This window comes from Nostoc sp. FACHB-892, from assembly GCF_014698795.1.
Classification (GTDB): Bacteria; Cyanobacteriota; Cyanobacteriia; order Cyanobacteriales; family Nostocaceae; genus Nostoc.
Window position 1 is genome coordinate 1 of the sequence record NZ_JACJTR010000039.1, and the last position, 57,110, is coordinate 57,110.

Below are 57,110 nucleotides of genomic sequence, written 5' to 3' on the forward strand. Positions count from 1 at the left end.
TTGATTTGAGAGCAGGTGGATTCTTAGAAGAGTTGAAACCCGATGCCATAGTACTGACCCTGATCTAAAATAGACGCTTTACTTATTAGCGTACTACTTAACATATTTAATACTCAAATTTGATTCTTTCTCCATCTCTTGGTTAAATATTCTGTATCTTTAGCTACGATTTTATATGCGCTTACCCTGTGGTCGGAAATTTTAAAGTAAATTATTTACCTAAAATAAATATCTTGACTATATCTGGGTACTACAAAGAGGGCACGGCTTATCTATGTTATTCTCCGGCGATGAATCCTGATTGGTACAATGGCAGAGGTTATAAAATAGCTCGCCCTGATTGTATTGGAGAAAAATTTGAGTTATTAGCGAATAAGTTTTATCCCTTTTTTGAAGAATTTTTTGCAGTTTAATTAAAATTAAACCCATTCTTAGGATAGCTATAGAGCGACGAATTATTTGACCAGAGCGACAGATTGTTTGTCACAAATATAAATACTTCTGCATTGTATATTCCTACATATTTATACAACTTCATGCCAACAACTATAAAAATTATGCTTCTTTACAGTCAAGCTTACAAGCAAGAAGAACTTAATTTTTAATTTATCGTTACAGTCAAATAATCTGTCGCTCTAAACGGCAGTATAGGTCAACAAAGTGACCAGTTTTTAAATGTTACATCCGTGCCCAAATTATTTCCGACGTATTAATTGCCTAAATTGCTTTTAACTCTTGCATAATTTTGGTTTGATTGATTGAACACTTAATTGTACCTCATTTCAAAAAATATTTAATGGAAAGTTTTAATTTATTGGGCATAGCGTTTCGTATCTAAATTACGTTTTATTAGTAAACCTACAATTCCAATAGCACTAGCTAAAATACTTAAACCAGAGTTCGACTCAGGAACTTGCTTAGAGACAACTTTAAAGTTGGCAATATTGTCACGGATAAGTAACTCATTCGTTGTCGGATTAAAGAAGTCAATACCAACACCTCTAGAATAAGAAAGCGGATTATCTGAAAGTATGGGAAGTTCTGTTTGATTCCCTGAGTAGAATAGGGCAATATCAAATAGACACGTAAGGCTAGAAGAAGTTATGCATCCAGGTGGATAACTAACGCCGCTAAGAACTCCCAAATTCTTTGGAAAACCAATCAAATCAGAAGTAACAGATGGAACAACATCAAAGTCAGTAGTGACGTTACTTAAATTGACATAGGGCGCTGAGATAGAAAAGTTAGAAACAGCACCAAGGTATGCAACTCCCGTAACATTAGGTCGAAATATAGCAGGTTCAGGAGATGGAGGGGTGTCTGTATTCAAGGTAAATGTTCCTGTTGCACCATTTCTAGTAGAAAAGTTAAAGTCTATTAGGGCAGCTTGAACTGGTTGTACGGATATGATTCCCAAAGCAATAAAGGCTACTTTGGTAATAGCGATGGATAATTTTTGCATGTGTGTTTTTGAGGTTTAGCACCAAAAAGTATACTTTCAATACAGGAATTATCTCAATCCGCAAAAAGGTTTTACTTTCTTGAAGGAATGGGACTAAGAAAAGCTGTAAGGACTGCGGGATCAGAAGTATAGCTTTTAATAGCAGAGAGCAAACTTATGCCAGAAAAATTATTAGAAAATTTTTTAGTCAAGCTGCACAAAATTTATAAGAGAAAGTGACAACAGAACATTTATGAAAAAAAGCTTACGTTTAATCTTCGCAGTTATTGCATTAGTGTTAATTGCTTTTTCATGGTGGGGTGTGCGATTGGTGCAGACTTCTCTTGTAGTACGCCAGATGGAACGTCAACAGATGCCATTATTATATGTCGCGCCAAAGAATGCTCGAAATCTTCCTGGTGTTTTAATTGCACATGGTTATGCAGGCTCTAAACAATTAATGCTTGGTTATGCTTACACTTTGGCTCATGCAGGTTATGCTACCATCCTGTGGGATTTTGATAGCCATGCTGCTAACACCAAACCACTAGAAAAAAACTCACTTCAGCAGAATTTAAATCTTGCATATACAGTACTTGTAGAGCAACCAGAGGTAGATAAATCACGTTTGGCCACATTAGGACACTCAATGGGTAGTGGTGCTGTAATGTCTGCTGCTATCAATCAGGTTGAGCGCTATGCTGCAACTGTAGCAATCTCACCTACAGGCGCGTCAATTACAGCAAATGTACCTCGAAACCTCTTATTACAAGCGGGAAGTTGGGAAAATAGATTTGTTGCCAATGCAAAGCGGTTACTACAGGCTGGTAGTGGAGAAAATGACAATTTTGCTCAAGGTATTGCAAGAAAGTTCGTTATTATCCCCAATGCCGAACATATTACAATTTTGTTTCGTCATTTGAGTCATCAGGCTGCTAGAGATTGGCTTAATAGCACCTTTGGAATAAACAACCAGAGTAACTATGTTGATTACCGAATGCTGTGGTATTTTTTGCACTTGTTGGCATGGTTAACTCTACTTGCAGCCATCGCCCCTGTTTTGGCTGATTCTTCTATTACTCACAAAACAGGACAGTTAAAAAGCTGGATTGGTTTATTAATAGCACCTTTTGTCGCTACTGGTACACTCATGTCAATCAATCAAGTAGGCGATATTCATGCCTTGGGTGGAATATTAGTTGGTGGAGCAGTTAGTACTTGGTTTGGGGTAGCAGGTTTAAGTTGGCTGATTTTCATGACACCATTACAACTGCCATCAGCCAGAGCTTTGGTAATTGGCATAACCTTATTTATCATATTGTCGATTGGTTTCGGGGCTATGGCACAGGTAGTATGGTTACAGTGGTGGTTAGTTGGGCCACGTTTGCAAATTTTTCCTCTTTTAGCAGTTGCTTGTTTCCCTTGGTTTTTAGCTTCTGGAATGGCACAGCAAAATCTGAGTTTTGGTCAGCGAACTTTGTGGTGGCTAGGGCAAAGCACAGTCTTAATTGCTGGTTTTATTCTAGTGCTTTATTTTCTGCCACAACTAAGTTTTATTTACCTTTTACTGCCACTATTTCCTGTATTTATGGCGATTTTTTCATTTTGTTCTGGGTTGTTGAATAATCCTTGGAGTTATGCTATTGGTAGTACTTTATTTTTTGGTTGGGTATTAGCATCTGCTTTTCCATTATCAAATTAATTTGGCTCTCCTAGACTAGCTATGTAAAATTAATACTTAATACCAGCTTGAATCATTACATAGCAAGTAATTCAGACAAAAAAAGTATATTTTTATTAAACATTCGATTTTGAATTGCTAGAATCCTTCTATAGTAATCATTATAGTCTGTTTTTATTATTAATTTATCATACCTACTCTGGGAGAGCCATTAATTTTTTCATTTTTCTATTTTTGCTTGAATATTCTCTGCTTTAACTATTTGATGCAGAATTGATGACAACTGAAGAACTGAAGAAACTTACTACTGGGGTGAGCAGTCTAGTATGTCTAGTTCGTGCTGACAGCGAAATACTGATATAGCATCAAGATGAGTAGAAAACCTCGAAAACCATTGATTGGCATTACAACTTACGGTCGCCTTGCAGCATTACCATTTTCTCTGCCAAGCGAATATATAGATGCAGTCCGTGCTTCAGGTGGCATTCCCATATTATTACCACCAGGAGAAATTGACCCTGACTCAGTTCTTGACTCCTTGGATGGATTAATTCTCTCTGGTGGTGGAGATATTGACCCTGCTTGTTACAACGGTTTTGCTCATCCTACTATTTATTCTATGGATGCTGAACGTGATGCTTTTGAATTGCAGCTTGCCAAGTTTGCTCTTGAACGTCATTTGCCAATATTTGGTATTTGTAGGGGTTTACAAATTCTTATTGTCACCTGTGGGGGTAGTCTAATTTCTCACATTCCAGATGTCTACGGCACATCTACACTACATCGTCTAGAGCCTGAACCTGGACGACGCTTACCGACAGAACATCTTGTCACGATAGATATAGAAAGCCGTTTAGCTAAATATGTACAAAATTCTCATATATCTGTAGTTTCTTGGCATCATCAAGCAGTAGATAAAGTACCATCTTCTTGGCGGATTGTTGGTCATGCTTTAGATGATGGGGTGATTGAAGCTATGGAGCATGAACATCATCCTTGGGCAATTGGCGTGCAATGGCATCCTGAGCTTTCAATTTCCGATTCTAGTAATCAAAAAATTTTTCAAGCTTTCGTTCAGGCTGCACATACCTAACAAAGCTAACTGAGAAATTAAAGCATTATTAAATAATTTAGTGCTGATCCATTGAAGAAACGCTTAACTCATCTAAATTAGATATTAAAGTGATATTTTTAGTACCAGTTTTTACAGATGTAGTTAAAATCGTTCCTGCACTTAGTGTCTTTCCTGGAGGATTTACCAACCAAAAGCGACTAAAAACAGCCAACCCACCACCACGAGTCCGGTAAGCAAAGGGTAAAGTATCTTGTAGGTGCCCGGTTAGAGACTTCATAGCTGGTGGGCTGCTCTCGATTAATACAGCTATGTCAGGCTTTTACTGTTCAATTATTATGCAACTTTAGTGCCGATTAGCTTAGAGTATCTAAAATCTTTAGTGGGAATTTTTTTATCGGAATTGGCCTTTACCTATGTCTTGTCTTAGGAGAGCCATTAATTAAAAAGTTAGGAAAAAATGGGTAGGAGCCTTAAATCAAGTATTTTGGTTTTTTTTATCCTAGCCATTGGTGTACGGTTTATTGCTGATGGCTCTATTTCACTGTTGAAGGAAGCATTTCCTGTCAAGTAAAATCAGCTTTGATTTATAGCAAAAATCTCAGATGAGTAAAACAAGCTAGACGGACTAAAGGTAATTTTAACTTAATCGGCGTGAGCCTCTCCTCTTGACCTGTACCATAGCCCAGGACTTGACCCCAGAGCGAGCGCATTTGACAAGTGCTAATATTTCAAGCTATGTCAAAAAATTTTTAAATATCTATAAATTATTACCTTTGATAGTTTTCTTTTGGAGCAATTTATCTCTAAGGATATAAGTTAATTTGCATCTTTTATAGATAGTTTAGTTATAAATACCAAAATAATCTGGAGTTATAAAGAATTAAAAAATTAAATTTTAAACTTTCTTTTTTAATCTTAATATAACTTTTCAGTTGACAGACAAAATTGAAAGCTATTAAAACTAGTTAAGTTTTCTCATTATATCAATAAAAAGTGGGTGTTCTTCAAAAAAATTATTTTTAGTTATCAACAATTGCTCTGAATAAGAAGGAATCGTAAAAGCCGATTTTTGCTCCATAAAACGCTTTGGCTAAGTTGAATTGTATGTACCTAATGCAAAGCAGGCGACGCTCTTCTCTGCTAAACTTTTTGAATTTGCGTGCATATCAGGGTTTGGAAACTGTTAGCCAAGAATAGAATTTTCAACAGAGGGAGATGGCTATGATAAAGCAACTATTACTTGAACAAGTCCTTGCTTGTGGTGTAGAAACTAATATTGCCACTACAATACTGCCGCAGGTTAATCAGTGCCTTGCTTGTCTACCTGCTGATTGCTGGCAGTGTCTAACTCAATGCATCCTTAAGCCTAGTCATCCTTTTGCACTACACGAACTCCTTTACAAAACCAGCTTCTCCGACTGGGACAAAAGTCAAGGGTTTCCTCCTGCTTGGTTTCCTTCTCATGAGCAGATGCAGGCGGCTAATATCGCTGTGTTGATGAAGGAGCTAAAACTGGATTCTTATGCAGAACTCCACGCTTGGTCAACACAACATTACGCTAAATTTTGGGACATAATTATTCAACGTTTGGGTATTCGCTGGCGAGAGAAATATACCCAAATTGTTGACTTGGCAGACAGTGTTGAGTCGCCGCAATGGTTGGTAGGCGCTCAATTTAATATTGTTGAAAGTTGTTTTCAAACATCCCCAGATATCCCTGCCATTATCTTCCAGCCAGAAGCAGGTTCAATTTTTACTCTCAGTTATGGTGAACTCTACGCCTTGACCAACCGAGTTGCAAATGGGCTTGTGGATGCTGGCTTTAAAAGAGCCGATGCCATTGCAATTACTATGCCGATGACAGCCGAATCTGTAGCAATTTACTTAGGGATTGTCAAAGCTGGTGGCATTGTAGTTTCTATTCCTGATAGTTTTAGCGCCGCCGAAATTGCTAGGCGATTGTACCTGTCTAACGCTAAAGCAATCTTTACCCAAGACTATATTTTGCGTAGCGGTAAGCAGTTGCCCCTTTACAACAAAGTGGTTAACGCCAATGCGCCTATTGCGATTGTATTAGGTTCATCTGTTGAACTGCGTCCTGGTGATTTAACTTGGAAGGAGTTTCTCAGTTCCAACGAGCAATTTGATGCTTTCCCTACACATGCTGGGGCTTACACTAATATCTTATTTTCCTCTGGCACCACTGGAGAACCCAAAGTCATTCCCTGGACGCAAACCACCCCAATCAAATGTGCTGCTGATGGGCATCTGCACCAGGACATCCAGCCAGGCGATGTAGTGGCATGGCATACAAATTTAGGATGGATGATGGGGCCATGGCTGATTTACGCTAGTTTAATTAATCAGGCGACGATCGCTCTTTATTATGGAAAACCTACAGAACGAGAATATGGTCAGTTTATACAGGATGCTGGCGTAAATATACTTGGTGTAGTACCGAGTCTAGTCAATAGTTGGAAAACAACTGGTTGTATGCAAGGTCTAGACTGGAGTGCTATTAAAGCTTTTAGCTCGACAGGTGAGTGTTCCAATCCTGAAGATATGTTCTACCTCATGTCCCTAGCTGGATACAAACCAGTTATCGAATATTGCGGCGGTACAGAAATTGGAGGAGCCTATATAACTGGCACTTTAGTACAACCATCGACTCCCTCAACTTTTACTACACCAGCCTTGGGGCTAGACATAATTATTCTCGACTCAGACGGTAATCCGACTAACAAAGGCGAGGCATTTATTATCCCTCCGTCGATTGGACTCTCCACGGAGTTGTTAAACGCAGACCACCACCAGATATATTTTGCGAATGTCCCCCAAATCCCGCATCTAGTACCTCTGCGCCGTCATGGCGACCAGATACAACGGTTGCCTTACTGCTACTACCGCGCTCACGGTCGCGTTGACGATAGTATGAATCTAAGCGGCATCAAAGTTAGCTCTACTGAAATTGAACAAGTTCTAAATGCCGAGTCAGGAATATCGGAAACTGCCGCTATTGCTGTTTCCTCTTTATCAGGAGGGCCGAGTCAATTAGTTCTCTATGTGGTGGTCAAACCCGATGTCCAGGAGGATAAAGCCGCGATCGCCACATCCTTGCAAAAAGCAATCAACCAGCGTCTCAATCCTCTATTTAAGATTCACGATATTGTCATTGTCGATCGCTTACCTCGTACTGCTTCTAACAAAGTTATGCGCCGTGTGTTGCGCGACCAATATCAAGCTACTTTACCCCAACCTACCAAGTCCTATGCGTAAAGTCTATATTGTCTCAGCAATCCGCACGCCCCTTGGTAAATTTGGTGGTGTACTAGCGAGTTTATCCCCCATAGATTTGGGGGTCTGTGTCATGCAAGCAGCGATCGCCCAAACTGGAATTCCGGCAGCAGCTTTAGACTTATATATTATGGGTAACGTCCTTCGAGCCGGACATGGACAATTATTGCCCCGCCAAGCCGCGCTCAAGGCAGGAATTCCAGAAACAGTGAATGGGTATGCTGTAGATATGGTCTGCTCTTCAGGCATGATGAGCTTGATCAACGCAACTAATACTATCCGAGTTGGGGACGCAGATATAGTTCTCGCTGGAGGTATGGAATCAATGTCTCAGACGGGCTTTTTACTATCCCACAGAGCGAGGTGGGGTTATAAATTCTTCTTGGGTGCGCCAGAGTCATTAACAGACGTACTACTCTGTGATGGTTTGACTGACACTACCACAGGGGAAACGATGGGAGAACAGGCAGAACGCATTGCCGTAATCTACGGATTCTGCCGTCAGGAATTAGATGAGGTAGCATTTTATTCTCATCAAAAAGCTGCTGCGGCAATGCAGCGAGGTAGTTTTGGCAAAGAGATTGTCCCAATTACAGTGAAAACCAAGCACGACAAGCAATTAGTAGATACAGATGAAGGAATTCGTTCTGATACTACCTGCTTTGGCCTTGCTAAACTACATTCTGTTTTTCATCCAAATGGTGTATTGACAGCAGGAAACAGTAGTCAGATATCAGATGGAGCTGCGGCTGTGATTTTAGCCAGTCACTCAGCAGTGGAAAGTTATCAATTGCAGCCGATGGCAGAGGTGTTAGGTGCAACTTGGGCCAGTGGTGAGACTTGGCGCTTCCTAGAGGCACCAGTTTGGGCAGTTAAACAGTTGTTAGAAAAGCTCGGCATGACGGGAGCTGATATTGACTTGTTCGAGAATAATGAAGCTTTTGCCCTGAGCAACTTGCTTTTTAGTCAGTTATTGAGCGTTCCCAAGGACAAGTTAAATGTTAACGGCGGTGCGATCGCTCTAGGGCATCCCATCGGTGCCTCTGGAACGCGGCTTGTTGTCACATTGCTCAATGCTTTAAAAGAACACAATAAAACCGTGGGCATAGCTGCTCTATGCCACGGCACTGGTGGAGGCACTGCAATTGCAATCAAACGGCTTTAGACTTCTTGCAGAAGTCGGGAAAAGGGTAAGGGGAAAGGGAGAAGAAAAAACCCTTTCCCTTTTACCTTTGCCCCCTCTTATTGTCCTCATTGTAGTAAGTCGCTATACAAACCATCCCAAAAAACGGTGATCGCTTCTAGAATCTGCCATCCTCCTTCAAAGAATTTGGCTTGATCAAAGTTGGGATTGAAATAAACCTCCTCTAATTCCTCAAGGGTGTGTGCAGCGTGCTGCGCCTCGACGCGGTTATGCCAGGTGAAGAATGCCAAACGTAAGTGCGGATGACGCATCTGTTTAATACGCATGAAACCATCTTCCAATTCCTGCCAGAAACCAGCCGCCGCCCAGTGTTCGACGGCAAAACTAGCACCCTGAGCAATCTGCTGATCGTCGCTACCGTAGAGGTGAATCAATTCATCGCAGAAGTGCAAGGTTTTAGGTCTGCCGTGCTTGCGCTTGCCGATTTCTGCAAAATCTAGCCCTAGACCCTGAGCCACCCCCAGCAGCCATTCAAAATGAGCTGCTTGGAAACGGCAAATACCACCATCTACAGTGCCATCAGTGCTGACTAATTCAGGATCTCCTTCTTTATCCTTTGCTTCCTCAGTGAGTGCAAGGCACTTACCAGTAAATAAATCCCCAGCCTTTGTAGGTTGATTGTGGGCGTAGTTGGTTACTCGTTTTAATAAGGCTGGGGATTTATTTTTATGGATCTCCCCAATGGGGTTAGGGATTTGTTTGATGTGGCGATAGATAACTCCCAGTTCGTTGAGCAATATCTCCCGACTAGCCCGCGACTGCTGGAGAGTGGGAGAATTGATAACTTTCAACAAAGCTGCAACTAGGAACTGGTTGGAGAAAACTGAGAATTGCTGAATAAAATGCCGCAGTTCTACATCTGTAGCTGTGCCTTTTTGAAACCACTTAGTATAGGCATTATTTCTGATAATGCGATGGTGCAATAATTTGCGCTCAACATCTTTGAGAAACTCTTGAAAGCCGTCTACCTGCTTTTGAGTTAGCGTGCCTTGGCGCAAACGCTCTTGAATCCGCGAAGAAATGGTGAGATGAGTTGGCTTTTTTGGAGCTGCTTGAGCGATCATAATATTACTCCTAGCTGGAAAATAAAAAATAGGAAATAAAGACTGGAGACTAGGAAGACATATACACTTTTTGTAGACAATTGCCAGGGAGTAGCTAGTTTGCAGCTAAAATCGGGACAAAAGACTTTGCTTCTCTTCCAGTCTTACCCAAGCCAACTGTAAACATAATTTTTGTCTTCCAAAGCAATAGCATTCGTCGTCAGTCTCAATGGTCGAAAAGTATCAATCATCACAGCAAGTTCGTTAGTTCCTTCTTTGCCAATCGACCCTTCGTACATCCCTGGGTGTGGGCCATGAGGAATGCCACTCGGATGTAAGGTAATCGAGCCTCGCTCAATTCCTTTGCGAGACATAAATTTCCCCTCAACGTAGTAGAGAACCTCATCGGAATCGACATTAGAGTGATTGTATGGGGCTGGAATTGCCTGGGGATGATAGTCAAACATTCGCGGTACAAAGGAACACAAGACAAATCCAGGGCCATCAAAGGTTTGATGCACGGGTGGTGGCTGGTGTATTTTGCCTGTAATTGGCTCAAAGTCCTCAATATTGAATGCAAATGGCCAAAGATGCCCATCCCAGCCAACTACATCCAGAGGATGATGGTTGTATAAGTAACGGCTAAACCCACCGCGAGCTTTGAGTAATACCTCAAACTCTCCTTCTTCATCGTAAGTAATCAGTGCTGATGGCGGACGAATATCCCGCTCGCAATAAGGTGCGTGTTCGAGGAATTGACCGTACTGATTGAGATAGCGTTTGGGTGGCTCGATATGCCCGTATGCTTCAATTACAAGCATTCGCTGCTCTACTTTTTCATCAGGTAAAATGCGCCAAACAACCCCGGTCGGAATGACCAGATAATCCCCTGACCTATAACGGATTATTCCATACTGACTTTCTAGTAAACCGCTGCCTTCGTGAATGAAAATTACCTCATCACCATGTGCAAAACGATACCAGTACTGCATAGGTGCTGTCGGCAAAGCTACGGAAATACAAACATCTGCATTGGCTAATAAAGGAATCCTAGATGCTATTGCATCGCCTTGAGCAGCTAGAATTGCTGTACGCAAATGACGGTGGCTTAGGGGAACGGATTCTTCATAAGATATATCTCTTTTGCTCTCCAGCAAAATTTTCTGGATTTGAGTGGGTGGATGCAAGTGGTAAAGCAGGGATTGAATACCCGAAAAGCCACGAGTTCCCATCAGTTCTTCGTGATATAAAGAACCATCGGTTTGGTGAAATTGAGTGTGGCGTTTATGAGGAATATTTCCTAATTTATAGTAATAGGTCATGGTTTTACCCCGCTTGTTTGGGTTTACCGTAGCTCCTTCTTGAAAACGGCATCATCTAAAGATTCCCTCGCCGCGCTTGCTCGCGCTCAATTGCTTCAAACAAAGCTTTGAAATTTCCCTCACCAAAGCCTTGGCAGCCATGTCGCTCAATTACCTCAAAGAACAGTGTTGGTCGATCCTCTACAGGCTGAGTGAAAATTTGTAACAAATAACCATCGCGATCGCGATCTACTAGGATTCCTAGTTCTGCTAGTTTATCTAGAGGCTCTTCAATTTTCCCTACCCGCTGTTCTATGTTCTCGTAGTAGTTTGGAGGAACTTTGAGAAACTCAACCCCTGATGCTCTAAGTAGGGAAACCGTCTCGATAATGTTGCTGCTTGCACAGGCGACGTGTTGAATTCCAAGACCCTGATTATATTCTAAATATTCTTCAATTTGAGACTTCCGTTTGCCTTGGGCTGGCTCATTGATCGGCAATTTGATTTTACCCGTACTGTCTTGCATCACTTTGGACATCAAGGCAGAGTACTCTGTGGAAATAGTTTGATCGTCAAAGTGTACTAATAACTCGAAACCCATAGTATCAGCGAAGAATTTAGCCCATCGCTCCATACCACCCAGTTCGACATTACCAACTACATGATCAATGTTGGTTAGACCGACTCCCTTCCCCTTAGCTGAGTCTTTAGGCTGAAAATTAGGTGCAAAAACTCCAGTGTAATGACTGCGCTCGACAAACTTGAGCAAAATATCGCCATAGATGTGAATAGCTGCGTAGTGAATTATTCCATATTCGTCTTTTTCTTCTGTGGGGGGAATTGCTCCCACTGCACCCCGCGCGGTTGACTCCTGGTAGGCACTGGCCGCATTGGGAACTTCCAAGGCAACAACGGCTATACTATCGCCGTGCTGAAGTACACTTTTGCAGATGGGATGATTTGGATTCAAGCCACTACTTAACACAAAGCGAATTTCTCCTTGCTCCATGACATAGGAAGCCGTTTTGCGATCGCCCGTTTCTAAACCCCGGTAAGCTGTATTGGTAAATCCGAAAGCTTGGGAGTAAAACAGTGCTGCTTGTCTGGCGTTACCTACATAGAATTCAAGGTGGTCAAATCGTTGAATCGGAAAAAAATTATTCACGGTAATTCCTCCTTTCGGGAACTACAGTTATTAATAGGAGGGAAGAACTAAAAGTAAAAGAGTAATATCAAGACAGTCTAATTATGCAATACAAAAATATTGCAGACATCTTCGTATTTTTGCGCCTATCCTGCGATTTCTGCTTTGCAGTACTTGTCTAATGCGCTTTTACGTAAATTAATTTTTCACCTATTTTAAGTATAGATATGTCAACAGGAAAATTTATAAGTATGTAACTAAAAATTAACCAGAACAATTAAAGTTATATTTAATATAGCAATTCTGATTTACAAACTGCTTATGGAGGTAGGCAATAGGGAATAGATAATAGGTAATAGATTGATTGCATCTGTTCTAGATTAACATCGATTAATTCTGAGTTAGCATTAAGCTATTGTGCCTACAAACTGCACTATTGAAATTGTGAATAAATAACCTAAAATCTCTCCTCTGCCCCTCTGCTCCTCTGCCCCCCTGCGATCTAAACTGCTCTCTTAGGTGCATAACAGCTTATTTTAGTCAGGAGATTATCTCCAATGCTGGCATCGATAAAAACGCTGTTCTCATCAATTGTTGACTATGCTGGACTGTTCCCACCAGCAAAACTCACTATGGAAGAGGCGATCGCCAATTATGCTTGCTATCAGAATACTTGCTACCACTGGATGTTAGGTAACTTTGTACTCCCAGTGTCGCGGATAAATGAGTTTGAACAACTACTTTTCAAGTTGCCTATAGAAGCGAGTAAAACTAAACACTGGCGGCTCAGTATAATCATCTCTCAAGAAGTGGAGTCGGCGATCGCCAAAATTCAAGCTCTAAATGACAATCATAAAATAGCGATCGCCTCCCTAGAATTTCCGCCGCTTTCCCTCAGTGAAATTGATAAAGTATTTCCTTATCTTCCTGCTGATATTGAGGCGTTTTTTGAAATTCCTTATAGTGAGGACTTGAAAGCATATTTAACTTTACTGCAACGCCCCGGTATATCGGCTAAAATTCGCACTGGTGGCTTGAGTACCGAGGCGTTTCCCACTATTTCTCAACTTTATCGGTTTATTTTTGCTTGTGCCGAAGCTCAAGTTGGTTTTAAAGCAACTGCTGGACTGCATCATCCCCTACCAGGAAAGTATCCCTTAACATACGAGCCAAACAGCCCTAATGCGATGATGCATGGCTTTCTGAATGTAGCAGTCTTAGCGGCACTAGTTTATTGCCAGAAGATAACTGCACAAGAAGCCCTAGTAGTTCTTCAAGAGTCTACTGTCGAAAGTTTCCAAGTCTCAGCAGATAGCATCGTTTGGAAAAATCGCCGACTGGATATCTGGGAGCTACAAAAGGCTCGGCAAAGTTTCTTTCGTTGTTTTGGTTCTTGCTCATTTCAAGAACCGATAGAATTACTCAAGAATCTGAAACTGTTATGAGCCATTTAATCGATCAAACTCACGATCCAAGTTTGCACAGTTGGGTGGAATCTGCCAATCAAAAAGATACTGATTTCCCCATTCAGAACTTACCTTTTGGCGTGTTTCGACATCGTAATGGTATCCGAAGCTCACGAATTGGAGTAGCGATCGGCGACCAAATTCTAGATTTGACATCATGTTACCACTCAAGATTGCTCCAAGAACTGCCCGAGCAGTTGCAAGCAGCTTGCACATCTGCTAACTTAAATCCCTTGATGGCTTTAGGAAGTTGGGCTTCATCAGCGTTGCGTACTCGTCTGAGCGAATTGCTGCGCTGGAATGAACAAAAGCCTTCGTCAGAGGCAAAACTGCTGGTGCCGATGGTGGAAGCCGAACTTTTATTACCTGCGGACATTGGCGATTATACTGATTTTTACGCTTCTATTTTTCACGCCACCAACGTTGGAAAGCTATTCCGTCCTGACAACCCCTTACTCCCTAACTATAAATACGTTCCTATCGCCTACCACGGACGAGCCTCCTCCATTGTACCCAGTGGAACCTCTATCAACCGCCCCCAAGGTCAGCGGAAAGCTCCTGAAGATACTGTCCCTCATTTCGGTGCTTCTGTGTCTCTAGACTATGAGGTGGAGGTCGGCTTTCTGATTGGTGCTGGCAATCAACTAGGACACCCCATATCTATTGACACCGCAGAGTCACACGTTTTTGGTCTTTGCTTAGTCAATGACTGGTCAGCGCGGGATATCCAAGCTTGGGAGTACCAGCCCTTGGGGCCTTTCCTCAGCAAGAGCTTTGCTACGACGATTTCTCCTTGGGTAGTAACTTTGGAAGCTCTGGCACCTTTCCGTTGTCCTGCTTTTGAACGTTCCCAGGAAGATCCCTTGCCCCTACCTTATCTGTCTGACTCAATTAATACCAGAGTGGGTGGAATAAATCTGATACTGGAAGTGCTACTTAATTCGGCACAGATGCGCGAGCAAGGGATAAAGCCATCTTCTATGAGCCATGCTTCCTTTAAAGAAATGTACTGGACAATAGCTCAAATGATTGCTCACCACACTAGTAATGGTTGTAATCTCCGCACTGGAGATTTACTAGCTAGTGGAACAGTTTCTGGTACTGAATCAGGTTCTCAAGGATCTCTGCTAGAAATTACTCGGCGTGGTTCTCAGCCTATTAAACTAGCAACGGGTGAGATCCGAACTTTCCTGGCTGATGCAGACGAAGTTATTATTCGCGGATACTGTGAGAAAGAAAACTATGCCAGAGTCGGGTTCGGAGAGTGTCAAGGCATAGTTCTTGCTGCCGAATGAGCAAAGGGAAGAAATGCAATTTTGTTAGATAAATCTACTTTAGGGCTAATACCAGGGACAACCGAGAGCGGTTTGGGACGCACTTTTTGCTGTTGCAAGGGTTCCAGCTTTGTCATCGGTCGAACTTGCCTCTCTGCTGTCGGCAAAATGCGATCAAATTGATCGCATCTTTCCATCAAATTATTGAAAACAACAGCCGCATCCATTAAAAGTAGGACTTACGCAAGAACTCTCTGAAACTCTTATTTCTCCGTGCCCTCTACGTCCTCTGCGGTTCGATTTTCCGTTACCTGTGCGTAAGTCCTGAAAAGATAAGATTGGCGACGGCTGTGACCAAAGCGATGACTTCGCCAACGCCAAGGGCGAACGCGGCAGTATTCCTCAAAGGTTTTGTGCGTGAAACGGTATAAGTTAATTTATGGGTGTATTTCTAATTCTTGACTTTTATTTTTCGCTAAGATTTTATCTATCTCACTATTCGCGCCCTCAAAAGTTTGCAATATCTGTGGAGTTACTTTATTAGTCACCACCTTTCCAGATTGCAAGTTTAAAATTACCTCTCCATTTTTCTGCGAAATAGTTAAATCTCTCTGCTGGGTATTGAAAGCCAAGTCATAAATCTTTCCAAGAAATTGAGTGCCATTTTCATTAGACTTACCCCAAACCATGCCAATCCTTTGAGCAATTTGAGTCAGCCGACTGATGGCTTCAAGCTCAAATGTATCTTTATTCATTACTGTCAACGCTTGGGCTGATAATTGCTCACCAGCTTTAAACCCATTTGCAACTTTTACAATGCGTTTTTTGTAATTCTCCGACTTACCTAACTTATCTGCGGCATTGTACCAATTTCTCAAGTCATCAATAGTAACTGTCGGGTATTTCTCTACACCTAAAGGTTCGGTTTTCACATTATTACTAATGTCTGGTATAGAAGAAGTAGTGGAGAGCAATGGAGTTATAGATTGGTTAGGCGGAGATTGCGCTGTTTGCTCTGGTGGTTTCAAAAACTGCGGTCGTGTGGCGAGGGAATTAACTCTTTGTTGATAGTCACTATCCGTTTCAATAATTGCCCCGAATTTCTTGGTCATGCTCGACAAAGTTTTGGCAGGTATAGAGCTATCAACCAAGTTAAATACGGCTAGACCTTTTTGAGTTTCCCTGATAACGTCTTCTATTGCTACTTGTTGACATTCAACTTTTTGAGCAGTTAACCATTTAGTCACAGTATCAGCTTTCTGGTTGTCAACAGCCAAGCCCATGATTCCAAGTTTTTTGTTTGATTCTGTCGAAAATAAGAAAGTAGGACGTTCTTTAATATGATGTAGAATTTTCGCGCTACTATCAATCATATACAGTTGTTGAGCGTTAATTGATTGAGTCCCAAAAGCCTGAAATTCCTTCGTCCACTTCTGGGGATATTCAACGGTATTAGGGTCAATTTGAGCGCAAATAACAGAAAAATTACTTTCAACGATTGCAGGCGCGAGTGTAAGTTTTCCGGTTTTGAGCAATCCAAGTTGTCTGAGCGCGTCTTTGTCTTTTTTGAAGTGCAATACCCCCAAGGGTTCACCATTCAAAAATACAGCATCTCTAGTTTTAGAAGCTGAGGTTTCGATAGTCAGTTTTCGGTAATCTTGATCATTGAATGTCTGACCAGAAAAATCATAGAAGTTAATTTTATTAATTTTGAGGAAATTTCCATTGGGAGACTCACCCAGCACAAAAGCTTGATCTCCTGTCTCAGAGATTGACGTGAGCTTTAATTTTAGGGGATTACCATTTTTAAGATAATTAATTTCTTTTAACTGTTGGGCAGAATCACTATCTAACTCACCCAGGGTTTTGCCATCAAGTCTGATTTTTACTGTTTTGTCAGTCACCGGCACAGTGCCAAATTCTAAGTTTACGGGTTCGGCGTTAAAAACAAGTCCTGCGTAAGAGAAGTTCTTGAGTTCACGGATAGTAATTTCAACCGGTTCGTTTCCTGGTAGCCCAATAGTTGCTTTGGCAGTAGCAGGTTCTACCCCAATGAAATTAGCTTGAGCCTTTGTACCAATTGGTAACATTCCAGCCCTGGTTTCGAGCATGGCGAATTCTTTATATTCGCCGTCACTATCCTGGGCAAACATTAGCCTGGAAACATGGCGCTCATGCCCAACTGGGTGGTGACTAGCTCTAATTTCTATCGGGTGCTTTTCGTCTGGGTTCCACTTTCTACCCAAAAATTGATTCGCTTCATTATTCAGTGTGACTAACTTTGGTTCGGTAAATTGCAGTTGCTCCAGGCGGGAGATAATTTCATTGGGGAAAGCAGCAAAGGCAAAGTTAGAAACTTTTTTAGCGTAGACGCGGAGCGGCTTGTCGCTAGACATCGCTTGGGGGTTTGCGTTTTCTTTTCTTGCAACTTCGAGTTCATCTTGGCGAGATGCACAGATGTTCCAAGCGGCGGCGGATAGAGCAAGTTTTTCTGACTCTGGGATAGAAGCGTAAAATGCGAGAGCCGCTTCTTGTGACTTGTCGAAAAGTAATTTAGTTTGGCTTCTAGTAAGTTCTGGTTTTAGTTCTAGGAGTTTAGCTCCCTGCATGGTCATCCCCGCCTTGAGGTTGTGGTCAGTCACAGATTGTTGGCTAATTGTCCCCAGGTTGCGATAGGCGGGTTTCCCATCATTTCCTATCTCACCATTAATTTGTGCAACTGCTAATAAACGATGGGGGCGTTCTTTAGTTCGCCATTTCTCTGGTATTTCGTCTAGGCGAATGTTCAACGTTTGGGCTTTCCAAATCAGAGGATGTTCGTAATGGGTGAGATTGGTAATTTCGAGTTGGCAAGACTGTGGAGTTTGGATGATTGCTGATGGCCCTTTCTCGGTTTCCCGCCGTCGCTCCATACGTACCGCAGCGTTGAACTTCAGATCAAACTCGTACTTGGCGGCGATCGCTGCAAATTTCTGCTGTGGTGTAAATTCTACTCCTTTGAATAAGTCTTTAAACTGGACTATGGGACGCGATTCTAACTGTGATTCTTGGAAATATTTATTGGTTTGGCTAATTAATAATTCTACTGGTGAGTAGCCCTTTGGTGTTATCCCCGTGCTTAAATAAGCTAACGAAGATTTTTTATCTTTAATATAATTAACATCACGATACAAGTAGCGGCTGTTTTCCCGGATTTTATCCATCTCAGGTTTTTTAGCACTCTTGAATAAATCAACCGCTATTTGGTTTTGATAACATCCCTCACCAATCATTTCTCGGTACATCAGACGGTTAACATCCATCGCCTGCTGAATAATATCTGGCGTTCTGTTAGGATTCTTTGCTAGAGCTACAACAGATTGCATGAAAGGTTTGTACTCTGCTCTAATTGGTTTGGGATTTTCGCCATGTTCCTGTTCAAATAAACTTTGATAGCGCTTAGATACTTGGTCTAAATAAGTTGACTGTTGTTCTAAGTTACCGTAAGTTTTAAGTACCTCAATTTCCGATTCTAATGCTTCCAATGCTGTCACTTGATTGTTGATTATGCCCACGCTGATACTATCGCTCATGTGGATAGCGATTTTTTCAAATGGGGGCTGGCTTCCATCTTCCAAATAAAATGATTGTTTCTTTTCTTTAACAGTAGGCCGATAAGCATTTTCAGGCTGGTTTCTGTACTCGGCTTCGGCTGTGAAGTTTGGATATTGAAGTGCAAGTGCTACGCCAATACAGTCACCGTCGAAATCACGCGCTTGACGTTGTGATTCGGTTTCGAGGGGATTAACTTCGTTGTGTTGAATACCTTGAGCTTCTAGCGCTTCAATCCGAGCAAGTATGCGTTTGTGATCTTCATCATTGACTACAATAATTCCTTGTAAGTCTGTACCATCTGGAGCTAGGCGGTCTTCAACATATTTGTTATTAGAAACACACAGACCGTTAGAATTAAGAAAGGGAGAACGGAAATTTAATACTTTTTCATTTTTATCTATCCAAGTCGCGCAAATTTCGCCATTTTTGAGTTCTTTGGAAGGGATAATCATTCCTCGGTCAAAAGTTAATGTCTTGCCAACCGCAATATCACGCCACTGACCTTGCACAAATCGACTTAGCTCTTGTTTTACTTTTTCGGTTTCTAATAATTGTTGATGTCCAAGTAAATCAGCTTTGACGAGTTTGTACATGAACATATCATCTTTCTGAGATTCATCTGATTCATCGTTTAGCTCTAAGTCTTCACCAGAATTATTCTCTACTTGTTTACCTAAAGTATCAGCTTTAACTGATTCAATAATTTCTTGTTCTAAAGATTTTTTTTGCTCTTCTGAAAATTCCTTTCGCTTTTCGTAGTTTTCACAGTACAGTTGTGCAACAATTCTAGGGTCATCTTGAGCTTCTGCTAGCTTTTGGGCTTGTACCTCTAGTTCTTCAGCAAAATCCTTAATACCTTGAGGAAATGATGCTAATAATTGAGATATAGCAGTTTTACCTCGCTCTGATTGGGATTTTTCGCCTAACCAGATTTTTTGTTTGTATAATCCCGGTTTAATTTGGGGTTTAGTCGGTTTATCGGGATGATCTTTGTCTGTACCTTTGAAGCTAGATCGGGGAAGAATTAAGTCAATTTTGGGTTCGTTATTAGTATCAGCATATTTTATTTTATCAAAACTGTAAGGTCTTAATGTTCCTTTACCGAATCGATATTTAGTATCTTCTCCATCAGTTTCTGTCCACCCAAATCGATGCTGAATTACACGATAACTTTTATCTTGCTGCTCTTCCCTTTTAGTTAATTTATCATATAGCTGGGTAGAGATTTGACCGTAGCAATCACCTACCAATTTAAAAGCATTTTCTTTGTTAATAATTCCTCCATTTTCACCTTGTGCTTCAGTAGAGTCATCTACAATCAAAATGTTTAGTTCTTCATGTATCGAATTTTTACACCCCCCTAGAAAGATTGAACCGTAAGCACCTCTATCTTTTCTATCAGGACATAACTTTTCAATTACTTCCAAGCATTCTGGCGACCCGTACAATAATCGGGTTTTAGAAGATAATAACAGCGTATGCCCATTTGGGTGATTTCTTAAATCTTCTGGCGTACTATATTCATCTATATGTCCGAAAGAAAACTGTTGATCTGGAAAGTAAAATTCTAATAGAGTATTATCTAATTTCTCAGTTAAAATTGATTGGGGATTCTGATTATCTCCATCAGTGTGAATCCATTGATTTAGCCTGGGGTCAAAGTGTTGAAATTGCAAAGACATAATCTTGTTTAATCATTGAAAATTTTTAGGAGTCCAATATGTCAAGAATTAAACGCTGGTTAAATATGCATGGGAAAGAATTTAACGCAGACGGAACTTTAAAGAATGAAGCTAGACAACAAATGTTATCTGAAGGTATGAATGACGCAGCAATCAATAGTTATGCCCTTCGACTTAAAAATAACTACGATGAATGGAAACGACTAGATGAAACAGATCCAGAGCCTTGGCCTGTTTATACTGCCTACGATTTCTTCACCCCTACAGAGCAGCAGCAGTTCAACAGTGATGGTACTCTCAAGCCAGAATATATCGAATCTGAACTAAAAAAAGGTATTAGATCCGAATGGCTAGGAGAAATGGAACGGCGCAAGATACTGGATGTAGAAAACTATAATCGAGTGTCGGCTCGGAAAGCAGAAATGGGGATTAATTTTGGTGAGCAAGAAATGAATAGACTACGTGCTTCAAACCGAACATATACACAACGCGTCAAGCAGATGGAGGTAGACTTAAGGAACAACGAAGAACCCAGTACACTTCCGTTCGATAAAGATACTTCCTGGTTTTAAGCTAGATGTTTAAGATTTTGGAAAGCTGAAAGTTTTGTCATCGTGCTACTTTCAGCTTTTTATGCTCATACCTTGTCAATTGGCTTGCCGTTCTATAGCTGGAGGGATTACCCCAGACGAGCGCACAACTGACTTGTTGGAAGCGGCGGCAAGGAACGCAAACATACCTAAAATAGCAAAAGACGTAATAATCACTTGCTGTAGGGATGCAAAAACCGACTTTTCTTTCTCTTTTTGTACAGTAATGCGATTCAGATTCTGTTGAAATGCCGAGAAATACAAATAATTCAACACTTGTTTACACAAGGTAGGGTCTTCACCTATCTGTACTTTCTGGCACAGAAGAATTTCTAGATGCTCCCGGCGGCGATCGCTTGTAGACAAATCGCGCTTATCCCACAGTTTTGCCTGAGTTGTATCTAAAGGTCTATTAATACCTAATAAAGTCATAATTATGGCCTCACTTGATTTAGGAGTTAGTTGAGGGAACAGGTGTAATCGATAATTCAATTACACCCTAGTGTGCTTTTTGAAAAATGGAACTCATACCTAACTTAAGAAGTTTAAATATGCTTTCAAAAAAGGACTAGCAACTTGAGTACTGAAAAAATCAAAGCTCAGGTTGCTAGTAAAGTTTGAGAATATATGCTATATTTCCCAGTCCAAATCTTCAGTTTGAGATAGAGATAAAACCTGTGCCTTGGGTGGTGGCTGGGGTGTATCTGGCTGCAATGGGTTCGTTCCATCCTGAAATAATTCTTGTGCCAGAGTCCGCCCATCTGAGTCAATGTCACTACTCAAGAAATACTCCAAAACCTGCGGTGTAGCACCATCAATTGCTGCTTGTGCTAGTAGAGATTTGATGAATTGGGGAGATGCTTCGCTATCAGCTAGTACCTTCAAGGTTTGCTCGGCATCTTGGATGGTCATTTTGGAGATATCTCTAACTCCAACTTCTTCCCAGACATCGCCAAAATACTGACGATATTGCTGATTGAAATCTTGCTCTTGGGCGAAGTGGGCTAATTCTTGTACTCGTAATTGTGTCGTCTCTGACATATTAATTGACTAAGGTTAATTGTTCGCGTTTATTGTTTGACCCAACCATTTTGAGTAATTGTTGATTAAGCGGAGGGAAACACCATTCAAAGCCAAACCCTTACATTTATTGGCTTTGGCGATGTTAGACAGACATTCTGTCTAACATCAGACAGCATTAGTAACAATAGTTGTCGTACAAATGCAAACTAATCTAAATCCCAAGACTTGTAGTGATATAACCGTTCCTTTGCCAAATCTCCATGTCTGGTTTAGAACTCTTGAATGGTTGAACATAATAATCAGGAACTAGGGGTTTGTCTTGGCGGTCATAGCTAAATTCATGATCCAAAAACTTGATATGGCTAATATGGGATGCCCAAGCATCGCCTATCCTATCACCTAATCCCATTGTGTCTAAATATTTAGGTAGTTCCATTCCGCCATTCCAACAAATGGGGATGCCTTCACCATCAAAATGTTCGGTTAGCTCTTGGCGTACAAAGGATGCTGTCCCACCACAAACTAAGATTTCATCCATTTGGGCAATATTTCTCAACCAGCGCCATAAAGCACGGCAGTACTCTTTGCGAACTATCGGTAAAATCCGACAAAACAACTCTACATCAGCATTGATTTCTTCGATTTTGGTTTTGCGCGATAGAAACCGCAGTGCATCAAAATTGTTATTCGTGGTTTCGGCTAAGGCTGAAATTAGGCGTAAGTCATCTTTTGATAAACCTACGGCAGTACGTTCTACAAACTGATGCACCACCCAATTCATCCCTAAATCTGTAGATTCAGCTTTTATTGCATTCCCCTTGTGCGACAAAATAAAACTGGCATTACGATAGCCTAACATCAGCATTCCTATACTCTTTTGGAAATAGTTTATGTTGACGTTGCGACTGCGATATGCCATGATACCCGCCCCTTCTGGACTGACATCAAAGCTACGCAATTTTGCTTTTAACCTTCCTGTTGGCGTGATTATTCCTGTTTTTAAGTTCTGTGCTAGTTTTGCTCTGAGCGTTTGCCCATCCGACGCTTCTCCCACTGGCAGCAACAAATGTACATATAGTTCTATATCTGGGTTTTTCACTCCCAGCCGGCGAATTGCCAACCATAATATAGCTGCTACTTTTGGTAAGGCATATTGATACTTCAAATCTCTAATAGCTGATGTCCCCGCAAACATACTTCTGGCTAATGCTCCCAGGACATAGTATTCTGACCCAATTCCTATCCACACCGTCGTATCTTGTACGAGTTGATTTGACAAATATTCTATTGACTCTACCCCTAAATCCGCTATTTCTGGTTCCATTGCTAAAACTATTGGAACCCCATCTGGATAAATCTGTGCTATCCCCTTCTGAGAACTTGTCCCTAAATCAATCGTCACCACAACTTTTGTGTAGTCTTTAGAATTATTCTTTTTATTCATCTTTACCCCCGTTTTGTTTGTCCCAGCCAAACATCCGCTTAATGTCGGTCATCTCTTGATAGTTTTGCGAGGAAAGAAATTCATTGTCATCGTCATCTTCCTCATCTTCCTCATCAGTAGAACTTATTTGTCCATTTCCCGAAGTAAGCCCTAAGACGGATAGACTATCTGATGCCACTATGTTTGATGCTTGCATTGATATATTTGATGTCACCACTAGCGGATCTGGTGCTATCCCACAAGTTCTCCGAATCATACTAATTTGTGCTTCTAGTTGACTAATTGCCCAAATGCCAATCTGTCTTAATTCTTCTCCTCTCAGCCCCGAAGAAAACAAGGCTAGAGGTAGCCAGTGTTTTTTTAGTGTCGATGTAATTGTTTCCGAATAATCTTCCTTCAAATTTAAAGGCTTTGACCTCAAGTAATCAATTACTTCTGCATCTGCACTGTCACTCGGTCTTCTAAATGACACTACTCTATATCTAGAATCATTCATTTTTTTGACTAAAATTCTGATTAGCGTAACGCGCTTTCTTAAAATTATTACACTAATTTTTATCGCCCAGTTTTTTTATTTTTATTTTGATACTGCCTAACTTAACTAAATTTAATATTTTTGCTTCTGAAATTTATGTTGTCTGCCTAAATAAAGGATTTACTTAATAATGGATGCACATATAACACCGCATTTTTTCTTCTAATCCTTCACTTAGTCCCTCATTTTTTAAATCCCTACTAATTTACCGGGGTTTAATTTGCTTTTACGTGGTCAAAATGTATTACTAATCACAGTTACAAATAGCAGACATTTTGCACATAAAACCCCTATTTATATACAAAATGTCTGCTATTCTGCATCGCTTATACACGCCTTTAACTGCTATAGCTGTCATCAAATGTTGACAATCAGGTACAAAATGTCTGCTATTTTGCACATCACTTTTTTGAAAAATTGCCCTCTAACACTTACTCCAAAAAGCTTTGAGGCGATTTGTCCAGTTTCTTGTATTCTCAATAGGCTTGAAATTATTGAGAATACGTACTACAAAAGTATTGTTTTTGTACTTCAAAAAGAACAGTTTTTTTCTGTTTGTGCTACGAAACACTACTAAAAATTACAATTTAGCGCTGATTAACTTCGAGCCATTGCCAAAAAATTCCGTTGTCAACCATTTTACTCCTGAGTAATTCTCAAAAAATTCTGTGAGCAGCCCATTAATTCTCATTAATCAAGAGTTATTGACAGGTAAACAGCCCGAAAGCCTTGCTATTGCGTGGTTTTTTAGTCCAAATCACAGAAAGTCGAGTGTCCTCTACTTAGGCTGAAATTGTGTCAACAGTGACTATACTACTAAGGGAATCTTGGGGATAGCGGGAGAATTGCCTGTGAAATGCTGTAGGGCGGCTTAAGATAGTCGTACTTACTACGGTTTTTTGCCCATTTTCGCCTTTGAGCGATTTGGCTGAAAAAGTGGCGTAAAATCGAGAAAAAACAGCAATAATTTGAGTGATATTTGTTTCTCAGTCAGTCAGCCCAAAAACTTGTATTTCCAATTTTTAGCGTAAAGAAAAAATGGCATACGCGATCGCGCGATTAAAAAAATTAAAGCGGGGTAACATATCAGGGAGTGCATCTCACACTGCACGAGAAAGAGAAACCCCGAATGCAGATCCCACTCAAAAAAATATTCGGTTCATCGGTAGCCTCGCCCCAGAGGAACGACTAGAGGATTTAGTCTTAGCCAAGATAGGGGACTCGGAGCAGAAGCGGAAGATTCGCACTGATGCGGTGTACTGCGTGGAGTTACTGTTGAGTGCATCGCCCAGTTATTTCCGTCCCAACTGTCCCGCTCAAGCCGGTTACTATGAACCCCAAAAGCTGGATGAATGGCTAGAAGCGACTCATCAGTGGTTAGCGGATGAATATGGATCTCGCATTGTCCGCGCCGAATTGCATTTAGATGAAGCCACGCCCCATATTCACGCTTACTTTGTGCCTTTGGATGATGATAAGCAGTTACGGTGCAATCATTTCTTTGATGGACGGCAGAAAATTCATGAATTTCAGGATTCGTACTACCAGACAATGCGGCTAATTGGGTTGGAGCGTGGGATTAGAGGAAGCAAAGCCCAGCACCAGGACATCAAGGACTTTTACCGCATTGTGGAGGAAGGACGTGACTTAGAAGTTGATGAGCTAAGTGCGCCGCAATTGAAGGCCAAAGCTGCTGACCGAGACAGGGCGAATCAACGTAAACAGGAAATGGAAGCTACAGCCAAAGCTCTCTCACTTGAGAATGAACAGTTACGGCGGCGGATAGAGCAATTGGAGCAAGATAATCAATCAATAAGAAAACTTACCGAATGGTCAACTGATTTAGCTTTGGATGATGTTGCTTGGGAATTGGGACTGTGGCGTAAAGGGAATGAATGGGTTGGAGGAAACCACATCATTAATATAGATGGCTCTAAATTTAGCGACCTTGCTCCCGGTTCTCATTTTGAAGGTAATGATGCAATTGATTTGGTGAAACACGTTAATCAATGCAACCAAGCCCAAGCGATCGCATGGATCGGGGAGCGATTTGGTGAAGTCGGCGCAAAACGTGCAGCGAGCGCTCATGCTCAAAAAGTTGCGGCTGACATTATCCAAACTCAACCAGTACCCCAATTCGCTCCACCTGTTGAGGATAAAGCTAACTGGTCAGGCGTTGAACATTACCTAACTCAGAAACGAGGCATACCCTCTGATTGCGTACAAATGTTACATAACCAGGGACTAGTTTATGCCGACTCAAAAGCAAATGTAGTTTTTGTGATGCGGGATCTCAACGGAAAGACCAAAGGGGCTTTCTTAGAAGGTACAACCAATAAATTCTCTGGTTATGAGTTAGGTACAGTTCGCCGTGATAGCTGGTTTTACTTTACTTTGGGGAAAAAGCCTAGCGAACAAACTAGTACTGTCGTACTGTCTTGCTCTCCCATTGACACCATTTCAGTAGCCATGCTGGAATATCAGGTTAAAGGAATACCAGAAAACAGAACAGTTTACATGGCAGCAGATGACACTTCAAATTTACCTGTTGAAAGATTACGTAATGTTCCTTGTGTACAAGTAGCTTTTAGTCAATCAACTGCGGCACGGGCTGTTAAAGAACTACTGCCACACTCGACTCAACTCAAGTGCGAAAGTCGGGATTGGAATACGCAGTTAATCAATTTCTCCCATCAATTGCAACAACGTTATTCACAACAAAAACACGAGGAATTAGAGCTATAGTTGCAAAAAAGTCAAGCTACTCTAGTACCGATTTTTTCAGTACTAAAGTAGCTAGTAAAGAGTTTTAGCTATCAATAATATTGGGGTGAAATTTAACTAAAGCCCTAATGAATAATGAGTTAATTAAACAAATATTTGGATTAATTAAGCTTAACAATAAGCTGATTGCTGTCGAGTCTCCATTGCAAGAGAGGGTCAAACTTTTGACAAATCTCGCCAGTGAATGCCAGCAATACAATATTAACTGTTACCTGTGGACGCTGGAGGATGATGCGCTACACCAGTTATCTACTAATGAGGAGGGATTAAGTTTACAAAGAGTTGACCAGTATCAAGCGATCGCCAAGAATCGACGCGAACATTACTTTGAAATTCTGCGGTTTTGGAAAACCACTGATTTACAGGGCATTCTCATACTGGAGGGCATATTCCCTTGGCTGGGCGAAGCTACCACTGACCCCGATTTCTTTTTGACTTCCGAGTGGATTAAGTCAGCCCTCATTAACCTGAAGCTGTACAATTGCAATGCTAACAAGACAGCGATTCTCTTAGGGTCAAACGCCACTGTGTCATCTGACATTGCCCCCGAAGTTCCGACAGTCATTCAACAACTGCCAGCTATAGAGGAAATAAGCAGTTACTTAGCTCAAGTATTACCTGATTACAGCCGCAGCGATATTCATGCGACAGCGATCGTCGGCTTAGGCATGTACTTGGCAGACATTGACTATGGAATTAGGCAGGGGATTGCAAATCATGGAATTAAACCGGATGAGTTAGTAGAAAAACTGTCCGCTTACAAAATCGAACTGTTTAAGCGAATTTATAATATTCAGTTTCTCCAACCGCCTAGCACTCCTATCGGGGGACTGGAACTGATGCAGTCGGCATTTAAAACTTATAAGCGGTTATTAACAACACTGGCGAAAGCGTATAATCTGCGCTTACCCAAGGGGATTTTACTAATCGGCCCACCGGGAACAGGAAAATCTTACTCGGCTAAAGCAAGTTCTGCACAATTGGGGCTACCTCTGATTATTTTGGAGTGGGGGAGTTTCCGCAGTTACGGTAATTTGGCTGAATATAAGCTCAAGAATTTACTCGCACTCGTAGACCGAATTAACCGTGTAATCCTGTATTTGGACGACTTCGACAAAGGATTTGCTGGGGATGATGATTTATCCAAACGCCTAGCTGGTATGCTTTTGACCTGGATGCAAGAACGTACTAGTGAGGTTTTAATTATCGCTTCGGCTAACAATATTCAATGGCTACCACCAGAGCTAACCAGAAGCGGACGCTTTGACGAGATTTTTAAGGTGGATTTACCCAACTATGGAGAACGGCACGAAATATTCAAGATTCACTTAGCCCGTTTTGATCCTCGTTTCCGTAATGGGGGCGATGGCTACAGCGAAGAAGAATGGAAAAGGTTACTCAAAGCTACACAGCGATGTGTGGGGGCGGAGATTCAAGCCATTGTAGAACGCGCCGCCGTCTTTAGTTTCTGTGAAATGTTTGGTGATGATGTTGCACCAGCTGGCGAACTGCCATCACTTGAGATTACATTATCGGCATTGTTGGCAGCAAGGCAGAGTATGAATCCTCTGGCCATTCGCGAAGCTGACCGAGTTGAAAGTATGCGTAACATTGCGGCTTTACATGGACTTCCATCTAGCCCGATTGATTCATCTATATATAGTCTCGGCAATGTTGATATTTTTGGATAATTATGCAAATTCTTAAAATTCCTAACGAGAAAGATTTATACGCTGCTGCTTTCAAGTTACTGAACATACTAGGCCCTGTTGCTGGAGTATCAATTATCATTGGCACTGTGGCGATTGGTTACGTCCAAACTCGTCCCCAGGATTTACCAGTTACGCACATTCTCACTCACGGTAAGCGCACATTTAAGCTCTCAGTCGCCTCTACACCAGAGCAATTAGAGAAAGGGCTGAAATTTCAAGCATCCTTAAACGGCTCGCGCGGAATGTTATTCAACCTGGGAAGAGAAATTTATAATGTGCCTTTTTGGATGTACAAGGTAAATTTTCCATTAGACATCTTTTATCTTAAGGGCAATGTGGTGACAACTGCGGTTTACAATGCCCAACCGTGTCACAAAACCCCTTGTCCCATCTACAAGGGGAAAGTTGCCAATCAAGTGCTAGAGCTAGCAACAGGCGCTGCCAATATCAAGGTTGGCGATCGGCTTAACATCCAACCGTTATCAGTTTTGCCTAAGAATAATATCGGTGTTGATAGCGGTAATTCTTTGAGAACCAAAAATAATCGCTAGTAATTGTATAACGTATTTTTTAAAAATCAAGAAACCATAGTACTGAAAAAAACAGTACCTAAATAGCTTCATGCGTTGAATCAAATATGGCAATCTATTTATGGGAAGAGTATGGACATATTGGGAATTCGATCACCCTTTGGGTAGCACAGTGCGGGTAATCTCTACCCCATTAGGGCTAGAGATATTTACTGAAGATGTGTTCAACATTGTTGCAGCAGAATTAAATAACGAGAAGGTAATACTGATGAATATTCACAGTCAAGAACGTTATGTGGTTATTGAAGAAGAGGTAGTAAAAATAAAAACTTTAAATTTTACAGCCATCAATAGCTTGAAGACGATTGTCAAAGCGGACTTGATTAATAAATTTCTGCATTGGGTACGAATTAAAATTCGACCAATATTTCAAAGACAGTACTTGTAAAAAAATTAGTCAATATCAAAAGGAAGAAGAATAATGACTATTAAGATAGCCAACGATAATAACCGAAATACTAGCAACAATCTGGCAGATCAACCCTTTAGTAATACACAGTTTAACAATATAGCACCCAACAATGCGATAGAAAAAGACACTAGTAATATAGATCCCGACAGCCCAGTGCCCGATAATATAGCACCCAAGAATGTGACAGAAGAAAACACTAGTAATACAGATCCCGATAGCACAGCACCCGACAATGTACCACCCAACAAGGTGACAGAAGAAAACATTGGTAATACAGAGTTAGACAGCCTAGCACCCGACAATATAGCACTTAACAATGCGATAAAAGAAAACACTAGTAATACACAGTCTAATAATCCAGTATCCGAAAATAATAATAAGAATAACAACAATAAAAATAATCCAGAACAACTAAGAAGATTAGTAATGGTGACAGGAGATAAAGGAGGTGTTGGTAAGTCAACGTTTGCTAGAGGTTTAGCGCAAACTTACATAGATAACGCAGTAAAATTTGTCGGGTTAGACGCGGATAATTCTAATCCACACTTGATCAGATTTTATGAAAAAGCTGCAAACATTCATCGTTTAGATATATCTAACTCAGATAAATTAGACGAATTTGTAGATAATTTAAAAGAATTAGTGTATCCCAAATCAAAAGAATCTGGGAAAAATCAAGAGGAAAAATCTTTGATACTACTAGAAACGCCATCACAATTTCTGCCAACTTTAAAAATTTTAATAACCGAGATGGGGTTTTTAGATGTAGTAAATAATAAATGTAAAATGCGGGTGACGATAGTAGTAGTTATTAGCACAATAATTGATTGTATAACTCAACTACTAGAACTATATAGTTTCTGCGGTGATCGGGTTGATTATGTAATAGTAAAAAATTCGTTTTACGGAGAGGCGGAACAATTTGCTTTTTATGATAATTCAAAAGAAATAAAAGCAATTGAACAGCAAGTAAAAGCAACAGGGCATGATTTCACAAGTATTAATATGCCAAAACTAGCGAAAAAATCCTACGATTATTTAGATGTGAAAAATTTGACATTTAGACAAGGACTTGAACAAGATGAATATCCGTCTGTATTTGGTAGAGTCTTAAGCTGGCTGAACAATTTTAAAGGGCAAATAAAGCCAAAAAAAGATTTATTTGGCATAGAGAAGATTTTATCTGAATAGGAATAAAGATGTCAAAGAGAATGATTATAACTGTAGGAGATGCGCGGGTGGGTAAGTCTACAGTTATTAAGCTATTGCTAGAAATGTTCGCCCAACAAGGAAAACGGATAAAGGTTTATAACCAAGAATCATTCCCTGTATTTCAGGCTTATGAACATCTAGCAACCATTAAGAAGTTTGATTTATCAAATGACGATGCTGATGCAATAACAGATGACTTAAATCATCCTGAGTTAGATGTGATGATTGTTGATATGCCCGGACAAGATATTGAAAAAGTAATTCAATATATCGAGAGTGCTAGCTTATTTGAGGTTCTAGTAAAATTTGGTTGGAATTTAACATTTCTTCAACCTATTTCTCACAGGGAAGACTGTATATATTACTTAAATGCAATCATCCAGAACGCGACTAATAACGCCAACTACGTGGTAGTGAAAAATTACCATTTTGCGCCAGAATTTAGAGAATATGAGGAGAAGATACGGAAAAAGCTGTTAATCATAGGAGGGGCAGAAGTAGAATTAATGGCTCTACATCGGAATCATTATCAAGCGATGGAAAAGGCTAATAAACCATATTCACAAGTTTGCCAGGATCTCTCAATAATTTTATTTTGGAGAAGCTTCATTTTTCAGTGGATTAAAAAGTTTCGTCATTCAGTGATGAATAACCATTTGGCTATTAAATATCTAGGGCTTGATTGATGACACTACAAGACACATTACAAGGCTATTCCCCATCAGAACAAAAACGCATAGTTGAAGGGGCATATCAACTAGGAATTACACCAGACGATCCAGTTTTTAGGATGATGGCGACACTGGGCAGATATGAGGAAACGATCATAGACCTCCAGGCAAGAATGGAGGCAATGATAGAAGCGTGGGCGGCACTGATAGACCAAAAACTGGAGAAGACAAGCAAACAAGCCGAGTCAATGCATTATACAGTTGTCTCTAGTGCCGTGCGTGATGAGATCAAAAAAAGCAAGCCCACCGGCACAGGCATGAAAGTGCAGGCAGGCTGGGGATTGGGGACAGTATCTCTTGTGTGTGGATTAGTAGCGGCTGGCAGTACCTTGCTGGGTTCGCTGACTACATGGAATCTAGTGCAAAATATAGGAACGAATCAGTCAGTAGTAGTCTCACGTAACGAGATAAAGATTCTCCAATGGGCAAAATCCCAAGAGGGTAAGCAAATGTATCAAATAATCTTGAAGAATCAAGCAGCAATTGAAGCCTGTCAAACACAGCAGAGTAAAACCCAGGGCTATTGTTTAATTCAAGTGAGTAATACCAATTCTCCAAAATGAGGCAACAGATGTAAACCAGAAAGTCTTGCTGCATCTAAGTTTCTTAATTGCGAATGGGCGAAAAAGCTCTCCTTGTACTGAGCGTAGCCGTAAAGCCTACGGCATAGCTACGCTTAGGGCGCAGCCTCTCCAAGAGTTGTATTGCGAATTGGTATAAGTAGCTAACCTACTTTCAGGTAATCTTGTTCGATGTACCCAAGTTTACTAGCTTCAATCAGAGCATTGACGCGATCCTTGACATCTAACTTCGCAAAAATCTTGTTAATATGGCCTTTAACGGTACTTTCAGTAATAAATAACCGCTCGGCAATCAGCTTATTAGAAGAACCATCTGCCATCAAAGAGATAATTTGCATTTCAGTGGCACTAAGATGATCTTGGTAACTCTTCCCCTTAATTTTCTGCTGAAAGAAAAAATTATGTCGGCTAATATCAGGGTCAAAAAAAGACTTGTTATCGTAGAATGTGGTTTTAATTGCTTCTAAAATCAGAGGAACATTATTCTTTTTGAGAATGTAAGAATCAGCGCCGACATTTAAAGCTGATTGAACAGTGCCTTGAGAAGAATGGGAAGAAAGAACAACAATTTTAGTCTTGCTATTGACTTTGACCTCTTTGATCACTTCTAGCCCCGATATGTCGGGTAAACCAATATCCACCAAAATCACATCGGGATTTAATTCCTTAACTAAATTAATTCCTTCAATACCAGTACGAGCAACGCCGACCATTTCCATATCTGGTTGTTGATTGATAGCAGTAGTGATCCCCAACCTAATGAGTTCTTCATCCTCAATGAGCGTTAATCGAATCATAGATCACTTCGATTATAAGATGACTTAATATTTATAACATAGTTGTTGGTGTTAAGCCTTTTACTTTTTGTGGATGTAATATAAAATATAAGTAAGAAGAACTCTTTCCAGATAAATGGAAGAAAGTTTACTACTAAAGCTTGATTGAATATTTTTTTTTAGAACTAAAATAAAAACATTCTCAAATCTTATAGACATAATTAGTATTTATTCATAAAAGTAGCCAAAATAACCATCTGTCGTTGGAAACATAGTTATGCAACAGGAAGTTTTAAGCAAACAGTTGGATTTATCAGCCTTACTCCATGATGTGTCAAATTCTTTTAAAGGGGCATCGTTGATTGTAAATCAGTTAATTGATGGCGCTTATGGATATTCTTTAGAAGAAATCAGACCATTTCTGATAGCCCTACGAGATACTAATGACCGGGGTATGAGCTTGGTTGAAGCTAACAGAGTCTCTCAAGAAGCTAAACCAGTAACAGTAGCTCAGTTTGATATGTTGAGTTTTTTACAAACAACTTATTCTCTATTCAAGCCAATAGCGCAGTATCATTCCTTGAATCTCCATTATGAAACTCAATCATCGTACAAGCATGGAACGCAAGTACGGGGTGACAGCATAAGTATTGACAGAATGCTGTGTAATCTTGTGACAAATGCTATTAAGTACACTCTTGCCGGAGATATCTTTTTAAGGCTGCTCAATCAAGAAGATGATTTAGCCATCGAAATTGAAGATACTGGCTGTGGAATTGCCGCAGAACAACTATCAAATATATTTATCCCATTATGGCGAGCGCCAAATAGCAATTTATTACATCAATCAGGGATGGGATTAGGACTGTACATCGCCTTATGTGTGGCTCATGCTCATGGTTTGAGGATAAGCGTAAACTCAGTAGCTAAACAAGGAACCAAATTCACCATTATATTTCCTTACAAAGATGACGGGATCTATGGGGTTGATGGTAGGATGTTGCCCAAATCAAGTCGCTCTGCTCCAATTCGTAATTGCTAATTCGTAATTCGTAATTAATACCCCATGAATAAATTCAGGGGCTTAGAATATAGAGCGGGAGCATTTCTTTGTCTTCCATAACTGATATTGGGGCTTATTCCCGAATGAACTAATTATTAATTTTGTTCGTAATTACGAATTACGAATTACGAATTACGAATTATTTGTCGCAGAGGTTACAAGATGCGTTACCTATATGATGTGAAACTTTGGGACAGGATTGAAACAGGGGTGGAATTTCTAATTTTTGTGGCTTTGATGATAGCGGCAATCATTAAACTGGGGCACAACGATTTTCTACAAGCATTGTTTTACATAGTATTAGCTGTAATCATCTCACCTTGGTCACAATTCGAGCGGGTGACTAAGCGATATGTCTTAGTAAGTGCGTACATTCTTGGGTTGTTTGTCGGGTATTTTAGTTAGTCTAACTCTGGGCCGTCGGGAGAACGCTCGTTTTGTTGTTGCTGTGGCTGTTGCTGTTGCACTCTTATATCAAAGTTGATCAGCTTTTGTGTTTCTTGTGGTGAAAGGTGATTGTGTATTACCTTGTATTCTTCCTCTTCTTCTACTTTATAAGCACTAAAAGCCGATTGATTATCACTTTTGCGCCAAACAGTCAGACGCTGCATACCTTCTCTCATCAACAAATTTAATTGATAAGCCATACCTTCATAGACCCGACCGCCAATAGTATCTTGTCCCTTTATAACGACAATATTCATCAGTGCCGGAATCAGAGATTTTTTAGCAACCTCATCATTTTCACTCTCAACCGATTTTGACTGTTGGCTGTCAACAAAAGGCAGTTTGCGCCCTTTAGTTTCTAATATCTGCTGCAAGAATGTCTTTTTCTTTTCATTGATCAAATCTTCAACTCTTGTTGAGTTATCTATATCAGGTGTTTCCTCGGATTTATTTAAACCAAATTTTTGGGCGTACTCTTGGTAGTATTTTTCCTTAAGGGATTGCCTGTAATCTTCAGTACTTTGAGTATTTTGGGACACAGATAAAGTATTTCTCACCTCACCAATAATGTTTTCGCGCTCTGTAGTGTCTAGTGCGGGGGTTATTGACGGTGAAGGTGGGTGTTTCTCCATCATCAGCGCTAGTCTGTAGGCCATTTGGTTGTCAGAAAAGCCACTGTTGCGGTTGATGATAGTGATGGTTTGGGCAACTGAGCTAGATTGCATAGATATTACAATTCTAATTCCTGTGAATTAGTAGTAGGTTGCTGCGGGTGAGATTTTTGGGAATGTACTTCAACCTTGGGCGTATAAGTATTGTTAATAACCTGGCTACGAGTCTTGAGCAAATCCTGAATCACATCACTCAAAGGAGGAAGTGAGATATTCGTTTGCCCAATGTTCTGCTGCTCGAATTGACTTTGAAGGAGAATTTTCTGGTAAAGTTCACGTTGCTCCCCAATAGTCAGCTTGCCAGTTTTTGAAAGTTTTTCCCGCAAAGGGTTGTTGTACTGATTGGCAACACTAGACCAAGTTTTATTAGTTTCTAAACCGTGCCAATGAGAGGCAATACCAGGGTGAAGAGGCACGGGTGTATCACGTTTCGGGTCAGAAGAAAACTGTGGCTGTGCTTCTGTAAGAACCTGCTCTCGCAAATCATTAACAATGTGAGCTAATGGTGGAAGCACAATATCAGTACGCCCAAAGTGATTGATTTCACTCCAAGCAAGATTTTGAATTTGCTGGTAAAGTTCACGCTGTTCACCAACAGTTAACTTTCCAGTTTGCTGAATTTTAGATTGAAATTCTAAATGTCCTTGCGCTACAGTCTCATGACTTGAACCATCTTTTTCTAACTGCTCCCAATACTGTTTCAAAACTGGATGTAGTGGTAGCAAAACTTTATCTAAGTTAGAAGAAAAATTTGGTTGTGATGGTGTTGTGCTGTTAGGTGTTGGTGTAGTTGAGTGTGATACAGCGTTCTGTTGTTTTGGAGAATTAAAGCTTGCTTCTTGTGGGTGTGATTGTGTCTTGCGATCTGGTGCGTTGGGTGTAGGTTGAGTAGATTGGTGTGACTGCTCCTCGTCTAAATTACGGGTAATTTCGGGATGAACGGGCAAGTCGATGTCACGGGTGTCTGTCGGGTTGCCAAATAATGCTTTGTAATTAATATGCAGTTTTTGAGCCAACAGTCTTAATTTCTCCAAATCAGCTTCAGTGATAGCCATCGCTTGGACTTGATGAGTCATCCCAGTTTCAGTTTTCTCAAACTGAAAGCGAACAGCTTCCCGATTTGTACCATTGTGTTCAGTTTTGAGTAATTGCAGAGTAGATATATTGTCAGTGGTTTGCCGAAAAAGAATCCGGTAATTGCCCAAGCTTAAATCGTCTTGCCCAAAATTAGTAATAGTTTGGGTCAGGATTTTTAATACCTCTTTTTCTTTGAAACTTTCTAAAATGTTATGTGTACCTTTAGGGGAGAGCGAGGAAAGAGTAGATGCAATTTTGCGCGGGTCTTCATCGACGGAAGGTAGTTGTTTCCCGGCTTTAAGGTAATCTGCGATCAACAAAAACTCTTGTCTTTCAATAGGCAGGATGTTAATTTGTTTTTCTCTCCAAATTTTTTGCTCATCCTTTATTTCTGTGTAAGAAAGTTTAATATTGCCTACGTGTCCCCATTTATCAGCTTGAAAAGTCATTAACTCTACATCATCATGACGACGATAGATGCTGTATTTATCAGCACCATGATTCTTGATTACAAAAGCATCAGCATGGTAGATTTTGCCACTGGTCTGCTGTTGTTCATCTTTAGCCTCAACACCATATTTTTTTAACAAAGTATAAGCAGCAAAAGCTATTTGTTTATTCTCACTAGCTTCTAGGCGCTTTCTAAAAAAATTAGGCTCATAAAGTGTAACATTTTCTTTTTTAGCCCAAGAAGAACTGGTTACAGCAGTTTCAGTTGGCTGGGCTGGCTCAGGGGCAACATCTATATGAATAATGTCTGAATCAATCACTTTTATATCTATAATTTGTGAACCAAGGTCAATAGGTGATTTAGCACGACTTTTTTTAAATACACCAATGTTTGGTTCTAATTCGGAAGCATCTGTCACAGTAGAGTCTCCTTTTTGTTGATCAATTGTTTTGACTGTGCCATCTTTGAGCTTGATAGTAAAACGTAAACTATCAAGTTGATTTTGATGCCATGACTCTAGAGCTATAGCCCCAGCAGATAACTTTTCAAAACTTTCTCCTCCCTGTGCCACTATAAAATCATCTACACCCTTATCCGGCCCTGGCAGCGTTACTACTTTAACGACAGCACCAAATTCTTGTAATAAGCTTCCTGTTTTCCAAATATCTCTTTGGATATTGAGTTTAGTTTCAGGCTTAGTTTCATAATCAAAGCAGATTTTGATTTCTCTACCCTTAGTAGCGAAAACAGTCAACTCATCAGCTAGATAAGAATCATCAATTTTCTGACCCCATTCATTTTTAGGTGAACGGTATCCGGCGGAAATTCCTGGTAGTCCGATGGCTGCGTGACCTTGGCTTAACAGACTAGCCGCTTTCTTCGCGCCCTCTGTAATGACGAGTGGAATATTGTGTTTGCACACACAATACCAAAAACCACTCAAGCGATCGCTGTCGGTGGGGTTTACTCCAGCTTTTGAGTAAATATTTTGGGCAATCACGCTTGGGACATCTAGCAAGAAAATACTCAAATCAACTGATGGTGGATGCTCATATTTGATGAACTTGCCTTCAACCGCAACAGTGAAGCCATCTTTTTTTACGGTTTTGGGTCTGGGGCGGTTTGGCTTATAGCATCCCCATTCTTTAATTTGAGGTTGCTCACCAGGGGTAAGATTAGCAAATGTGCGCGGATCTACTCCTGAATTACACCACCAGCCACCTGCATCTAGGTGGGAATAGAGTTCTAAAAGCCTAGTAGAGAGGCTACCTGTATTTGTACGTGAGAGTTTGTCGCTGATCATCAGCCGTTCCCAAGCTTCATGTTCGCCACCGACATAGCTAAAATGAAGACTAGAGAAGTTGAGATGTGCAATTTCTGGTGCGATCGCGCTGCCTACTACTAGCTCGTGCCAATGTTGCGGATCAATATGTTCTGGGTGATGAGGGATATGTTGATTATTTTGTGGCTCAAGTTTTTCACTAGTTATAGGAATTGTGTGGTCGATGACAATCTTTGTTGTTAAATTCTCATCTGCAATGTCATAAGAATTAATGACTCTTAGAGGGTGACTCTGGTTATCAACTTCATTGTTGGCGCTGGTTTGGTCAATCAAATCCTCATCTACAAACTCAGGAGAATTATCAACACTCCCTTCATTTGATTGTGATGATGTATCTTTAAGTTCATCTTCACCTGTTAAAAAAACATTTCTCTGGATGGAAGCATTTAAATCTAGATTTTCTTGGTCTTGGATAGGTAGATATTCCTGGGGATTTTGAGAATCGAATGGTATAGTTAAAAACTCAACAGATGTGGCAGAAGGCGGAAGAATTAAGGGGGAATTGGGGTTGGGTAAAACTGGAGGTAAATCAGGTTCAGGAGGAAAATTTGACAGTGTTATATCATTACTACCGGGGAGAAGTTTAGGCAATAAATATGCCATCATCTCTTCTACTTGTTCTATTTCCTCATCTGTTACACCTTCAAAGTTATTTTTAGACCATTTCCAACCACCATCCTCATCAGGAGTAAGGAAATAAGTTTCTTCTCCTATTTCAATTCGACATTTTAAATCAATAGCTGATTCGATTGATTTATAAATAAACTCTCCTAAAGGATAAATAAAAGCTCTAATAAAATGCTGACTAGCTCTAGCGTAAGCAGAAGTGAGTTGCAAATGTCGTTCATCAAACATATTTTTTATTAGTTATTTATACACTGTGCCTTGTGCTGTACTCTTGTTTAAGAACAACAGTTGCAGCGGATCTGCAAGTATTTATTATTAGCAGGGTTTTCTAAGATCCGAGAACAAGATTGACGTAAAACCTCATATTGTTGCCAGTTAGCCCCCAAGTATTTGATATCAATGAGCTTACCTTCTGGAGTAACCCGATTAAAAACAATATGAATGTAAACATTACTTGGATTAATATCGAAAAAACAAATGTACTGCAAATCATGCCAGCCAATACCGTGAATATATTGATTAACAATTTGAATACATAATTGTTGATTTAGTTTGATATAAATATTTTTCAAACTGATAATAATATATATTCCCAAACTCTTAAGTCTTGGTCTAGTTCCAGACAAGGTATTAAAATTGTCAATGATTTGAGTTGGAGGAATATTAATGTCAATGAAGCTACCATTAGCGAGAATATACTGCTGAGATAAAGTTTTGATTAAGTCAAAATTATCAATCTTCAATTCTTCAATAGTCATTTTCATAATATTAAAACCCGATATCAGGAGGAACTTGGTCTTGATTAACCATACTGCCAACGTCTTTTGATGTCAGACCGGAATTATTAGAAACAGCTTGAGGATTTTGGGGAATGGGAAAGCGCAAATCAACTTGCTTAACTCGCAAAGCTAAATCTTGCCCAGAGGGAAATTTCTGTGTACTCTTTCTAGCTAACAAACTGACAATCCTTGCCCATTTAAGTTGATTGTATTTATCAATATTTTTGAGCAACTCATTAATTTTGATAGTTTTGAGTAAAGGAACAGACCCCTCCTTTTTATTGGCATAAGCCGGATTAATAAAAACACATTTGCCAGCAATTAGTTTGAGAAATTGAGCCGATTCAAAAAGCTTTCTAGTTTTCTCTTGGTCGCTGATGCTCGTGCTATTATTTTTACCCCCAGTAGAACGGCTTTTTTGCTTGTACTTAATCTCTTCATCACCTAAGAAGCTGGAAAACAATTGCGCCGACTCGTTCTCACCAGGATTAAAGATGAATTTAGTGCTGCAAGCGCCAAGGATAGCTTTAGCAATATCCTTACCGTAGTTCTTCTCAAGCTGCCCCATATTTTGGAAGCCGATAAGACCGCAGAAGCCCTCAGAGCGAGATTCGTTGAGCCACCTATATAAATCAGGTAAGTAAATCGAGGGTAATTCATCCAGTGCAACGATCAGTGGATCTTTCCGTTTTTTGGCAATATTTCGGGCGATGGTCATGTGTAAAATGCTGGTCATGAGAGGCCCTACTGCATCTCGGCGCTCTCTATCTAACCCAAAGATAATCATTTGCTTACCTTTAATTTCTAAAGGCAAAGTCGTCTTTCCAATGAAACAGCCCAAGGTGTTTTTGGCCATAAAGCGAGTGAACATGATGCTGGCAGTTGCAACAATCCCGGCAACGGTTTTTTCACTAGCTGCGGAACTGAACAGTTGCCCAAAGGCAATTTTTACCCAAGGATTGAGAGAAGCAGCCATCAGGCGTTTGACCATTTGTTCGCTAGAAAGTATCGCGGCGCAAGTCATAACATCTGCGAATTGACCGAACTCTTTAGCTAACATCAGAATTGCCTGAGTCAACTGATCACCCGACGGGCCAAAGAACCCATCTTCAGTTGAATTGCCCAGAAGTCGGAAATTCTTATTGATAACAGTGGAAATTTGTCGGGAGGATTCGGCATCACTACTATCCCGGAGAAAATCTAAAGGATTGCAAACTTCAGATTCAGGAAATCCAGGTGCAAAGATGTGAACATCATAGCCCTTGTATTTGGCGTATGCAGCAACTTTCGCTTGAGAAGGATATTTAAAGTCATAAACTATACATGGAAATTCTTGATCAATTGCCGAGTAAATCATCGGGTTAATGGCGCTGAATGTTTTACCACTACCGGGAGCGCCGATGACTGCCGTACCCCGTTGCACATCAGGAATATAAAAAGTAGTGCCATCACCTTTTCCTTGATGCTTACCAATGTAAAGTGCAGCACTATCACATTGGGGATTGGCAATTTGCAAGATGGCTTTTTTCTGAGCAGTAGCAGTTTCTTTACCACCACCCCAATAACTGGTAGCGATTTTCTTTTTGTTAGAGTCGCCAAAAAATACCCTCATCAAAATATAAGCACCAAGCAAGGACAAAACTGTTAGTCCATTGGGGGTGAAAAGAGAGTAAGTGTACTTGCCAATTGCGTCTGAAGGATTTTGTAATTGCTCAAATCGAAATCCTTGAGGATTAGCGCTATTTACTTTGAAAGATTTGCTCATTTTAAGGTAGAGAATTAGGTTGACCAAGAACGATAGGGTCTTTCTCCTGGTACTCAATAAAAGGCACAGGGCCAATGAAGTATGGACTGCAAGTGCGACCAATGAAAGGGATAGTTTTACAAATACGGAAGAACATAGTAGTCTCCACCTTTCCACTGGCTTCATAAATATTCCAAACAACTTGCTTAAAGCTGGAGCCAAAGGGGTTTCGACCAGTAGGCTCTTTACCATCATTAAGAGCTTTTAAAATACCAAATCCACCATTAACCTTTTGGAATTTCCCCGATATCCACTGTGTTCCAGTAGTCTCACCAATGCCTGACATTTCCGTATGAGCGCAATTATTTTGTAGACAGGGAACATTAAAGCCATCTTGATAGCTACCAGATATGGAACGGGTACGGTTAGCCTCAATATCTCCCAATGGCAGATCAACTTTGGCAACAAATGAAAGGTCAAGTGTTCGCAGTCCTGGTAGGTTATCCCAGGTGAGAGTGGACAATCCAGGTACTCCATTAATTTTGGAGTCTTGCCAATTCTCAAATCTATTAATAGATGTGTTTTGAATGTCGGAAATAGATGTTAGTGAGTAATTTTTTAAATTTATTACTCTTCCTAATGGAACGTCACGTAAACGAGAATTTCGGCTGGCGTTACCTATTGTGCCCCCAGTAATTCCAAATCTTCTCAAGAAATCGCTGACAGGTTTAACACTTCTGACATTTCTATTACCTAAACCAGGGATCGCTTTGGTTAAAGATGGTAAAGTTTGCCATTGAGTTAATTGAAAATCATCTAATGTTAACCCACTTAAATTGATTCCTTGCACTGAAGCTATGGTTGAGAGATTTAAATTTTCTATTGCTAATTGAGGTGTTTCAAAATCTCCCAGTTCCATAAACTCGCTAATGCTTTGTCCTGCCGTCCAAGTTCTGCTTTCTGTACCTCTTGTGCCTGGGTAGGTAACACTGTTACTTTCAGAAATAATCATGTCGCTAAAACGCAAGCGCGACCAATCAGGAGTAAACCCATTAGGGAAATTGACAACGGGTACTTGTGCTGAAGCTTTGGGCAGCAAAAAGCCTACAAAAGAGTTCAATAGCCCATATCTTATGAAACTATGAATCAATAGGCTACCTAATAAACTAAAAAAGATTAAGTAACGTAAGGCGTTATCATTGAGGCGAAAAGATGATTTCATAAACTATTACCTTGTCTTAAGTTATCAGAATTATTATTCAAAGCAATTAATTTGTTAACTAATTCTTGAGAAATGGAAGACTTATTAGCAGCAGTAGAAATATCATCACCTGCTTGTAAATAACCAATTAACTTTTGCAATCTTTGATGTAGTTTATCTTGCTGATTCATCCATCCACTTTTTATAGCGACAACAATACCGCCTCGAATTTGGTTAATTGTTTGCTGTGTTTTAACTAATGATTGCAATTGAGGTTTCAGGGCTGTTTGTTCTCGTGCGACATCATTCTGGATCGTTACCTGACTATATTTAGGAGTGCCATTACTTGTTGCTAGTCGAAAACTGTAAGTCTTGCGTTCACCAGAGGATGACTGCGTAACTACTGTTAGTAGAGTTGCCGATGTTTGCGGTATTCCGGGAATGTTTACTTTCTTGATTCGCCGCAGATGAATCAGCCCAGCACCTCCTTTGGAGCAATTCTCACCCAGTCCCTCTAAGCACCCATCTGTGTCAAGCAGAATTTGCGATGGGTCGTCTAACCAGACTTTTTTGATAGTTTCGCCAATTTCATAGAAAGAAATTACTACACCGTGACCATTCCAAACGTTGATAGTTTGTAAAATTGCACCTTGACCACTAGCTTGAGTTTGTTTGATGGTGCGAACGACTGGTGCGGCAATTGTGGATAGTGGTACACAAACAACTGCAATCGCCAATGGTATACCAATCAAAAACTTTTTCATGGCAACTCCAGAGTGCGATTCACTAAAATCGTGATTTTAGTATCTTTGGGTATATACAAAATATTGGTTCGAGCAGCAATTTCTGGATTGGCAGTCTCGGTACGCTGACCCTGAATGTCACTCAGTTTCCCAAATGCACCCTCTAAGAATGCCCCCCCTATATCACGTCTAGATGATGAACTACTTGAGGTGTTGTAGCTATTGCTAGAAGAATTGATGATACTGGTGGTATCTGATTGGTTCAAGACCCCACCAATTTTACCTAAGCCGCTAAACAGACCCAACATTATATCGTTGGACACCTCCCCCCCTTTGTTTTGGTATTTCTTTGCAATCAAAGGTTTAGACCCATCTCCTAATACTGAAATTGCTCCTTCTGCAATTGGATATTCATTGTTGTCTTTAATGATGCTCGTGACTTGAATATTTGCATAGCCGCCATCTACTGAAACTAACTCTACCGCTAATAAACTATCAGCAGCGATCGCTACTTCACCTTCATTGTCATGCAAATCTTGAGTCAGTTTAGCGACGAATCGTTTATTAGATGGAATTTGTCTTTGCTGACTTATAGGTGCTTGTTGCTGTTGTCCTATTACTGGGGTTATCAAAATCCCGTTCGCAAATTCACCTACTCTCAAGTAACGAGTTTGCTTCCCGTCAAGTATTTGTCTTTCTTGGACTAGATATTTACCCGACTTAGCTTGAGTTTGGGCTTGCCACCTGGGGCGGATTTTTTCGATTGAGTCGGCTGAGTTTTGCAGTCTGGAAAGGAGAGGAGTATCATTCTCTACATTCTGAAAATCAGTTTGCTCATCAGATACACTTGGTTGATTTTGTGCCGGGTCTAATGAAGGGGTGGTGCTAGTTTCGGTGTATGCAATTTTGCCATAAGAACCGATGGTACGAAGTTTGTTGATTTGCTCAAGGGGATCTTGGGGCGTGAATGTCCGTGCTGCTATAGAGGGTCTTGGAGAAAAACTCGTGCGTGTTGGTGGCTGAGTGTAGGTTCTAATCTGTTGTGGTGCAGTCTGAGTTACGCGACGTGGTTGTGTATTTTGAACCGGACGTGGCGCAGGTTGTGGAGATGGTGGGTTAGATGGCACAACCTTTTGGTCTACTGAAACTGGTACTGGCGCTAGTTGGTCTTTTTTATTTTTGTTAATGCGACCTAACTCATCTTCTTGATCCGACAGAGCGAGTTTTGCACGCGCATCACCGTCTCCATCATCACTTTGCCCCGCTTGTTCAGTGGTCGGTATTTCCTGCGTTTTCAGACCAATCTTTGGTGCTGGTGCAGGATTGAAAACACCATTGAGCATCAAAAATATCGCTAAAAATCCAACTCCAAAAGGGACAGCAATTATTGCTAGTCTTGACCAAGGAGAAGTGACAATTGTGTGCTTAGTCGGTACTAATAAACTTTCCGGTTCTGGTGCTTTATTACCATTAGTTTTATTAACATCATCTATTTTAAGCAAATCCTCTAAAGTCGATACAGACCCATTTTTATTATTCTCTTTACTCATTTTCTTTTGCCCAAATCTAAATCGACAATTTCGGTAATTTCTAATCCGGCCTTCCTTGCCGAATAAATTTTCTTAGACAGTTCACTAGTATTAGCTGGGATATACTCTGGATTAGAAATTGATGAAAGTGTAATGGTTTTATTAAAAGTAATCCCTTTGCCCGAATTATCACTACGTTCAAAAGTTACCAGCGTCCCAATAAAATCTATTTCCCATTGACCATCTCTAAGTTGCCGTGGCTGTGAAATAAATCTAGGGATTAAAGATACTTGCGTATCACCATTGAAGATGCTCGTGGGAGTAATTGAGGCTAATTTTTTCAAAAATGCGGTTCTAAATCCTCCATTCTCACTCAACGCAAAGGCAGCATCATAAGCTTTACTTGTGACTCGGCTATTAGATTTATTATTAATCTTGCCTACTTCTACCCCAGTATCTTGCTTAGTTATCGGCTCACCTTTTTCATTGAAAACTTGTACTATCCCATCCCAATTAAACATCTTAATAAAGGTATCAGAAATAAACTTTCTAATCACTTCATCAGAGCGTTTCTGAGGGTCTACTGCCTTAGCGTAAATCGTCTCACCTGATGATAATTGTACCAGGGCTAATTGCTTTTGATTTAGTATGCTGATTGCCCCATAATTGAGGAATTGCAACAATAGAGAAAACCCAGCCATTGAAAACCCAACTAAAGAGATTATTCCAACTCGTGTTGTCACATATTTGTTGTATCTGAGTAATTGTAATGGCTCTTTATTAGCAGGAGAGGCTTTTTTATGATTCAGCATAGGCTTTATTTAGCTAATTTTCCGACTAAACTACCACCTTTAGTAGCAACACCTTTAGCAACCTCAATGGCAATCCCACTGTAAGTTTCAGCAGCTTTATTGATTTGAATTAAAACAGAAATGCCACCACCAGCTGCTAAACCTGTAGCTAAGAATGGCGCAATTATACCAATTGTAAATAGAAAGAACATTGGCTGATAAGATTTAGAATCAGCGACTAATTGCCCGGCGAAACCAACAATGATATTGAAGCAAAGTTTGCCAAAACCTATACTGAAATATCCTACTAACCAACTGTAGATTGATTTAGCTCCGTAAGGTAGCAGAGAACCACCAACAGCTATAGGCCCCAGCAGCGCTGTTACGAGCATAGTCAGTTCAATTCCCCATTGATAAGCCCCATTCATTCCGACTAGAATGATAGTAATTACGTCTGTTATCGCCGACCCAACAAAGGCATTAATGGGAGACATAATTACATCTGTAACTGTAGCTTTTCCTTGACCTACGTCCTTGTAAGAATCGATAGCGCCATCAATCGCATCGATAAACCAAGAAAATACCCCATTATTTTTATTAAATTTATCGGGATATGTCTTCGTTAAATCTTCCTTCGCTTTTGTTAAACAGTTTATCTGCTCTTGTTGACTTAAGGATGAATTTTTGCACTTACTAACAGCTAGTCCGATAGCGCTACGTGCAGCTTCAGTGCCTAATGCACTTTCGTATGCTTTCTTAAGATCAGTTCCTGCCGCCGCTTTACTAAGAACTATATTGTTTACATTATTAATATAGTTTCTAATTCCTAATGTTGAATTTCCTAAAGCTTTTCCGTTATTAGATAGTAAAACAATTACTATTAACGGCCAAACAAAATCAGTATAAGCTCTTTGTTCTTCCCCCGCCATCATCCTTTTTGTCCATTCAACGACAAAGAAAGTTAGTGTTGCTATAGCGAATAAAGCACCAACGTCACAAACTGCCCAGTATACGCCTCCATCAAGAGTATTAACCCACAATTCGTCAAATCCTTTCGCTACTGAAGCTGAATTTTCTTTTGCTAAATCAGCTAAATCGCCACCATCTAGTTTGGCTAGTAAATAGTACATAGTTAATATCCTTTTTTGACCAATATTTATCAACCACTCGTACAGAATTAATGCAGCAATTCTGACGCCTTGGCGGAGCAACTCCTGCTCCGCTCCTGAGTTCTGAATTCTTCTTCATAAACCTTTAGTCGTCAGCAGATGTCGCATTTAACCGTGCATTAAGTACGACTTCATGTACTAGAGACAATCTGCCATCTTCTTGGGAGTTCTCCTTTTGCCTTTGGGAATCAAGATGCTCCGCTACTTGCGTTAGCATCAAGTTAGAGTAAGCATTGTCCTGTCGGGCTAATAAAGAATCAGTACGCTGCTGTGCCAACATTGACACAATTAAGCTGTTCTGAGACGCCATCGCTTTGAGAACATTCTGAGAAGCGTCCATATTCTGCGCCTCATCAGCAATACCTTTTGCAAGTTTAGTGATTTGTGCAGTAGTATCAATTTTTTCTTGAGTTTGCTGCTGTCCTTTTTTTCCAATCACGCTGGCAATCGAGCCAAGCGTCAATTCACGCTCTAGCTTCTGTGCTTTTTCTTGGGCGACAGGATAAGAATAATCATCCTTGAGCGTATTTTTCAATTGTTCAGCCGAAGCGATTGGGTCAGGCGCACCCAATTGTCCAATAGAACTATCAATTGCCGCATTAGCATTTTCTTTGATGTCACCCCAAGCACTGTTAATCTCATCGGATGCCCATGCTTGAATTTCCGAAACTTCTCCTTGAAGATCCGATACGATAGAACTAAAAAAATCGTTGATGCTGATGCCATAGCTAGGTGCAGCTATCAATAAACTGCCAACTGTAGCAGAAATTATTACCCCAATTGTTCGCTTTTTCATTTAAGCTACCTGTCTTGTATGTGATTTTGAAAGTAAATTCTTCGCTAATTCTGATAACTCTTCCCCCCGAATCATTCTGATATAATCCTCACTAAATTTGATTAACCCAAGTAGAGGATTATCTTGATAGTGCTTGAGAAACAAACTGCGTAATTCTTGTTCGTTTGGATTATTAGCAACTGAGGCTAATAAACAGTAGGCAGGATAATAGCGACAGAATGTGAGTTTGCCGTTATCATCAAGCAACCATTGTGAGTAAATCCCCGACTTTTTTGGATAAAAAGCTTCTGTACTGTTGACCCTGATGATTTCGATAGGATATTTAAAGCGAACAATAAACGGGTCAACGGCTGATGATTGAATCCTGCCTACTAAACGTGTAGTGATATTGGCAAATATCTTCTGTGCAGATGCGCTCTGATATATAGTCTCTGGTTCTTGGGCAGAGATGATGACGCGGATACCAGACTTCGCACCATTGGCACACAATCGCCCAATCAGGTCAGCTATCGCATCGAATTGGAATAAAATTGGTGCTTCATCAAGGAAGAATATCGAAGCTTTTGATGATAATGCGCGACGTAATGCAGCAGAGTATGCACTAAGAGCGAGTATGGCAGCATCAGCTTCACTCGATAAATTACGTAAAGCGAATACTAACAATTTGGCATTAGTTCTAAAACTGGATGGGCGTGAGATGGATTGCCCGACCCTGGTACTCAACCAATAATTTATTCTCAGCCTGATTTGCTCTAAGGCTTCGGAAATCTCTTGACTCTTACTAGCAATAGAATCTAATTGTATGAAAGCTGGAGAACAAAAATTATAAAAATCTTTGAGCGTCGGAGTTTCGCTCCAATATTGAGTCCCAAATCCAAAATGTATTGCTGACTTGTAGCGTGATTTAATTTCATCATCATTAAAAAATGTTTTTAAAGCTAAAGCAATGATTGACTCAATATTGGTGGTAATCGTTGGGCTGACACCAATCATGCTCGTCCCCATCACCATTGTCATCAGCACTGATTTGAGAAATTCCTTAAAATCGTTCAATCGCTCATTTCTCAGTTCTGCATCCAGAGAGCGTAAATCAGGAAGTTCAAAAAGATTGTTTGATTCTTTGGAGATGTCAAAGTATGCCCCATCTTCACCCAGCAGATTGGTGTAGTCGGTGAAAGTGGATGTCCCGTCTGGCTTGGGATAGTCTAGTGCCACTACCGGAATATCTTGTGCAAGTGCCGGGGTAAGAATACCTGCCACCAGCACAGATTTACCTGAACGAGTTGCGCCGAAGACTGCCAAATTCTTGTGGTTTTGGTACAAGTCTAAATGTACTGGTGTGCCTCCTTCTTCTGCAATTAACTCAAAGCCAGCGCGATCGCCTGTGGCAGTCCTGATCAATGGCATCAGCCCTGGTGCTTCCGAACTAAAATATGGCAGTCGGCGGTTAAAAGGCTTGGTTAACAACGGCTCCCAAACAAATGGGCAACACTGCAACCATGTCTTCCAGGCGTATTCAATCTCCCGGTCAACTACCGCCGGACGCAAGAAATAGCTGGCAAGATATCGGCAAGCTTCGTCTAATTCCCGTGGGGTTGGGCGGTGGACGAGAAAAGCAACTGCGGTATGCACTACTACACTACCTTTATATATTGTCTTCTGCGCCTCTACCGCTTCTTCAATATTCATCCCCGATTTGACATCAATATTTCCTTTCTCTGTAGATAAAGAAGTGCTGGTAATTGATTGCTTGGTAATCCGTTGAAGATTTGTTTTAGAGATAGTTTGATTTGCCTTTGTTACCTGACAAATAATTTCTGTATCATAAATACTATCTCTAGAGATTAATTCCCATAGATATCGCAGTTGGGCTTGTTCGTCATACCACCCCCCTGGCTTTTGGCTGAAGTTGAGCGCCCCAATATATTTATTTTGTAGTTTTACCCATTTTCTATCGAAAAATGGCACAGACTCCTCATTCTCTAACATCTGGTGGCGGATGTGAAAATCGCTCGTCTGAGTTTCTACTATTCCATCTATTGGGTCAATTTTTAATGGATTAGGGATTGCCGGAGGAGTAGAGCAATTAAGCTGTTGCCAAATTGTTGACCAAATTTCTTCAGCACTTAAAACCCTAATCCCCAACTTCATCTTGTTGCCCAGGATAGCTGACCACTGTAAAAATCCATCGTTAAATGAATTTTGCAGAATATTTTCAATTCTAGTATTGTTATGGGCGTGAATTTCACCTGTAAAGCGAAACCACCCCTTTTCTAATTTTCTAATAAGAGATTCTATAAAATCCTTAGACCGTTCATCGTCATCAATAACAGTGTAAGTACACCAGAGTCTCAAAAACTTATTCTTCCTAGCTCCACTTTGGGTTAGTTTTTTAGTCCTTAATCTTTCACTACGTATTAACAATTTTAATTGGTCAATCTGACAATTACTCTCTAGCTTGGACAGTTCTTCTTGTCGGTGATAATCAGACGTAAAAGAACCTAAATGTATTGTTAAGTTTTCCCCTTCGGGAATTTCTTTTAGCCCCGCTTCTATCCCCTCAAAGATAGGCAGCATTTGCGATGATTCTAAATTCGGATGAATCCCTAAACAATCAAAGCAGAATTTAATTTGAATATTTTCACCTTTTTTAAGAATTAATGCGCCTACGCCCTGCCTACCTCCTAAGTTGAGGTCGCAAATACCCGCTAAATGGATAATATCTTCAAAGGGAGTGAGCATTTTCACAACACTAACCTGCTCCTTTTCTAATGCGACTTTACCTAATTTATCTTTAGCCTTATTAGAAGAATTTGGCATAACTTTATTAATAACTGAAATTTAATTATCTTCAAAACTGCGAATTGCGAATTGCGAATTGCGAATTGGTTTATGTCTCATATATCCCCTACTAATCCGAGGGACGCTGACGAACTTACCGAAAAAGTCTTTATTTGTAGAAATTGTCCACCATGTTGCCCATCCCCAAGCAATACTTAATCCTGTACCCAACCAACTTGTTTTCAGTAGATAATTGAACAGAAAAACATTGACTACTGCTATTAATGTCCAGGCAAATATTTGATCGGCAGGGAATGGCCCTAGTCTTGGTCTTTCTCCTAAAATCCGATTTACTGTCCGAAAATCATGTTTATTTGACATACTTATTGATTTAATAAAGAGTTATCAGCTATTAATCCAAATGCGTAATTATCAGGCACAAGACACGAATAAATCAGCCCAGCCCCTTCGGGGTTCAGCAGTCGCTCATGGGGGAAACCCCCAAGACCGCGCTGCTTCACCGTATCAATAATATTTTTGGCAAAACCGAGATATCTAGGCGAAACCGAGATATCTAGGCGCTTTCGCCTTCAAGGCGAAAGCGCCGGCTGGGCTGATTTATTTATTGGATCTCCCTCAATAACTGATAACCCATAAAGCTTTTTTACTGAACAATCAAACCAGTAATTAAATCTCCAACGAAAACTGCCATAACTATGATTAATGGAGTTCTTGCTAGTGTCTGCCAATCTTCATCGTTCCGGGCAGATTGAATAATCTGAACTAGACTGATCCCAACATATAATAGGAATAAAGCTCTCAATACATTGAAAAAAAGTTCGATAACTTCTGATGTTTGTCCATTGTTGGCATTCCCAAAAGTGGTGGTCATCCAAGTTTGAGCATTATTGAAAAACTGAGCATTAGCTGGAGCCGCCGCAAAATCAATTAGACAAATTACTGCTAACAGCGCAAACAACACAGCATAGAGATTAACTCCATACTTTCGTTGTAGTTTATCGAAGTTAGTAAATAATGCTTGTGACTGTTTCGGCAAGGCAATCACGATGGCAGACGCAATCATAAATCCACCCATCAATATATTGTGGACGGACATCTCTGCTATCATCAACACACCAGTCACACCCATGAGTGTAAGTGTGCCTTTTTTCGCCCTGTCATTCTTCTCCTCAGGTAAAAGTGTTCCTGTTGCTGAAGCTGCAAAATCTGTGTATCCGTAATCAGTACGCATCTGCTTTCGTTCTCCTGAACGATGTCTTGAGGGATAGGCACATTCTTGAATAAGTCAACCCCAAAATCCACAAACTCTGGTACGGAAAAAAACAGAACTGTAGTACTGTATAAACATTTCTAACAGCAATAATCTACGTAGATAAAAATTCTTTGTTCTATTATCAGTCTTTGTGCTTGATATACTCATATCCTTAATCATTAATTAGTATAGATATTTGTGCAACATCTTCAGTAAGTGCCAAATAGGGGGGATTGACTATTAGCTAGTTTTATGGTCTAAAACATCTAGATTAGCTTTAACAAACTTTGGGGGTTTAAGTTAAGAGCCTAATTAAAATCCCCGTTACAAAACGTAATTGCAAATTGCGAATTGCGAATTGCGAATTGCGAATTGATTTAAGTATCCCTGCTCTCCATAAATTGAACTTTCCCTTCGATACCTCACCATGTTTTGCATCATAACTAAAAACTGTTAAAACTTGATTGCATGTATAGAACAAATATGTATAATACTTGCAGCTTGTACTTCAGCATTTGTTAGAAGTAAATATTTGGTCAAGCAAGGAAATTGGGAATTAATTTTCACGCATCATTTGTTGGGGTATTTATGAATAAAAGAAAAATATTTGCAGCACTTGTTTCAATAGGTGTAGGACTATACTTAGGAGCTTGCCAGTCTGAAACAGACTTGGTTGCTCAGGCAGAGAATGACTTAAAACAGGCTTATGCGGCGGCAAGTGATGATGAGCAAAGCCAAAAAGATAAGGAAGTACAGGAGCAAATAAGGCAATATGTAGAAGAGACACCTAACTTATATAGAATAACTTGGAAGGTATGCGGAGACGGGAACGCTCCGTACAAAAACGGAACAAGGTGCAACGAAACCAAAATCCCTCGAACTAAGGGATATTTCGAGCCTGTCTATGTGTGGGGAGCGAATGGAGTCCAATTTGTTAACAAACAGGACTTTGTAAGAAATTTTTGGACTACAGGATTATTCGTGAAATCAAGAGGGTGCTTAAATTTAGGGAAGCCGCGAGAAGAAGGCTTGTACAATGTGAAAAATTTCATGCTCAAGAAAACAGGCACTACTCCTACGCCAGAGAATGTAAAAGTTGAAGTTTTGTCAAAAGAAGAGAAGCAAAAGGTAGTGGAACAGGCTTTTAAGGACGCAGAAGCAGAAAATTATGCGCTGACAAATTTCGGTGTGTCAGCAACCACAGGATTAATACCCACTGGGAAAACTTGCTTAACAGTAGACGAATGGAAGAAAACGCAATCATAGTAAAAATCAGGCACTAGTTGTTAGAGAGGGAGCAATTCAACCTCCGCAATTACTTCCCATTCCAGCACAACCAGCCACAGATATCTAAATAGTCCAGCGCAGCGATCCCGAACCATTGCAGCACCACCAGTCAGGTTTGGGGTCAGAGGGAACAGTGAAACCCAAAATTTTTGATGTGAGCAGCGCAGTCAACAGCGATCGCCGTTTCTAAGTTAGTTTAGCCAGTAAATAGTTTTGCTCACGCACATCAGTTATTAAGCAAAGCTTTGTAGTTTTTTATACTTAGATTTCCCAGTCACTGATTACTTCATGCTTATACTAAGCGATGGCGTAACCGCAAGAGCGTAGCTGATCGCTCTATGAAAATCGCAATTTGCCGACTATTGGTCGGCAAAAACTTAATTATGATTCTGAAAAACTAATTCTTTATATGAGCCAAGATCGAGGGTGTTAAAAGGAACGGGAATTTGCAGACCACCATGCCAAACGATGTCTGTGCCTTCCCTTATGCCCTCTGTATTACTGTATTCTGTAATATAAAACACCTTGTGTTACGCAATTATCACTACTGAAGGCATCGCTATGCAGTAAAGTTTTCTGCATTATACTCATCTAGGTAAATAGGCTAAATGAACCTACCACCAACTTAATTTGTTTACCTAGACAAGTATCATGATACAGCACGGGGGTTTTGTTCGATGTTAAAGTTGTATTTTTAACTGTGTAATTTACGACATTATAAATTAACTCGCAATCAGCTAAAGTCTCTTCGCCCATCAGGGAGCATCTTGGCGTTCACCCTGAAAATTGATTAAGGACAAGTTCGGAATCAATTGCAGAAAAGTTTGAGTTTTTGGCACGCAAGTTTTACCCGTTTCTTGAAGAATTTTTTATAGAGCAATCACACCACTCTCAATACCGTTCGGTTAAGGAATTTTTTGGTTGAGGCAGGCAGGGGGGGCAGGGGGAGAAGAGAAGCAGGGGAAGAGAAGAATTACTGAACAATAACCCTCTTTCCTCCCCTGCAACGCCAGCTTATCCAAACCGTATTGACACCACTCTCAAAAATAAACTAAAAATGACTCTATAGTTTTATGGCGTGATAGCGATTAAAAAGCGGGCTATTCCGATAAGCTTGATTTGGCATGAAAGCAACAGAAGCAGGGAAGAATTTTGTACAAGTTTCTTAAAATAAGCACCTTTGCCCGTTTTCTTTAACCCAAACCTACACCTGTAATATTTGTGTAGTTAACTGTTAAGAGTATGCTCTTTAGATTTTTATATCACTTATTAACTATAAAGCCATTTTTAGTTTATTTTTTTCACCTATCTTTAGGTTTTTCAATATAGGTGCATTTTTAGGGGCATTGGCTATAGCCGAATGGCACTGAAATAAGCCAAGATATAGTTAAATTAAGCAGTCTGTAATTGACGGCGTAATTGATTTCTAGGTTGTTTCATTAATGGGTAAGCTTTGGGACGGCGTTTCCTAACTCTGGGTTCAGCTCGACCGGGACGGTCAGGAACTGGTTTGTAAACAATAATAAGGAGCAAAGTCCGATAAATGCGATCGCGTTTTTTGCCAGTATTAGCTAATAATTCAGGAATAAAGTGATCTAAGTGATGACGAGTTCCTTGTAAAGATAAGCGTAATGGAGGAACACCGAAAGTCATCCCAGCCTCCCACATTAATGTACGTAGCAGGTTATAAGCTAACAAAAAAGCGTAAATTTCCTTACGTACAATTTCAGGAGTTTTACCACGTAACACCTCCATACCTAAAGTAGTTTTCAAATGTTTTAAATTGACTTCAACATCCCATCTAGAGTCATAAAGCCCAACAATTTCGAGAGTGGTATAAGTTTGAGAATCTAATAAAGTTGTAATCAAACTGACGTTGGTAGTCCGAAATCCTGGAATCACAATATGGTAATAAATTTCTCGGACAATTAAGGTTTTAGGTAGAGCAGCGAATTCTGATTGACTTAAACCTTGTGGGCATTTTTTTGGTTTATGCCAAGTCACTAACTTGTCACATGCTCCAACAATTTTACCACGACGCATAGAGGTCTTTCGGGATTGATGTTTACGAAAAACGGCATCACATTCCATATTTTTTATGACAACTAAATCAGCATAAGCACAAAAAGCTCTATCTCCTAAAAGTACATCTCCCTTGTGAAGAAATTGAGCTAACTTCCTAGCAAGTTTGATATCATGAGTGTTCAAAACATCGACAGCTAAAGCAATAGCAGCGCCTGTAGTTAAACAAAATATTACACCGATTTTAGCGATGGAAAAGCCACAACCAGGTTGTTGACTACTAGGCTGAGGGTAAGATTTTTGATTTTCAATACTATCAGGCATTGATACTGTTGAACCATCTATTACTTTGATATGACGACCGCACCACAATTGCAAAGGCATTACTTTACCTTGTAATTTTTCAGCCACAGAGTTAAAAAGTTTCTCTAAAAGTTGTTCTGGCAATCTTTTTCGTGCTTTACAATAAGCACCTGTATCGATTGAAGGAATTTCACAAGCTTCACTCGCTAACCATGCACTAACTCTTGAAACTGCATTCTCACAACTTTTATCAACGTCTAATACTTGTGATAGAAATACCCATAAGGTTACGAACGGATCAAACAGCCGACGACGATATTTAATACCAAGCTCGTCAATAACTTGTTGAATTTCCCATTCCGGTAAAATGTCTCGAAACGGTAATCCTAGACTAGTGGTAAATTTTGTCTTGAGAACTTGTACACGATTTGGCACAGTAGTAGTCATATTGGCTTCCAATCTCCAATTCTTTTTTTACAGGACTTGGAAGCTTTTTCTTCATACAGAAGAATTTTTTCAGCGATCGCCTGCTAGTATTGCTGCCACGCTAACATCAAGTGTTACTTAGAATCCGCTCTGCACTGATAAATCACAATTTGGGTTTCATTTCTCCAAACCATTATCAATCATGGGTTTTGTCTTATTTCAGTGCCATTCGGCTATAGCCCAATGGCATGAAGAAAGGTAGTGTCTAGGTAAACATCGGCTTTTTCTCCTGTGCGCTTAAATGGCAAGGGAATAGTACAGCATTAGTACACCGTTCTGGCTACAGGTGACGGGGGTATTCTGTTGCTGACAAAGTGCCACAATTTTCACTTTGTCCGTGAACAGGGAAAGGGAAACGGTAGAGAAACTAGTACACATTGCAGTACAGTTCCACACTTTTTTCACCGAAATAAATCCTGGGACGGGAGCATCGGCGATAATGATTAACTATCGGGGGTTCGGGGCTGTGAAAATTGACCGTCACGGAAAGGCAAAAGTTTTGTCGCCGGAAGAAATCCAGCGTCTATTCACTTCGGGGTTGACCACAGTCCGGGATAGAACACTCGGTGCCGTGATGCTGTACACGGGTTGCCGCGTCAATGAAGCAGTTACCCTAAAAATTAAAGATGTTTATAACAGCAAGGGACGGATCAGAGCAGAGCTGATCATCCGTAAAGGGAATACAAAGGGAAAGTTAGCTACCCGCAGCATTCCAATTTTGTCAGAACTAAGGCAGTTCTTAGCTAGTTACAAACCGACAAACTCCCGTGACGGTTTTTTGTTTCCTGGTAGATGGGGGCGGGGTCACTTGCACTCAGAATATGCAAGCCTAATCTTCCGAGAAGCTTGCGAACGTGCGGACATCGAAGGAGCAAGCACACACAGTTGCCGCAGAACCGCACTTACTTTCATGAGCAATGCCGGAATTCCATTGCGAGTCATCCAAGAAATTAGCGGACATCGCAACTTAGAGCAACTGCAAAATTATCTGGAGGTGGAACCATCCCAAGTCCGGGGTGCGATCGCGGCGTTATCGATGCTATCACCGCCATCAATGGGCAGCAGCAATATTGACAAGCAAAATGCGGATAACACGAGGTTATCATCGGAGTGATAGATCAGGAAATACCTATTAGTTGATCTAGACAGGACTGATAGCCAATAAAGGCTATAAGGATTTTCCCAAAAAGCCATTTACAATTCCATCAGCAACACCTCAAGCGATATTCACTGATAAAAATAAGGCACAGATTGCTCTTTATTTACGTAGCTCAGTCGCGGCGTAGGCGTCGCCGACTTTACTCCTCCATAGGCAACACCTCTTCATTGAGCAAGGCGTAAAATTCCGGTACTGCTGCCTCGACAAGTCGCAGTTCATCAGGAGCGATCGCTTCAAGTTCCAGTACCGTCTCCCAGCGCAAATCCTCAACCCATCGCTTGAGAATGCCTTTAATTGCATCCACTCCACGAGAAATACCAGAGCGAAGTATTTCTACGCAATGAAGTAGCGTAATCCGATCGGTCGGAGGCGACTCAAGTTCGGTAGTATCCTCCCCTTGGCAATGGGAGTTCCCTATAGCATCAAGGGGGGGTGTGGATACGGGCTGCTGATTGGGGTTTACACTATACGCAGCAGGGGTTTTGGGGGCATAATAGGTTCGATTTTCTTTTTGATTCCGCTTCGTTTCACGATGAGCAATTACATGCATTGCAAATTCTAATTCCTTTTTAGATAAGGAAAAAAGTTTTACCTGTTGACCCCGTTTGCCCTGCTTGCGGAAAGTCAACTTTAGCCCCAGCTGCTCTAGCATTGTGGCTAGCAACCAAATAGGCTTACAGTCGCTAGGGATAGTAAACCCAAGAATTGCTTTAACGTGAGCAGCACAATGTATAGCAATCGCCGTCATCTTGAGTAAGGTGGAATCGTCGGCGGTAACTT

At 40.5% G+C, this 57,110-nt stretch carries 44 protein-coding genes and 1 pseudogene; 18 read left to right on the plus strand and 27 right to left on the minus strand.

The genetic code is table 11. The features are described from left to right. Positions 1–811: 811 nt before the first annotated feature. Positions 812–1,462, minus strand: a complete 651-nt coding sequence (locus H6G96_RS31335; protein ID WP_190916901.1) for a hypothetical protein — start codon at positions 1,460–1,462, stop codon at positions 812–814. 232 nt (positions 1,463–1,694) lie between these two features. On the opposite strand from H6G96_RS31335, the gene H6G96_RS31340 reads away from it, so the two are divergent. Together H6G96_RS31340 and H6G96_RS31345 are read left to right on the plus strand one after the other, a co-directional pair. Further along, complete coding sequence (locus tag H6G96_RS31340) at positions 1,695–3,143, plus strand: alpha/beta fold hydrolase (RefSeq protein ID WP_190916903.1); 1,449 nt, start codon at positions 1,695–1,697, stop codon at positions 3,141–3,143. Between the two features lie 349 nt (positions 3,144–3,492). Next, positions 3,493–4,215, plus strand: coding sequence for a gamma-glutamyl-gamma-aminobutyrate hydrolase family protein (locus H6G96_RS31345; RefSeq protein ID WP_190916906.1), 723 nt, complete (start codon positions 3,493–3,495; stop codon positions 4,213–4,215). Positions 4,216–4,252: 37 nt separating this feature from the next. On the opposite strand, the gene H6G96_RS31350 is transcribed toward H6G96_RS31345, so the two are convergent. Beyond that, positions 4,253–4,474, minus strand: a complete 222-nt coding sequence (locus H6G96_RS31350; protein WP_190916908.1) for a hypothetical protein — start codon at positions 4,472–4,474, stop codon at positions 4,253–4,255. 944 nt (positions 4,475–5,418) lie between these two features. Between H6G96_RS31350 and H6G96_RS31355 the strand changes: the two genes are divergently transcribed. Then, positions 5,419–7,473 carry an AMP-binding protein gene (locus H6G96_RS31355; protein WP_190916910.1) on the plus strand — a complete coding sequence of 685 codons (2,055 nt, stop codon included), beginning with the start codon at positions 5,419–5,421 and terminating at the stop codon, positions 7,471–7,473. Next, positions 7,466–8,656: a thiolase family protein gene (locus tag H6G96_RS31360; protein WP_190916912.1), complete on the plus strand. Its 1,191-nt coding sequence runs from the start codon at positions 7,466–7,468 to the stop codon at positions 8,654–8,656. The genes H6G96_RS31355 and H6G96_RS31360 overlap by 8 nt, the downstream gene beginning before the upstream one ends. An 86-nt stretch (positions 8,657–8,742) precedes the next feature. On the opposite strand, the gene H6G96_RS31365 is transcribed toward H6G96_RS31360, so the two are convergent. From H6G96_RS31365 to hppD, 3 genes are all read right to left on the minus strand, one after another. Then, positions 8,743–9,759 carry a hypothetical protein gene (locus H6G96_RS31365; RefSeq protein ID WP_190916914.1) on the minus strand — a complete coding sequence of 339 codons (1,017 nt, stop codon included), beginning with the start codon at positions 9,757–9,759 and terminating at the stop codon, positions 8,743–8,745. A gap of 143 nt (positions 9,760–9,902) precedes the next feature. Continuing rightward, positions 9,903–11,060, minus strand: coding sequence for a homogentisate 1,2-dioxygenase (locus tag H6G96_RS31370; RefSeq protein WP_190916916.1), 1,158 nt, complete (start codon positions 11,058–11,060; stop codon positions 9,903–9,905). A gap of 55 nt (positions 11,061–11,115) precedes the next feature. Beyond that, a complete protein-coding gene (gene hppD / locus H6G96_RS31375) occupies positions 11,116–12,204 on the minus strand; it encodes a 4-hydroxyphenylpyruvate dioxygenase (RefSeq protein WP_190916918.1) in 1,089 nt (362 codons plus the stop codon). 536 nt (positions 12,205–12,740) lie between these two features. Here hppD and H6G96_RS31380 point away from each other — a divergent pair. Both H6G96_RS31380 and fahA read left to right on the plus strand, forming a co-directional pair. Next, positions 12,741–13,628: a hypothetical protein gene (locus H6G96_RS31380; protein ID WP_190916920.1), complete on the plus strand. Its 888-nt coding sequence runs from the start codon at positions 12,741–12,743 to the stop codon at positions 13,626–13,628. Beyond that, complete coding sequence (gene fahA, locus H6G96_RS31385) at positions 13,625–14,944, plus strand: fumarylacetoacetase (RefSeq protein ID WP_190916922.1); 1,320 nt, start codon at positions 13,625–13,627, stop codon at positions 14,942–14,944. The genes H6G96_RS31380 and fahA overlap by 4 nt, the downstream gene beginning before the upstream one ends. On the opposite strand, the gene H6G96_RS31390 is transcribed toward fahA, so the two are convergent. Together H6G96_RS31390 and H6G96_RS31395 are read right to left on the minus strand one after the other, a co-directional pair. After that, positions 14,917–15,120: a hypothetical protein gene (locus H6G96_RS31390; RefSeq protein ID WP_190916924.1), complete on the minus strand. Its 204-nt coding sequence runs from the start codon at positions 15,118–15,120 to the stop codon at positions 14,917–14,919. The two genes, fahA and H6G96_RS31390, sit on opposite strands and share 28 nt — an antisense overlap. A 240-nt stretch (positions 15,121–15,360) precedes the next feature. Continuing rightward, positions 15,361–20,199 (minus strand): hypothetical protein, encoded by a 4,839-nt coding sequence (locus tag H6G96_RS31395; protein ID WP_190916926.1) that lies wholly within the window; start codon positions 20,197–20,199, stop codon positions 15,361–15,363. Positions 20,200–20,237: 38 nt separating this feature from the next. Between H6G96_RS31395 and H6G96_RS31400 the strand changes: the two genes are divergently transcribed. Next, the gene (locus H6G96_RS31400; protein WP_190916928.1) at positions 20,238–20,771 is read left to right on the plus strand and encodes a hypothetical protein; all 534 of its coding nucleotides are present in this window, start codon (positions 20,238–20,240) and stop codon (positions 20,769–20,771) included. A gap of 75 nt (positions 20,772–20,846) precedes the next feature. Here H6G96_RS31400 and H6G96_RS31405 read toward each other — a convergent pair whose 3' ends face one another. From H6G96_RS31405 to H6G96_RS31420, 4 genes are all read right to left on the minus strand, one after another. Next, a complete protein-coding gene (locus tag H6G96_RS31405) occupies positions 20,847–21,221 on the minus strand; it encodes a hypothetical protein (protein WP_190916929.1) in 375 nt (124 codons plus the stop codon). Positions 21,222–21,419: 198 nt separating this feature from the next. After that, positions 21,420–21,830, minus strand: coding sequence for a hypothetical protein (locus H6G96_RS31410; RefSeq protein ID WP_190916931.1), 411 nt, complete (start codon positions 21,828–21,830; stop codon positions 21,420–21,422). A 193-nt stretch (positions 21,831–22,023) separates the two neighbouring features. Then, the gene (locus H6G96_RS31415) at positions 22,024–23,256 is read right to left on the minus strand and encodes a ParM/StbA family protein (protein WP_190916933.1); all 1,233 of its coding nucleotides are present in this window, start codon (positions 23,254–23,256) and stop codon (positions 22,024–22,026) included. Beyond that, positions 23,249–23,752, minus strand: a complete 504-nt coding sequence (locus H6G96_RS31420) for a hypothetical protein (RefSeq protein WP_190916934.1) — start codon at positions 23,750–23,752, stop codon at positions 23,249–23,251. The genes H6G96_RS31415 and H6G96_RS31420 overlap by 8 nt, the downstream gene beginning before the upstream one ends. Positions 23,753–24,829: 1,077 nt before the next feature. Between H6G96_RS31420 and mobV the strand changes: the two genes are divergently transcribed. From mobV to H6G96_RS31455, 7 genes are all read left to right on the plus strand, one after another. Further along, on the plus strand, positions 24,830–26,536 hold the full coding sequence (gene mobV / locus H6G96_RS31425; protein WP_190916936.1) for a MobV family relaxase: 1,707 nt from the start codon (positions 24,830–24,832) through the stop codon (positions 26,534–26,536). A gap of 107 nt (positions 26,537–26,643) precedes the next feature. Further along, positions 26,644–28,266, plus strand: a complete 1,623-nt coding sequence (locus H6G96_RS31430; RefSeq protein ID WP_190916939.1) for an ATP-binding protein — start codon at positions 26,644–26,646, stop codon at positions 28,264–28,266. 2 nt (positions 28,267–28,268) lie between these two features. Then, positions 28,269–28,838, plus strand: a complete 570-nt coding sequence (locus H6G96_RS31435) for a DUF192 domain-containing protein (RefSeq protein ID WP_190916941.1) — start codon at positions 28,269–28,271, stop codon at positions 28,836–28,838. Between the two features lie 100 nt (positions 28,839–28,938). Further along, positions 28,939–29,265, plus strand: coding sequence for a hypothetical protein (locus H6G96_RS31440; RefSeq protein WP_190916943.1), 327 nt, complete (start codon positions 28,939–28,941; stop codon positions 29,263–29,265). 33 nt (positions 29,266–29,298) lie between these two features. Continuing rightward, positions 29,299–30,480, plus strand: coding sequence for a hypothetical protein (locus H6G96_RS31445; protein ID WP_199339806.1), 1,182 nt, complete (start codon positions 29,299–29,301; stop codon positions 30,478–30,480). Between the two features lie 8 nt (positions 30,481–30,488). Further along, entirely contained in the window at positions 30,489–31,187 is a 699-nt protein-coding gene (locus H6G96_RS31450; RefSeq protein ID WP_190916945.1) for a hypothetical protein, read from the plus strand. Then, positions 31,187–31,795, plus strand: a complete 609-nt coding sequence (locus H6G96_RS31455) for a DUF6753 family protein (protein ID WP_190916946.1) — start codon at positions 31,187–31,189, stop codon at positions 31,793–31,795. Before H6G96_RS31450 ends, H6G96_RS31455 begins: the two co-directional genes overlap by 1 nt. Before the next feature lie 161 nt (positions 31,796–31,956). On the opposite strand, the gene H6G96_RS31460 is transcribed toward H6G96_RS31455, so the two are convergent. Then, complete coding sequence (locus H6G96_RS31460; RefSeq protein ID WP_190916948.1) at positions 31,957–32,610, minus strand: response regulator transcription factor; 654 nt, start codon at positions 32,608–32,610, stop codon at positions 31,957–31,959. Between the two features lie 256 nt (positions 32,611–32,866). Here H6G96_RS31460 and H6G96_RS31465 point away from each other — a divergent pair, with 256 nt between their 5' ends. Both H6G96_RS31465 and H6G96_RS31470 read left to right on the plus strand, forming a co-directional pair. Further along, positions 32,867–33,631, plus strand: coding sequence for a sensor histidine kinase (locus tag H6G96_RS31465; protein WP_190916950.1), 765 nt, complete (start codon positions 32,867–32,869; stop codon positions 33,629–33,631). Between the two features lie 183 nt (positions 33,632–33,814). Beyond that, entirely contained in the window at positions 33,815–34,057 is a 243-nt protein-coding gene (locus H6G96_RS31470) for a hypothetical protein (protein ID WP_179070171.1), read from the plus strand. Here H6G96_RS31470 and H6G96_RS31475 read toward each other — a convergent pair. The 13 genes from H6G96_RS31475 to H6G96_RS31535 all read right to left on the minus strand — a co-directional run bounded on the left by H6G96_RS31475 (position 34,054) and on the right by H6G96_RS31535 (position 51,052). Next, a complete protein-coding gene (locus H6G96_RS31475; RefSeq protein ID WP_190916952.1) occupies positions 34,054–34,824 on the minus strand; it encodes a hypothetical protein in 771 nt (256 codons plus the stop codon). The genes H6G96_RS31470 and H6G96_RS31475 overlap by 4 nt on opposite strands. A gap of 5 nt (positions 34,825–34,829) precedes the next feature. Next, positions 34,830–38,495, minus strand: coding sequence for a DUF3854 domain-containing protein (locus H6G96_RS31480; protein WP_190916954.1), 3,666 nt, complete (start codon positions 38,493–38,495; stop codon positions 34,830–34,832). A gap of 47 nt (positions 38,496–38,542) precedes the next feature. Next, positions 38,543–39,025 carry a relaxase/mobilization nuclease domain-containing protein gene (locus H6G96_RS31485; RefSeq protein ID WP_242063465.1) on the minus strand — a complete coding sequence of 161 codons (483 nt, stop codon included), beginning with the start codon at positions 39,023–39,025 and terminating at the stop codon, positions 38,543–38,545. A 10-nt stretch (positions 39,026–39,035) separates the two neighbouring features. Continuing rightward, the gene (locus H6G96_RS31490) at positions 39,036–40,811 is read right to left on the minus strand and encodes a type IV secretory system conjugative DNA transfer family protein (protein ID WP_190916958.1); all 1,776 of its coding nucleotides are present in this window, start codon (positions 40,809–40,811) and stop codon (positions 39,036–39,038) included. A 1-nt stretch (position 40,812) separates the two neighbouring features. Further along, complete coding sequence (locus H6G96_RS31495; protein WP_190916960.1) at positions 40,813–42,012, minus strand: hypothetical protein; 1,200 nt, start codon at positions 42,010–42,012, stop codon at positions 40,813–40,815. Then, positions 42,009–42,755: a hypothetical protein gene (locus tag H6G96_RS31500; RefSeq protein WP_190916962.1), complete on the minus strand. Its 747-nt coding sequence runs from the start codon at positions 42,753–42,755 to the stop codon at positions 42,009–42,011. Before H6G96_RS31500 ends, H6G96_RS31495 begins: the two co-directional genes overlap by 4 nt. After that, positions 42,752–44,284, minus strand: a complete 1,533-nt coding sequence (locus H6G96_RS31505) for a TrbI/VirB10 family protein (RefSeq protein WP_190916964.1) — start codon at positions 44,282–44,284, stop codon at positions 42,752–42,754. The genes H6G96_RS31500 and H6G96_RS31505 overlap by 4 nt, the downstream gene beginning before the upstream one ends. After that, complete coding sequence (locus tag H6G96_RS31510) at positions 44,281–45,075, minus strand: hypothetical protein (RefSeq protein WP_190916965.1); 795 nt, start codon at positions 45,073–45,075, stop codon at positions 44,281–44,283. The genes H6G96_RS31505 and H6G96_RS31510 overlap by 4 nt, the downstream gene beginning before the upstream one ends. 5 nt (positions 45,076–45,080) lie before the next feature. Then, positions 45,081–46,184 (minus strand): hypothetical protein, encoded by a 1,104-nt coding sequence (locus tag H6G96_RS31515; protein ID WP_190916967.1) that lies wholly within the window; start codon positions 46,182–46,184, stop codon positions 45,081–45,083. 124 nt (positions 46,185–46,308) lie between these two features. Then, positions 46,309–47,019 carry a hypothetical protein gene (locus H6G96_RS31520; RefSeq protein WP_190916969.1) on the minus strand — a complete coding sequence of 237 codons (711 nt, stop codon included), beginning with the start codon at positions 47,017–47,019 and terminating at the stop codon, positions 46,309–46,311. Next, positions 47,020–49,839 (minus strand): hypothetical protein, encoded by a 2,820-nt coding sequence (locus H6G96_RS31525; RefSeq protein WP_190916971.1) that lies wholly within the window; start codon positions 49,837–49,839, stop codon positions 47,020–47,022. Positions 49,840–49,860: 21 nt separating this feature from the next. Next, a complete protein-coding gene (locus H6G96_RS31530) occupies positions 49,861–50,181 on the minus strand; it encodes a hypothetical protein (RefSeq protein ID WP_190916974.1) in 321 nt (106 codons plus the stop codon). 283 nt (positions 50,182–50,464) lie between these two features. Further along, the gene (locus H6G96_RS31535; protein WP_190916976.1) at positions 50,465–51,052 is read right to left on the minus strand and encodes a hypothetical protein; all 588 of its coding nucleotides are present in this window, start codon (positions 51,050–51,052) and stop codon (positions 50,465–50,467) included. Positions 51,053–51,661: 609 nt separating this feature from the next. Between H6G96_RS31535 and H6G96_RS31540 the strand changes: the two genes are divergently transcribed. Further along, complete coding sequence (locus H6G96_RS31540) at positions 51,662–52,339, plus strand: hypothetical protein (RefSeq protein WP_190916978.1); 678 nt, start codon at positions 51,662–51,664, stop codon at positions 52,337–52,339. Between the two features lie 1,413 nt (positions 52,340–53,752). Here H6G96_RS31540 and H6G96_RS31545 read toward each other — a convergent pair. Continuing rightward, positions 53,753–55,132 (minus strand): IS4 family transposase, encoded by a 1,380-nt coding sequence (locus H6G96_RS31545; protein ID WP_190916980.1) that lies wholly within the window; start codon positions 55,130–55,132, stop codon positions 53,753–53,755. A gap of 376 nt (positions 55,133–55,508) precedes the next feature. Between H6G96_RS31545 and H6G96_RS31550 the strand changes: the two genes are divergently transcribed. Continuing rightward, the gene (locus tag H6G96_RS31550; protein ID WP_347242297.1) at positions 55,509–56,285 is read left to right on the plus strand and encodes a site-specific integrase; all 777 of its coding nucleotides are present in this window, start codon (positions 55,509–55,511) and stop codon (positions 56,283–56,285) included. A 184-nt stretch (positions 56,286–56,469) separates the two neighbouring features. Here H6G96_RS31550 and H6G96_RS31555 read toward each other — a convergent pair. Then, positions 56,470–57,110, minus strand: a pseudogene (locus H6G96_RS31555) (bifunctional DNA primase/helicase); the annotation flags it as partial.

Bases quoted from the DNA above. Each gene is read 5' to 3' on its own strand.
- H6G96_RS31450 (WP_190916945.1), top strand. From the start codon at position 30,489: ATGTCAAAGAGAATGATTATAACTGTAGGAGATGCGCGGGTGGGTAAG.
- H6G96_RS31485 (WP_242063465.1), bottom strand. From the start codon at position 39,025: ATGACTATTGAAGAATTGAAGATTGATAATTTTGACTTAATCAAAACT.
- H6G96_RS31400 (WP_190916928.1), top strand. From the start codon at position 20,238: ATGTCAAGAATTAAACGCTGGTTAAATATGCATGGGAAAGAATTTAAC.
- H6G96_RS31460 (WP_190916948.1), bottom strand. From the start codon at position 32,610: ATGATTCGATTAACGCTCATTGAGGATGAAGAACTCATTAGGTTGGGG.
- H6G96_RS31340 (WP_190916903.1), top strand. From the start codon at position 1,695: ATGAAAAAAAGCTTACGTTTAATCTTCGCAGTTATTGCATTAGTGTTA.
- H6G96_RS31360 (WP_190916912.1), top strand. From the start codon at position 7,466: ATGCGTAAAGTCTATATTGTCTCAGCAATCCGCACGCCCCTTGGTAAA.
- H6G96_RS31440 (WP_190916943.1), top strand. From the start codon at position 28,939: ATGGGAAGAGTATGGACATATTGGGAATTCGATCACCCTTTGGGTAGC.
- H6G96_RS31395 (WP_190916926.1), bottom strand. From the start codon at position 20,199: ATGTCTTTGCAATTTCAACACTTTGACCCCAGGCTAAATCAATGGATT.
- H6G96_RS31365 (WP_190916914.1), bottom strand. From the start codon at position 9,759: ATGATCGCTCAAGCAGCTCCAAAAAAGCCAACTCATCTCACCATTTCT.
- H6G96_RS31455 (WP_190916946.1), top strand. From the start codon at position 31,187: ATGACACTACAAGACACATTACAAGGCTATTCCCCATCAGAACAAAAA.
- H6G96_RS31350 (WP_190916908.1), bottom strand. From the start codon at position 4,474: ATGAAGTCTCTAACCGGGCACCTACAAGATACTTTACCCTTTGCTTAC.
- mobV (WP_190916936.1), top strand. From the start codon at position 24,830: ATGGCATACGCGATCGCGCGATTAAAAAAATTAAAGCGGGGTAACATA.
- H6G96_RS31335 (WP_190916901.1), bottom strand. From the start codon at position 1,462: ATGCAAAAATTATCCATCGCTATTACCAAAGTAGCCTTTATTGCTTTG.
- H6G96_RS31415 (WP_190916933.1), bottom strand. From the start codon at position 23,256: ATGAATAAAAAGAATAATTCTAAAGACTACACAAAAGTTGTGGTGACG.
- H6G96_RS31380 (WP_190916920.1), top strand. From the start codon at position 12,741: ATGCTGGCATCGATAAAAACGCTGTTCTCATCAATTGTTGACTATGCT.
- H6G96_RS31495 (WP_190916960.1), bottom strand. From the start codon at position 42,012: ATGAAATCATCTTTTCGCCTCAATGATAACGCCTTACGTTACTTAATC.
- fahA (WP_190916922.1), top strand. From the start codon at position 13,625: ATGAGCCATTTAATCGATCAAACTCACGATCCAAGTTTGCACAGTTGG.
- H6G96_RS31475 (WP_190916952.1), bottom strand. From the start codon at position 34,824: ATGCAATCTAGCTCAGTTGCCCAAACCATCACTATCATCAACCGCAAC.
- H6G96_RS31435 (WP_190916941.1), top strand. From the start codon at position 28,269: ATGCAAATTCTTAAAATTCCTAACGAGAAAGATTTATACGCTGCTGCT.
- H6G96_RS31470 (WP_179070171.1), top strand. From the start codon at position 33,815: ATGCGTTACCTATATGATGTGAAACTTTGGGACAGGATTGAAACAGGG.
- H6G96_RS31515 (WP_190916967.1), bottom strand. From the start codon at position 46,184: ATGTACTATTTACTAGCCAAACTAGATGGTGGCGATTTAGCTGATTTA.
- H6G96_RS31505 (WP_190916964.1), bottom strand. From the start codon at position 44,284: ATGAGTAAAGAGAATAATAAAAATGGGTCTGTATCGACTTTAGAGGAT.
- H6G96_RS31490 (WP_190916958.1), bottom strand. From the start codon at position 40,811: ATGAGCAAATCTTTCAAAGTAAATAGCGCTAATCCTCAAGGATTTCGA.
- H6G96_RS31500 (WP_190916962.1), bottom strand. From the start codon at position 42,755: ATGAAAAAGTTTTTGATTGGTATACCATTGGCGATTGCAGTTGTTTGT.
- H6G96_RS31480 (WP_190916954.1), bottom strand. From the start codon at position 38,495: ATGTTTGATGAACGACATTTGCAACTCACTTCTGCTTACGCTAGAGCT.
- H6G96_RS31545 (WP_190916980.1), bottom strand. From the start codon at position 55,132: ATGACTACTACTGTGCCAAATCGTGTACAAGTTCTCAAGACAAAATTT.
- H6G96_RS31355 (WP_190916910.1), top strand. From the start codon at position 5,419: ATGATAAAGCAACTATTACTTGAACAAGTCCTTGCTTGTGGTGTAGAA.
- H6G96_RS31345 (WP_190916906.1), top strand. From the start codon at position 3,493: ATGAGTAGAAAACCTCGAAAACCATTGATTGGCATTACAACTTACGGT.
- H6G96_RS31445 (WP_199339806.1), top strand. From the start codon at position 29,299: ATGACTATTAAGATAGCCAACGATAATAACCGAAATACTAGCAACAAT.
- H6G96_RS31530 (WP_190916974.1), bottom strand. From the start codon at position 50,181: ATGTCAAATAAACATGATTTTCGGACAGTAAATCGGATTTTAGGAGAA.
- H6G96_RS31510 (WP_190916965.1), bottom strand. From the start codon at position 45,075: ATGCTGAATCATAAAAAAGCCTCTCCTGCTAATAAAGAGCCATTACAA.
- H6G96_RS31520 (WP_190916969.1), bottom strand. From the start codon at position 47,019: ATGAAAAAGCGAACAATTGGGGTAATAATTTCTGCTACAGTTGGCAGT.
- H6G96_RS31540 (WP_190916978.1), top strand. From the start codon at position 51,662: ATGAATAAAAGAAAAATATTTGCAGCACTTGTTTCAATAGGTGTAGGA.
- H6G96_RS31430 (WP_190916939.1), top strand. From the start codon at position 26,644: ATGAATAATGAGTTAATTAAACAAATATTTGGATTAATTAAGCTTAAC.
- H6G96_RS31535 (WP_190916976.1), bottom strand. From the start codon at position 51,052: ATGCGTACTGATTACGGATACACAGATTTTGCAGCTTCAGCAACAGGA.
- H6G96_RS31465 (WP_190916950.1), top strand. From the start codon at position 32,867: ATGCAACAGGAAGTTTTAAGCAAACAGTTGGATTTATCAGCCTTACTC.
- H6G96_RS31410 (WP_190916931.1), bottom strand. From the start codon at position 21,830: ATGTCAGAGACGACACAATTACGAGTACAAGAATTAGCCCACTTCGCC.
- H6G96_RS31405 (WP_190916929.1), bottom strand. From the start codon at position 21,221: ATGACTTTATTAGGTATTAATAGACCTTTAGATACAACTCAGGCAAAA.
- H6G96_RS31370 (WP_190916916.1), bottom strand. From the start codon at position 11,060: ATGACCTATTACTATAAATTAGGAAATATTCCTCATAAACGCCACACT.
- H6G96_RS31525 (WP_190916971.1), bottom strand. From the start codon at position 49,839: ATGCCAAATTCTTCTAATAAGGCTAAAGATAAATTAGGTAAAGTCGCA.
- H6G96_RS31390 (WP_190916924.1), bottom strand. From the start codon at position 15,120: ATGGAAAGATGCGATCAATTTGATCGCATTTTGCCGACAGCAGAGAGG.
- H6G96_RS31420 (WP_190916934.1), bottom strand. From the start codon at position 23,752: ATGAATGATTCTAGATATAGAGTAGTGTCATTTAGAAGACCGAGTGAC.